The sequence below is a fragment of the Enterobacter cloacae complex sp. P24RS genome (genome assembly GCF_014982165.1).
GTDB lineage: Bacteria > Pseudomonadota > Gammaproteobacteria > Enterobacterales > Enterobacteriaceae > Enterobacter > Enterobacter quasihormaechei.
This window is the reverse complement of record NZ_JADCKU010000021.1, coordinates 1-57671: the sequence shown is the minus strand read 5'-3', so window position 1 is coordinate 57671 and position 57671 is coordinate 1. Positions and strand designations below refer to the sequence as shown.

Annotated in this window: 54 protein-coding genes (1 of these 54 running past the window's edge); 40 read left to right on the top strand and 14 right to left on the bottom strand. The window is 56.6% G+C overall.

Translation table 11 applies throughout. The features are described 5' to 3' along the window. On the bottom strand, positions 1 to 501 hold the 5' portion of the coding sequence (locus tag INF58_RS19035) for an AI-2E family transporter (RefSeq protein WP_063451743.1). 609 nt of this gene lie to the left of the window's left edge; 501 of the gene's 1110 nt are visible here — the first part of the coding sequence; the start codon lies at positions 499 to 501; the stop codon falls past the left edge of the window. Between the two features lie 158 nt (positions 502 to 659). On the opposite strand from INF58_RS19035, the gene mmuP reads away from it, so the two are divergent. The 6 genes from mmuP (at position 660) to tauD (ending at position 6613) form a co-directional block, all read left to right on the top strand. Beyond that, positions 660 to 2060 (top strand): S-methylmethionine permease, encoded by a 1401-nt coding sequence (mmuP, locus tag INF58_RS19030; protein ID WP_193528300.1) that lies wholly within the window; start codon positions 660 to 662, stop codon positions 2058 to 2060. Then, on the top strand, positions 2047 to 2979 hold the full coding sequence (gene mmuM, locus INF58_RS19025; protein WP_193528299.1) for a homocysteine S-methyltransferase: 933 nt from the start codon (positions 2047 to 2049) through the stop codon (positions 2977 to 2979). Before mmuP ends, mmuM begins: the two co-directional genes overlap by 14 nt. Before the next feature lie 224 nt (positions 2980 to 3203). Beyond that, positions 3204 to 4166, top strand: a complete 963-nt coding sequence (tauA, locus tag INF58_RS19020) for a taurine ABC transporter substrate-binding protein (protein WP_193528298.1) — start codon at positions 3204 to 3206, stop codon at positions 4164 to 4166. Between the two features lie 10 nt (positions 4167 to 4176). Next, positions 4177 to 4944, top strand: coding sequence for a taurine ABC transporter ATP-binding subunit (tauB, locus tag INF58_RS19015; protein ID WP_193528297.1), 768 nt, complete (start codon positions 4177 to 4179; stop codon positions 4942 to 4944). Continuing rightward, on the top strand, positions 4941 to 5768 hold the full coding sequence (tauC, locus tag INF58_RS19010) for a taurine ABC transporter permease TauC (RefSeq protein WP_193528296.1): 828 nt from the start codon (positions 4941 to 4943) through the stop codon (positions 5766 to 5768). The genes tauB and tauC overlap by 4 nt, the downstream gene beginning before the upstream one ends. Beyond that, a complete protein-coding gene (tauD, locus tag INF58_RS19005) occupies positions 5765 to 6613 on the top strand; it encodes a taurine dioxygenase (protein ID WP_193528295.1) in 849 nt (282 codons plus the stop codon). The genes tauC and tauD overlap by 4 nt, the downstream gene beginning before the upstream one ends. A gap of 59 nt (positions 6614 to 6672) precedes the next feature. Here the strand turns inward: tauD and INF58_RS19000 are convergent, their stop codons facing one another. Next, the gene (locus INF58_RS19000) at positions 6673 to 8373 is read right to left on the bottom strand and encodes a lysophospholipid acyltransferase family protein (RefSeq protein ID WP_063869125.1); all 1701 of its coding nucleotides are present in this window, start codon (positions 8371 to 8373) and stop codon (positions 6673 to 6675) included. A 73-nt stretch (positions 8374 to 8446) separates the two neighbouring features. Further along, on the bottom strand, positions 8447 to 9421 hold the full coding sequence (gene hemB, locus INF58_RS18995) for a porphobilinogen synthase (protein ID WP_063869123.1): 975 nt from the start codon (positions 9419 to 9421) through the stop codon (positions 8447 to 8449). A gap of 452 nt (positions 9422 to 9873) precedes the next feature. Here hemB and INF58_RS18990 point away from each other — a divergent pair, with 452 nt between their 5' ends. Both INF58_RS18990 and INF58_RS18985 read left to right on the top strand, forming a co-directional pair. Then, a complete protein-coding gene (locus INF58_RS18990; protein WP_193528294.1) occupies positions 9874 to 12648 on the top strand; it encodes an autotransporter outer membrane beta-barrel domain-containing protein in 2775 nt (924 codons plus the stop codon). An 89-nt stretch (positions 12649 to 12737) separates the two neighbouring features. Further along, positions 12738 to 13364, top strand: a complete 627-nt coding sequence (locus tag INF58_RS18985) for a helix-turn-helix domain-containing protein (RefSeq protein ID WP_193528293.1) — start codon at positions 12738 to 12740, stop codon at positions 13362 to 13364. A gap of 2 nt (positions 13365 to 13366) precedes the next feature. Here INF58_RS18985 and ampH read toward each other — a convergent pair whose 3' ends face one another. After that, the gene (ampH, locus tag INF58_RS18980; protein WP_063451732.1) at positions 13367 to 14527 is read right to left on the bottom strand and encodes a D-alanyl-D-alanine-carboxypeptidase/endopeptidase AmpH; all 1161 of its coding nucleotides are present in this window, start codon (positions 14525 to 14527) and stop codon (positions 13367 to 13369) included. A 351-nt stretch (positions 14528 to 14878) separates the two neighbouring features. On the opposite strand from ampH, the gene sbmA reads away from it, so the two are divergent. After that, entirely contained in the window at positions 14879 to 16099 is a 1221-nt protein-coding gene (gene sbmA, locus INF58_RS18975; protein ID WP_063451731.1) for a peptide antibiotic transporter SbmA, read from the top strand. 12 nt (positions 16100 to 16111) lie between these two features. Continuing rightward, positions 16112 to 17209 (top strand): DUF1615 domain-containing protein, encoded by a 1098-nt coding sequence (locus INF58_RS18970; protein WP_193528292.1) that lies wholly within the window; start codon positions 16112 to 16114, stop codon positions 17207 to 17209. On the opposite strand, the gene INF58_RS18965 is transcribed toward INF58_RS18970, so the two are convergent. Then, the gene (locus INF58_RS18965; RefSeq protein ID WP_063451729.1) at positions 17210 to 17512 is read right to left on the bottom strand and encodes a DUF2755 family protein; all 303 of its coding nucleotides are present in this window, start codon (positions 17510 to 17512) and stop codon (positions 17210 to 17212) included. A gap of 247 nt (positions 17513 to 17759) precedes the next feature. Here INF58_RS18965 and INF58_RS18960 point away from each other — a divergent pair, with 247 nt between their 5' ends. After that, positions 17760 to 17981, top strand: coding sequence for a DUF2754 domain-containing protein (locus INF58_RS18960; protein WP_063869114.1), 222 nt, complete (start codon positions 17760 to 17762; stop codon positions 17979 to 17981). A gap of 3 nt (positions 17982 to 17984) precedes the next feature. Here the strand turns inward: INF58_RS18960 and ddlA are convergent, their stop codons facing one another. Then, positions 17985 to 19082 (bottom strand): D-alanine--D-alanine ligase, encoded by a 1098-nt coding sequence (gene ddlA, locus INF58_RS18955; RefSeq protein WP_193528291.1) that lies wholly within the window; start codon positions 19080 to 19082, stop codon positions 17985 to 17987. A gap of 104 nt (positions 19083 to 19186) precedes the next feature. Here ddlA and INF58_RS18950 point away from each other — a divergent pair, with 104 nt between their 5' ends. From INF58_RS18950 to psiF, 4 genes are all read left to right on the top strand, one after another. After that, a complete protein-coding gene (locus tag INF58_RS18950) occupies positions 19187 to 19870 on the top strand; it encodes an extensin family protein (RefSeq protein WP_112791884.1) in 684 nt (227 codons plus the stop codon). Between the two features lie 169 nt (positions 19871 to 20039). Next, positions 20040 to 21254, top strand: a complete 1215-nt coding sequence (locus tag INF58_RS18945) for a multidrug efflux MFS transporter (protein WP_063869108.1) — start codon at positions 20040 to 20042, stop codon at positions 21252 to 21254. A 208-nt stretch (positions 21255 to 21462) separates the two neighbouring features. Further along, positions 21463 to 21723, top strand: coding sequence for an anti-adapter protein IraP (gene iraP / locus INF58_RS18940; RefSeq protein WP_063869106.1), 261 nt, complete (start codon positions 21463 to 21465; stop codon positions 21721 to 21723). Between the two features lie 295 nt (positions 21724 to 22018). After that, positions 22019 to 22339, top strand: coding sequence for a phosphate starvation-inducible protein PsiF (psiF, locus tag INF58_RS18935; protein WP_063869104.1), 321 nt, complete (start codon positions 22019 to 22021; stop codon positions 22337 to 22339). Between the two features lie 199 nt (positions 22340 to 22538). Here psiF and proC read toward each other — a convergent pair whose 3' ends face one another. After that, a complete protein-coding gene (gene proC / locus INF58_RS18930) occupies positions 22539 to 23348 on the bottom strand; it encodes a pyrroline-5-carboxylate reductase (protein WP_063451722.1) in 810 nt (269 codons plus the stop codon). A gap of 97 nt (positions 23349 to 23445) precedes the next feature. Here proC and INF58_RS18925 point away from each other — a divergent pair, with 97 nt between their 5' ends. The 5 genes from INF58_RS18925 (at position 23446) to ppnP (ending at position 26083) form a co-directional block, all read left to right on the top strand. Beyond that, the gene (locus INF58_RS18925) at positions 23446 to 23904 is read left to right on the top strand and encodes a YaiI/YqxD family protein (protein ID WP_063451721.1); all 459 of its coding nucleotides are present in this window, start codon (positions 23446 to 23448) and stop codon (positions 23902 to 23904) included. Between the two features lie 144 nt (positions 23905 to 24048). After that, on the top strand, positions 24049 to 24573 hold the full coding sequence (gene aroL / locus INF58_RS18920) for a shikimate kinase AroL (protein WP_063869102.1): 525 nt from the start codon (positions 24049 to 24051) through the stop codon (positions 24571 to 24573). Between the two features lie 44 nt (positions 24574 to 24617). Next, positions 24618 to 24809 carry a protein YaiA gene (gene yaiA / locus INF58_RS18915; protein ID WP_193528290.1) on the top strand — a complete coding sequence of 64 codons (192 nt, stop codon included), beginning with the start codon at positions 24618 to 24620 and terminating at the stop codon, positions 24807 to 24809. A gap of 236 nt (positions 24810 to 25045) precedes the next feature. Further along, positions 25046 to 25723, top strand: coding sequence for an AroM family protein (locus INF58_RS18910; RefSeq protein WP_193036399.1), 678 nt, complete (start codon positions 25046 to 25048; stop codon positions 25721 to 25723). A 72-nt stretch (positions 25724 to 25795) separates the two neighbouring features. Then, on the top strand, positions 25796 to 26083 hold the full coding sequence (gene ppnP, locus INF58_RS18905) for a pyrimidine/purine nucleoside phosphorylase (protein ID WP_003859131.1): 288 nt from the start codon (positions 25796 to 25798) through the stop codon (positions 26081 to 26083). Between the two features lie 41 nt (positions 26084 to 26124). On the opposite strand, the gene rdgC is transcribed toward ppnP, so the two are convergent. After that, complete coding sequence (rdgC, locus tag INF58_RS18900; protein ID WP_006809928.1) at positions 26125 to 27039, bottom strand: recombination-associated protein RdgC; 915 nt, start codon at positions 27037 to 27039, stop codon at positions 26125 to 26127. 123 nt (positions 27040 to 27162) lie between these two features. Between rdgC and mak the strand changes: the two genes are divergently transcribed. Further along, positions 27163 to 28068, top strand: a complete 906-nt coding sequence (mak, locus tag INF58_RS18895; protein WP_131636063.1) for a fructokinase — start codon at positions 27163 to 27165, stop codon at positions 28066 to 28068. A gap of 85 nt (positions 28069 to 28153) precedes the next feature. On the opposite strand, the gene sbcC is transcribed toward mak, so the two are convergent. Next, a complete protein-coding gene (sbcC, locus tag INF58_RS18890) occupies positions 28154 to 31285 on the bottom strand; it encodes an exonuclease subunit SbcC (RefSeq protein ID WP_193528289.1) in 3132 nt (1043 codons plus the stop codon). Next, entirely contained in the window at positions 31282 to 32487 is a 1206-nt protein-coding gene (sbcD, locus tag INF58_RS18885; protein WP_102749802.1) for an exonuclease subunit SbcD, read from the bottom strand. Before sbcD ends, sbcC begins: the two co-directional genes overlap by 4 nt. Positions 32488 to 32674: 187 nt before the next feature. Between sbcD and phoB the strand changes: the two genes are divergently transcribed. The 7 genes from phoB (at position 32675) to INF58_RS18850 (ending at position 43918) form a co-directional block, all read left to right on the top strand. Continuing rightward, the gene (phoB, locus tag INF58_RS18880) at positions 32675 to 33364 is read left to right on the top strand and encodes a phosphate response regulator transcription factor PhoB (protein ID WP_003859122.1); all 690 of its coding nucleotides are present in this window, start codon (positions 32675 to 32677) and stop codon (positions 33362 to 33364) included. Positions 33365 to 33385: 21 nt separating this feature from the next. Beyond that, positions 33386 to 34681 (top strand): phosphate regulon sensor histidine kinase PhoR, encoded by a 1296-nt coding sequence (phoR, locus tag INF58_RS18875; RefSeq protein WP_193528288.1) that lies wholly within the window; start codon positions 33386 to 33388, stop codon positions 34679 to 34681. Between the two features lie 409 nt (positions 34682 to 35090). Next, entirely contained in the window at positions 35091 to 36410 is a 1320-nt protein-coding gene (gene brnQ, locus INF58_RS18870) for a branched-chain amino acid transporter carrier protein BrnQ (protein WP_063451713.1), read from the top strand. An 81-nt stretch (positions 36411 to 36491) separates the two neighbouring features. Continuing rightward, complete coding sequence (proY, locus tag INF58_RS18865; RefSeq protein ID WP_063451712.1) at positions 36492 to 37865, top strand: proline-specific permease ProY; 1374 nt, start codon at positions 36492 to 36494, stop codon at positions 37863 to 37865. Positions 37866 to 38029: 164 nt separating this feature from the next. Beyond that, positions 38030 to 39847 (top strand): maltodextrin glucosidase, encoded by a 1818-nt coding sequence (gene malZ, locus INF58_RS18860; protein WP_193528287.1) that lies wholly within the window; start codon positions 38030 to 38032, stop codon positions 39845 to 39847. 91 nt (positions 39848 to 39938) lie between these two features. After that, the gene (locus INF58_RS18855; protein ID WP_193528286.1) at positions 39939 to 42542 is read left to right on the top strand and encodes a DUF2339 domain-containing protein; all 2604 of its coding nucleotides are present in this window, start codon (positions 39939 to 39941) and stop codon (positions 42540 to 42542) included. Next, on the top strand, positions 42539 to 43918 hold the full coding sequence (locus tag INF58_RS18850; RefSeq protein WP_193528285.1) for a DUF3999 domain-containing protein: 1380 nt from the start codon (positions 42539 to 42541) through the stop codon (positions 43916 to 43918). Before INF58_RS18855 ends, INF58_RS18850 begins: the two co-directional genes overlap by 4 nt. 48 nt (positions 43919 to 43966) lie before the next feature. Here INF58_RS18850 and INF58_RS18845 read toward each other — a convergent pair whose 3' ends face one another. Both INF58_RS18845 and acpH read right to left on the bottom strand, forming a co-directional pair. Then, positions 43967 to 44569, bottom strand: coding sequence for a peroxiredoxin C (locus INF58_RS18845; protein ID WP_003859113.1), 603 nt, complete (start codon positions 44567 to 44569; stop codon positions 43967 to 43969). 127 nt (positions 44570 to 44696) lie between these two features. Further along, a complete protein-coding gene (acpH, locus tag INF58_RS18840; RefSeq protein WP_193528284.1) occupies positions 44697 to 45278 on the bottom strand; it encodes an ACP phosphodiesterase in 582 nt (193 codons plus the stop codon). A 92-nt stretch (positions 45279 to 45370) separates the two neighbouring features. Between acpH and queA the strand changes: the two genes are divergently transcribed. The 7 genes from queA (at position 45371) to INF58_RS18805 (ending at position 52033) form a co-directional block, all read left to right on the top strand. Continuing rightward, positions 45371 to 46441, top strand: coding sequence for a tRNA preQ1(34) S-adenosylmethionine ribosyltransferase-isomerase QueA (queA, locus tag INF58_RS18835; protein WP_064910906.1), 1071 nt, complete (start codon positions 45371 to 45373; stop codon positions 46439 to 46441). A 53-nt stretch (positions 46442 to 46494) separates the two neighbouring features. Further along, complete coding sequence (gene tgt, locus INF58_RS18830; RefSeq protein ID WP_003859110.1) at positions 46495 to 47622, top strand: tRNA guanosine(34) transglycosylase Tgt; 1128 nt, start codon at positions 46495 to 46497, stop codon at positions 47620 to 47622. Positions 47623 to 47644: 22 nt separating this feature from the next. Beyond that, positions 47645 to 47977: a preprotein translocase subunit YajC gene (yajC, locus tag INF58_RS18825; protein ID WP_003859109.1), complete on the top strand. Its 333-nt coding sequence runs from the start codon at positions 47645 to 47647 to the stop codon at positions 47975 to 47977. A gap of 27 nt (positions 47978 to 48004) precedes the next feature. After that, positions 48005 to 49852 (top strand): protein translocase subunit SecD, encoded by a 1848-nt coding sequence (gene secD / locus INF58_RS18820; RefSeq protein WP_003859106.1) that lies wholly within the window; start codon positions 48005 to 48007, stop codon positions 49850 to 49852. A 10-nt stretch (positions 49853 to 49862) separates the two neighbouring features. Continuing rightward, entirely contained in the window at positions 49863 to 50834 is a 972-nt protein-coding gene (gene secF / locus INF58_RS18815; protein WP_003859105.1) for a protein translocase subunit SecF, read from the top strand. Positions 50835 to 50976: 142 nt separating this feature from the next. Next, positions 50977 to 51342 carry a VOC family protein gene (locus INF58_RS18810; RefSeq protein ID WP_112791893.1) on the top strand — a complete coding sequence of 122 codons (366 nt, stop codon included), beginning with the start codon at positions 50977 to 50979 and terminating at the stop codon, positions 51340 to 51342. Positions 51343 to 51352: 10 nt separating this feature from the next. Further along, positions 51353 to 52033: a YafY family protein gene (locus INF58_RS18805; protein WP_017694425.1), complete on the top strand. Its 681-nt coding sequence runs from the start codon at positions 51353 to 51355 to the stop codon at positions 52031 to 52033. Positions 52034 to 52121: 88 nt separating this feature from the next. On the opposite strand, the gene INF58_RS18800 is transcribed toward INF58_RS18805, so the two are convergent. Both INF58_RS18800 and INF58_RS18795 read right to left on the bottom strand, forming a co-directional pair. Further along, on the bottom strand, positions 52122 to 53006 hold the full coding sequence (locus INF58_RS18800) for a nucleoside-specific channel-forming protein Tsx (protein WP_063451799.1): 885 nt from the start codon (positions 53004 to 53006) through the stop codon (positions 52122 to 52124). A 268-nt stretch (positions 53007 to 53274) separates the two neighbouring features. Beyond that, entirely contained in the window at positions 53275 to 53814 is a 540-nt protein-coding gene (locus INF58_RS18795) for a DUF3251 domain-containing protein (RefSeq protein WP_077221137.1), read from the bottom strand. A 152-nt stretch (positions 53815 to 53966) separates the two neighbouring features. Here INF58_RS18795 and nrdR point away from each other — a divergent pair, with 152 nt between their 5' ends. The 5 genes from nrdR to thiL all read left to right on the top strand — a co-directional run bounded on the left by nrdR (position 53967) and on the right by thiL (position 57572). Continuing rightward, the gene (gene nrdR, locus INF58_RS18790) at positions 53967 to 54416 is read left to right on the top strand and encodes a transcriptional regulator NrdR (protein ID WP_003859099.1); all 450 of its coding nucleotides are present in this window, start codon (positions 53967 to 53969) and stop codon (positions 54414 to 54416) included. A gap of 4 nt (positions 54417 to 54420) precedes the next feature. Continuing rightward, positions 54421 to 55524 (top strand): bifunctional diaminohydroxyphosphoribosylaminopyrimidine deaminase/5-amino-6-(5-phosphoribosylamino)uracil reductase RibD, encoded by a 1104-nt coding sequence (gene ribD / locus INF58_RS18785; protein WP_193032639.1) that lies wholly within the window; start codon positions 54421 to 54423, stop codon positions 55522 to 55524. A gap of 87 nt (positions 55525 to 55611) precedes the next feature. Continuing rightward, positions 55612 to 56082 carry a 6,7-dimethyl-8-ribityllumazine synthase gene (gene ribE / locus INF58_RS18780; protein WP_003859098.1) on the top strand — a complete coding sequence of 157 codons (471 nt, stop codon included), beginning with the start codon at positions 55612 to 55614 and terminating at the stop codon, positions 56080 to 56082. A gap of 21 nt (positions 56083 to 56103) precedes the next feature. Then, positions 56104 to 56523: a transcription antitermination factor NusB gene (nusB, locus tag INF58_RS18775; RefSeq protein ID WP_006809908.1), complete on the top strand. Its 420-nt coding sequence runs from the start codon at positions 56104 to 56106 to the stop codon at positions 56521 to 56523. A gap of 77 nt (positions 56524 to 56600) precedes the next feature. Further along, positions 56601 to 57572: a thiamine-phosphate kinase gene (gene thiL, locus INF58_RS18770; RefSeq protein WP_112791896.1), complete on the top strand. Its 972-nt coding sequence runs from the start codon at positions 56601 to 56603 to the stop codon at positions 57570 to 57572. Positions 57573 to 57671 lie beyond the last annotated feature (99 nt).

Sequence of the window (57671 nt, the reverse complement as noted above, 5' to 3'; positions counted from 1 at the left end):
TATGCCGAAGCTAATAGCAAAGCCGAATGTCCCTTTACCAATCAGGAACGCGCTGCCCGCCAGATACTGTCCGCCCTGTAACGCGACATCGGAAAGTTTTTTCTGGATCTGCGCGGCGTTGGTGAGGTTGTGATCCGCCAGGAAGCCGCTGGCCCAGTCCGGCAGGCGGTTGAAGATACCGGCGATCACTTCCGGGAACTGCGTATTGTTCTGTTGCAGCTTGGTGTAAACCATGTTCAGTTCCACCGCGAGCGATGAAAGGATCACCATCAACGGAATAAACACAATCAGGCAGATAATGCCGAGAGTGAGGAGTGAAGCCAGCCCGTTGCGATCGCCCAGCGCGGTACGCAGTTTGTTTTTCACCGGGTTGAAAATGATGGTCAGGATCGCGGCCCACAGAATCGCCGAGAAATAGGGAGACAGCACGTCAAAGAAGGCCCAGGTAACAAGGGCCAGGATAAGAATAAAGAAACCTTTGGTCAGTCCGTTAAAGCGCATAGTAAGTCCTGGTGAAGAAGAAACTGTGTCGACTATAGAACTGATTTAGGGATTTACCAATAATTGCGCTGAAGTCGCGGCGGGTGGCTTTTTGTTAACAATCGCGGTATAACACCTCTTCTTTGGATGTTTAGATGTCCATACGTTTAGAAGGTAACATGCAAACACAACAAGAAAACGGGCAGCTTAAGCGCACCATGAAAACCCGCCACCTGATTATGCTCTCGCTGGGTGGCGTTATCGGCACAGGGTTATTCTTTAATACCGGATACATTATTTCGACAACCGGTGCGGCAGGCACGCTGCTGGCGTACCTGATCGGTGCGCTGGTGGTCTGGCTGGTGATGCAGTGTCTGGGCGAACTTTCCGTGGCGATGCCGGAAACCGGCGCGTTTCACGTCTATGCCGCCCGCTATCTCGGCCCGGCGACGGGGTATACCGTGGCGTGGCTCTACTGGCTCACCTGGACGGTGGCGCTGGGATCGAGCTTTACCGCAGCCGGGTTCTGCATGCAGTACTGGTTCCCGCAGGTTCCCGTCTGGACGTGGTGCGTGGTCTTTTGCGCGGTGATTTTTGGCCTTAACGTGATTTCCACGTGCTTTTTTGCCGAAGGGGAATTCTGGTTCTCGCTGGTGAAAGTTATCACTATCGTCGCCTTTATTATTCTTGGTGGCGCGGCCATCTTTGGCTTTATCCCGATGGCGGACGGCTCTGCCGCGCCGGGGCTGAGCAACATTACCGCCGAAGGCTGGTTCCCGCACGGCGGTCTGCCGATCCTGATGACCATGGTGGCGGTCAACTTTGCCTTCTCCGGGACGGAACTTATCGGCATCGCGGCAGGGGAGACGGAAAATCCGCACAAGGTCATTCCGGTTGCTATTCGCACCACCATCGCGCGGCTCATCATCTTCTTTATCGGCACCGTGTTTGTGCTGGCGGCGCTGATCCCCATGCAGCAGGCCGGCGTGGAGAAAAGCCCGTTCGTGCTGGTGTTTGAAAAGGTCGGCATTCCCTATGCGGCCGATATCTTTAACTTCGTGATCCTGACGGCGATCCTCTCGGCGGCGAACTCGGGCCTGTACGCCTCTGGCCGTATGCTGTGGTCTCTGTCTAACGAGAAAACGCTGCCGCGCTGCTTTGCCCGCGTCAACAAAAACGGCGTGCCGCTGACGGCGCTCTCCGTGTCCATGCTGGGCGGCGTGCTGGCGCTGTTCTCCAGCGTGGTCGCGCCGGATACGGTGTTTGTGGCCCTGTCAGCCATTTCCGGTTTTGCGGTGGTGGCGGTGTGGATCAGCATCTGTGCGTCGCACTTCGTGTTTCGTCGCCGTCACGTGCAGTCCGGCCAGCCGCTATCCGCATTGCAGTATCGCGCGCCATGGTATCCGCTGGTGCCCGTGCTCGGCTTTATTCTTTGCCTGGTCGCTTGCGTCGGTCTGTGGTTTGACCCCACCCAGCGTATTGCCCTTTATTGCGGGCTTCCGTTTGTCGCCCTGTGTTATGGTGCGTACTACCTGACCCGAACTCTGACTACGCAGGAGCCTGAACATGTCGCAGAATAATCCGCTTACCGCCCTCCTTGAAAAACAGCCGTTTGTGGTGCTCGATGGGGCGATGGCAACGGAGCTGGAAGCGCGCGGTTGTAACCTTGCCGATAGCCTCTGGTCGGCCAAAGTGCTGATGGAAAACCCTGAACTGATCCGCGACGTGCACCTCGACTACTACCGCGCGGGTGCACAGGTGGCGATCACCGCTAGCTATCAGGCGACACCCGCAGGCTTTGCCGCTCGCGGGCTGGACGAAGCGCAATCCCGGGCGCTGATCGGCAAAAGCGTAGAGCTGGCGCGTAAGGCGCGCGAGGCGTATCTGGCGGAGAACCCACAGGCGGGCACGCTGCTGGTGGCGGGTTCCGTGGGGCCGTACGGCGCGTATCTGGCCGATGGTTCCGAGTATCGCGGCGACTACGTGCGTAGCGCTGAAGCATTTACCGCCTTCCACCGCCCCCGCGTGGAGGCGCTGCTGGATGCGGGCGCGGATCTCCTGGCCTGTGAAACGCTGCCTTCGTTCCCGGAAATCAGGGCGCTGGCCGCGTTGCTGACGGCGTATCCGCGCGCCCGGGCATGGTTCTCATTTACCCTGCGTGACAGCGAGCACCTGAGCGACGGAACGCCGCTGCGGGATGTCGTTTCTGCGCTGGAAAGCTACCCGCAGGTTGTCGCGCTGGGGATTAACTGTATCGCGCTGGAAAACACCACGGCGGCGCTGACGCATCTGCACAGCCTGACGTCGCTGCCGCTGGTCGTCTATCCGAACTCCGGGGAGCATTACGATGCGGTGAGCAAAACGTGGCATCACCATGGTGAAGCCTGCGAAACGCTGGCGGGGTATTTACCGCAGTGGCTGGCGGCGGGCGCGAAATTAATCGGCGGATGCTGCCGGACCACGCCGAAAGATATTGCTGCGCTGACGGTTCAGTGCTGAGGTCTTTGCCGGGTGGCGGCTGCGCCTTACCCGGCCTACAAATTGCACGAACCGTAGGCCGGGTAAGCGCAGCGCCACCCGGCACAAACCAACCGCACAAAATTCACTATCCTTTCCCGCTTTTTTTCTAAAAACGAATCGTCATTAGCGATGCTTTTTTATTCCTTTATCAAAATTCTCTCGCCGGAAATACTGCCCTTATAACAACAAGGGGAGCAGAGAGTATGGCTATTTCATCGCGGATCACATTACTCGGCGCGCTGGCGCTGTGGGCATTTCAGGCGCAGGCGGTGGACGTCACCGTGGCGTATCAGACTTCCGCGGAACCGGCGAAAGTCGCGCAGGCGGATAACACCTTCGCCAAAGAGAGCGGGGCAAAAGTCGACTGGCGCAAGTTCGACAGCGGCGCGGCGATTGTGCGGGCGTTAGCCTCGGGCGACGTGCAGATTGGCAACCTGGGCTCCAGCCCGCTGGCCGTTGCCGCCAGCCAGCAGGTACCGATTGAAGTCTTCCTGCTGGCGTCGCAGCTCGGAAATTCCGAAGCGCTGGTGGTGAAGAAAACCATCACGAAACCGGAAGAGTTGATTGGCAAGCGCATCGCGGTGCCGTTTATCTCCACCACGCATTACAGCCTGCTGGCCGCGCTGAAACACTGGGGCATCAAGCCGGGGCAGGTGCAGATCATTAACCTGCAACCACCGGCGATTATCGCAGCCTGGCAGCGTGGCGACATCGACGGGGCCTACGTCTGGGCGCCCGCCGTCAACGAGCTGGAAAAAGACGGCACCGTGCTGACCGACTCCGAAAAAGTGGGGCAATGGGGTGCGCCAACCCTTGATGTCTGGGTAGTGCGTAAGGACTTTGCCAAAAAACACCCTGAAGTGGTGAAAGCCTTCGCCAGAAGCGCCATCGACGCCCAGCAGCCGTACATCAATAACCCCGATGAATGGCTGAAACAGCCCGCCAACCTGGAGAAACTCTCACGACTGAGCGGCGTGCCGGAAGCAGACGTGCCGGGGCTGGTGAAGGGCAACACCTATCTGACGCCGGCTCAGCAGGCCCAGCAGCTGAACGGGCCGGTGAGCAAAGCGATTGTCGACACCGCAACGTTCCTGAAAGAGCAGGGCAAAGTGCCTGCGGTGGCGGCGGATTACAGCCAGTTCGTGACCGATCGCTTTGTGAAGTAAGGAGGCTGCGATGCTGAACATTACAAACCTGTCTGCCGATTACGGCGGCAAACCCGTCCTGGAAGAGATCAACCTGACGCTGGACAGCGGTGAACTGCTGGTCGTGCTGGGGCCGTCCGGCTGCGGGAAAACCACGCTGCTGAACCTGATCGCCGGGTTTGTACCGTATCAGCACGGCACCATCCACCTGGAAGGGAAACGGGTCACGGGGCCGGGCGCAGAGCGCGGCGTGGTCTTTCAGAACGAAGGGCTACTGCCGTGGCGAAACGTACAGGAAAACGTTGCGTTTGGTTTGCAACTGGCTGGCGTGGCGCGTGAACAGCGCCTGAGTACGGCGCGCGACATGCTAAAAAAAGTCGGGCTGGAGGGGGCTGAAAAACGTTTTATCTGGCAGCTTTCGGGCGGGCAGCGTCAGCGCGTTGGGATCGCCCGTGCGCTGGCGGCCAATCCACAGCTGCTGCTGCTGGACGAACCTTTCGGGGCGCTTGACGCCTTCACCCGAGAGCAGATGCAAACCCTGCTGCTGCGCCTGTGGCATGAAACCGGCAAGCAGGTGCTGTTAATTACCCACGATATCGAAGAGGCCGTGTTTATGGCGACGGAGCTGGTGCTGCTCTCTCCGGGGCCGGGGCGCGTGCTGGAGCGCCTGCCGCTTGAGTTTGCCCGACGCTATGTTGCGGGAGAACCGGTGCGCAGCATTAAATCCGACCCGCTGTTTATCGAAAAACGGGAATACATCCTGAGCCGCGTGTTTGAGCAGCGTGAGGCCTTCTCATGAGCATTGTCTTCAGTGAAAAACCGCGGCGGGCGCGCCTCGCCTTACGCTGGCCGTTCTCTCGCCGCATCGCCTTAAGCGTCGGCACGCTGGCGGTGTTGCTGGCGGTATGGTGGACGGTTGCCGCTCAGCAGTGGATCAGTCCGCTGTTTCTGCCGCCGCCAGGCCAGGTTCTGGAAAAATTGATGACCATCGCCGGGCCGCAGGGCTTTATGGATGCCACCCTCTGGCAGCATTTAGGCGCCAGCCTGGCGCGTATTCTGGTGGCGCTGCTGGCGGCGGTGATGATTGGCGTACCGGTGGGGATCGCGATGGGGCTGAGCCCGACCGTGCGCGGCATTCTCGATCCGCTGATAGAGCTTTACCGGCCCGTTCCGCCGCTGGCTTACCTGCCCCTGATGGTGATCTGGTTTGGCATCGGCGAGACGTCAAAGATCTTACTGATCTACCTGGCGATTTTTGCGCCGGTCGCGATGTCGGCCCTGGCTGGCGTAAAAAGTGCGCAACAGGTACGCATACGCGCGGCGCAGTCGCTCGGTGCCAGCCGCGCGCAGGTGCTGCTGTTCGTTATTTTACCGGGCGCGCTGCCGGAGATATTGACCGGGCTGCGCATTGGCCTTGGGGTGGGCTGGTCTACGCTGGTGGCGGCAGAGCTGATTGCCGCCACGCGCGGGCTTGGATTTATGGTGCAGTCGGCGGGAGAGTTCCTGGCGACTGACGTGGTACTGGCAGGGATCGCGGTGATCGCCGCGATCGCCTTTGGATTAGAACTGGGACTGCGCGCGCTACAGCGTCGCCTGACGCCCTGGCATGGAGAAATACAATGAGTGAACGTCTGACGATTACCCCGCTGGGGCCGTACATTGGCGCGCAGGTGTCGGGCCTGGACGTAACCCGTCCGCTGAGCGATAACCAGTTTGAGCAGCTGTACCACGCGGTGCTGCGCCATCAGGTGGTGTTCCTGCGCGATCAGGCCATTACCCCGCAGCAGCAGCGCGCGCTGGCCCTGCGCTTTGGCGACCTGCATATCCACCCGGTCTACCCGCATGCGGAAGGGGTGGAAGAAATTATCGTGCTGGACACCCATAACGATAATCCGCCCGATAATGACAACTGGCACACGGACGTTACCTTTATCGACACACCGCCAGCCGGGGCCATTCTGGCAGCAAAATTACTGCCAGAGACCGGCGGCGATACGCTATGGGCGAGCGGCATTGCGGCGTTTGAGGCGCTCTCCGCGCCGTTCAAGACCCTGCTAAGTGGCCTGCGGGCAGAGCATGATTTTAAAAAATCGTTCCAGGAATATAAGTACCGTAAAACGGAAGAGGAGCATCAGCGCTGGCTGGATGCGGTCGCAAAACATCCGCCGCTGCTGCACCCGGTGGTGCGTACCCATCCGGTGACGGGTAAGCAGGCGCTGTTTGTGAACGAAGGGTTCACCACGCGCATTGTGGACGTAACGGAAAAAGAGAGCGAGGCGCTGCTCAGCTTCCTGTTTGCGCATATCACGAAACCGGAATTTCAGGTGCGCTGGCGCTGGCAGGAGAACGATCTGGCGATCTGGGATAACCGCATCACGCAGCATTACGCCAATGCTGATTACCTGCCGCAGCGAAGGATTATGCAGCGGGCGACGATCCTGGGGGATAAGCCGTTTTACCGTCCATAACCCGTCGTTTCCGCAGTTCATGCAGGCCGGGTAAGGCGTAGCCGCCACCCGGCAATGGGCTACAGATGGGCCTCAATGTATCGCTGATAGCGGTTCGCCTTCAGATAGCACAAATCCACCAGCACCAGCCCGTCAACGCAATTATTGAACGCCGGATCGCTGCCGAAATCGATAAACTGCACGCCGCCTGGCTCGCATAGCTCGGAATACTGTTTATAGAGCGGCGGAATGCCGCATCCCAGATTGCCCAGCAGGGATTTCAGCTTTGTCAGGTCGTCCACGTAATCCACTCCGCCAAACTGTGCCAGCACGTCCGGAAGCGAGGCCGGATAGGGTTGACGCGAGGCGGCTAAGGGATGGCTGGCCGGAAACCAGAGGCGATAAAACGCCACCAGCAGATCCCGTGCGGCAGGCGGTAAGCCGCCGGAGATAGACACCGGGCCAAACAAATAGCGGTAGTGCGGATAGCGCGCCAGATAGGCGCCAATGCCTGACCACAGATAGTCCAGACCGCGACGTCCCCAGTAGCGCGGCTGTATAAAGCTGCGCCCCAGCTCAATGCCGTGCTCCAGTATGTCCTGCATTTTTTCGTCGTAGTGGAACAGGCTGTAGCTGTACAACCCGTCAACGCCGCGCTTTTCAACCTGCATCGCCGTCGGCATAAAGCGATACGCGCCGACAATCTCCAGATCGTCATCATCCCAGAGGATCAGGTGCAGATAGTCATCATCGTAGCTGTCCATATCCCGGCGCTTGCCGCTGCCTTCTTCCACGGCACGAAAGGCAATCTCGCGCAGCCGTCCCAGCTCGCGCAGAAGAGGTGCCTCCTCCTGCCCGTTGCGCTGCCACAGGTAGATGGTTTTACCATCGCTGGTTTTGCCCAGACACTCGGCCTGCGCCAGTTCGCGCTTCAGCGTGGCCCGATCTTCCGGGCGGGCAATGGCGCACTGGGTTTTAAAGACGCCAGGCAATCCCTTGCCAAGTCGTATCACGTGCTGACGGCACTGCTCGGCCATTTCACGCGATGAAAGGGTAGCGCTAAACCTGTCATTCCAGGCAATCTGCTGGCCGATTTTGATCGGCAGCTGGCTGTGACGACGGCGAAACATCTGTTGCATCAGCAGCAGCATGGATACCGTGGGCGATACCAGCGTGCTGGCATAAAACAGCAGGCTGTTGTGCGCCTGAATATGTACCGGGAGTAACGGCACCCGCAGTTTGCTGGCCAGCTTGATAAAGCCCGGATGCCATTTTTTATCGCGGATGCCTTTGCGCGTTGGGCGGGAGACTTCGCCCGCCGGGAAGAAGATCAGCACGCCGGCGTTTTGCAGGTGCTGCTCCATCTGTATCAGCGAGGCTTTTGCGGTTTTTCCGCCCATATTATCCACGGGGATAAACAACGAACTGAGGGGCTCAAGGTGGGACAGCATCCGGTTGGTGACAACCTTGACGTCGCGGCGTACGCGCGAAACGGCGTACAGCAGCGCCAGCCCATCCAGGGTGCCGGTCGGGTGGTTAGCTATCACAATGAGTGGGCCGTGTTCGGGGATTTGTTCAAGATCGCGGGCGGAAACGGTGCAGAGAATATCAAGGTGTTCCAGAACCTGCTCCACCATATCCAGCCCTTTCAGGTGACGGTGGCGGGCGGCAAACTGCTGAAATTCGTCTTCGTGGAGCAGTCTTTTTAACAGACTTTTTTGCCAGGGTGCGGGCCTCGCCTGAGGCCAAAGGTCATCAAGAACGCTGTCGAGACTAAACATTGATCACTCCTCCTGCCGTCTTGCCCAGACAGTAGAAGGAGGAGATGTCGGTTGTATTGCAGTTTGGTGAAGATTAGCGGAGGATTTTTTTCTCGGCCAGATCCAGCGCGAAGTAGCTGAAGATCAGATCCGCGCCCGCGCGCTTGATCGCCCCCAGGCTTTCGAGGATCACTTTCTCTTCGTCGATGGCACCCGCCTGCGCGGCGAATTTGATCATCGCGTACTCGCCGCTCACCTGGTAAGCGCCCAGCGGCAGTTCAGTGCGTTCGCGAATGTCGCGCAGGATATCCAGATACGCGCCGGCCGGTTTCACCATCAGACAGTCTGCGCCCTGAGCCTCATCCAGCAGAGACTCACGAATCGCTTCGCGGCGGTTCAGCGGGTTCATCTGATAGGTTTTACGATCGCCCTTCAGCGCCGTGCCCGCCGCTTCACGGAACGGGCCGTAGAACGAAGAAGCGAATTTGGTGGAGTAGGACATGATGGCGGTGTCGGTAAAGCCTGCCGCATCCAGCGCCTGACGAATAGCCTGAACCTGTCCGTCCATTGCCGCCGACGGCGCAATGAAATCCGCACCCGCAGCGGCGGCAACCACCGCCTGCTTGCCGAGGTTCAGCAGGGTCGCATCGTTGTCCACGCCGTGATCGCACAGCACACCGCAGTGGCCATGAGAGGTGTATTCGCAGAAGCAGGTATCGGACATGACGATCATCTCCGGCACGCTCTCTTTGCAGATACGCGACATGCGGGCCACGAGGCCATCTTCCTTCCAGGCATCGCTGCCGGTGGCGTCGGTGTGGTGGGAGATACCGAAGGTCATCACCGAGCGGATCCCCGCGTTGGCAATGCGTTCAATCTCGCGGGCCAGATGCTTCTCAGGAATGCGCATCACGCCCGGCATCGCGTCGATGGCTTTGTAGTCATCGATCTCTTCTTCAACAAAAATCGGCAACACCAGATCGTTTAAGCTCAGTGTTGTCTCTTCAAACATGGCGCGCAGTGCGGGTGACTTGCGCAGGCGACGGGGACGTGCAATTAAATCGGTCATGGTATGCCTGATGTTTGTGGAACAAAGAGGTATAGTGTACCTGAAAGCGGGAAGCGGTGTTTTACTAAAGTTGTCTTTTAGATTTTCGAAATCGACTAATATTCTTCACATGTATTTTGTCTATATTATACGTCTTATTATGGGGTTTAACGTGGTGTGAAATATTGGCGAAGCTTCTATATTAGATGGAGGTTATAACTATTAATGATTTATTGTATTTTATGATAGGTATCGAACCGACCGAAGTGGTTTGCAATCAGTTGAATTTATAATATTTATTCATAATGATTGATATTGTGCTGGGTTTTTAAGCTTAGTTGTCTGGATACGGACTTAATTGAATCATTCATTGAACCTTTTCGAAGTGAAACTGCATAATTCTTTCCGCAATTAAACATTGCCAAATGATTTGATGGACAAACTTGCTTACGTCCCTGAGGAGGGATGACCCAATGCAAACATGGAAAAAGAAACTGGTTGTATCACAACTTGCATTAGCCTGCACACTGGCTATCGCTTCTCAGGCCAATGCGAAAGATATATCCGGCACGACCTATAATACTTTTGGATATGACAATACTGCGTCAACTCCCTGGTATTATGGTTATGCTGACTGGGATTATTCAGATGCCACACATGATGGTGACATTTATCCGGTCATCAATAAATCAACCGTAAACGGTGTTATTTCGACTTACTATCTGGATGATGGTGTCAATGGCCGTGCGAACGCGTTGAGTATTTCTAACAGCGCCATTAACGGCATGATCACGTCAGAATGTATGACCACGACGTGTGCAGATGGCGTGGATACCGACGGTACCACGCATTCCCAGTACGATCGTTTTAGCCTGACCGTTGATAACTCCACCATCAACGATGCCTACGAGCATTACGCGTATGATGTCGTCAATGGCGAGAATACTGAAACGCATTATCTGGACACCTATGGTCTGGGTAACGCGATCACTCTGGACGTTGAATCTGATATCGTTATTCAGAACAACTCCCACGTCGCGGGTATCACCCTGACGCAGGGTTATCAGGAACTGGATAACACTCCGTACGACGGCGTTGAAGGCGTTGCTAACAGCAGCAATGTCTTTACCGATACGCTGGTGGTGAAAGACTCCGTGCTGACCTCTGGTGCGTACAGCGATCTGGGCACCAACGGGTTCTACGGTCAAACGGCTAAGCCGAGCGACTACGGTGAAACCAACGCCTCGGCTGCGGATGATGCGGCGCTGATCGTTGCGGCCGGCGCGTCTGATAACGCCATGCAGACCACCGCGACCTTCGATCACTCTACCGTAACGGGTGACATTCTTTTCTCCAGCACCTTTGATAACAACTTCTACGAGAATGGCGATCCGGCAACGGATACCACTGAAGATGGCGTCTATAACCCAACCACCAACGGCTGGGACGGTACCGATACACTGGATGTTACGCTGACTAACGGCAGCAAGTGGGTCGGTGCAGCGCAGTCCAGCGTTGAAGCCATCGGCACTGCGCAGATGTATGGCCAGGGCTACAGCAACGTAGACTGGCACACGCTCTCCCCTAACAGCATCTGGCCTGGCTCGACCGTTGATACCAACGGACATGTAGTCGGTAATGAGGTGTATCAGAGCGGCCTGTTTAACGTGACGCTGGAGAACGGTTCCGAATGGGATACCCGCAAGATCTCTAACATCGACACCCTGGCGGTGAATAATCAGTCTCAGGTCAACGTTGAGAACTCAGGCCTGTTGGCTGACTCAATCACTCTGACCAACGGCTCTTCGCTGAATATCGGAGACACGGGTGGGGTTGCCACCGACAGCCTGTATCTGGACAGCTATAGCCGTGCGGCACTGACCGAAGAAACCGCTGGGCTGTATGCCAACACCATCACCGTGGACAACGGTGCAGATCTGGCGCTGGGTCTGGGTCAGGTTGATACGCACAACATGGTGCTCACCGATGGTGGTGTGCTCAACGTTGCCAGCCGCGATTATGTGCTGAACAGCGACCTGAACAACGCACGCTACATCACCAACGATCGTTACAAAGCGGAATACGACTATGGTGTTGTCGCGCTGAACTCTGACGGTCATCTGGCGGTGAACGGTGACGTTGCCGGTAACTATAAAGTGCGCATCGACGATGCCACCGGTGCAGGCTCCGTTGCTGATTACGAAAACAAAGAGATCATTCGCGTCTATGACAATAACGCGGATACCGCAGCCAGCTTTACTGCCGCAAACAAAGCCGATTTAGGTGCTTACACCTATCAGGCGCAGCAGAAGGGTGACACCGTTGTTCTCCAGCAGAAAGAGCTGACTGACTACGCCAACATGGCGCTGAGCATTCCTTCTGCTAATACCAACATCTGGAATCTGCAACAGGATACCGTGGGTACGCGTCTGACCAACAGCCGTCACGGCCTGGCAGATAACGGCGGAGCGTGGGTGAGCTATTTTGGCGGCAACTTTGACGCGGATAATGGCACCGTTAGCTACGATCAGGACGTAAGCGGCATTATGGTCGGTCTGGATACTCAGATCGACGGTAATAACGCGAAGTGGATCGTCGGTGGTGCGGCTGGTTTCGCGAAGGGCGATATCAGCGATCGTACTGGTCAGGTCGATCAGGACAGCCAGACTGCGATGATCTACGCGTCTGCGACGTTTGTGAACAACGTTTTCCTCGACAGCTCACTGAACTACACCCGCTTTAACAACGACCTCTCTGCTACCATGAGCAACGGTCAGTATGTTGACGGTGACACCACCTCTGACGCTGTTGGCTTCGGGATGAAGCTGGGCTATGACTGGAAACCAAACCTGTCAGGCTACATCACCCCTTACGCGGCGGTATCTGGCCTGTTCCAGTCCGGTGATGACTACCAGCTGAGCAACGACATGCGTATCGATGGTCAGTCTTACGACAGCATGCGTTATGAACTTGGCCTGGATGCGGGTTATACCTTCAACTACGGTGGCGAGCAGGCGTTAACGCCATACTTCAAACTGGCGTACGTGTATGACGATGCCGACAACGAGGCGGATATCAACGACGACAGCATTGATAATGGCGTGGAAGGCTCTGCGGTTCGCGTAGGTCTGGGCACCCAGTTCAGCTTCACGAAAAACTTCAGTGCTTACACTGATGCGACTTATCTGGGCGGCGGCGACGTTGACCAGAACTGGGGAGCAAACCTGGGTGTGAAATATACCTGGTAATACAGAAAGCGCGGGGGATTTTGCCCCCGCTTTTTTATGTACTTTAAAAATAATAAAGAACCGACATATACAGATGACTTGAGGTATGCATGAACGTTAATGCGAAACCACTTTCTGAATTAAGCCGGCTCATAAAGTGTCTGGAAGTCGCCGGTACCCCATTTAAGAACGAACCACAGCAATTAATAACTCCCGGCAATAATGATGATGAACCATTGACCTTTGTAATACAGTCCGGCATGACAGCCGTCCACCGTAAATCAGACGAATTACTGGTGGGTATTGCGCGAGCACCGTATATTCATGGTTTAAGTGCATGGATAAATGACAGCTATCTTGAATATTCTCTGATAGCACAAACACCTTGCGCCGGATTTTATTTACCAGCCTCTACTGCGTGCCAGCTTATTCAGGAAGCACAGCTTTGGCAAGAAGCTTTCTGCTGGCTGTCATGGCTAAATCATATACTGGGAAAACGTGATATACAGCTGGCCGGAAATAATTCCTACAGTCAAATACGGGCAATGCTGATCAATATGGCCGAGTGGGATGATACGCTACGTTCAAAAATTGGTGTTATGAATCATATTCAGCGTAGCACGCGTATTTCACGTTCGGTCGTTGCGGAAGTGCTGGCGGCGCTGCGACAGGGCAACTACATCAATATGAGCCGGGGCAAACTTATCAGCATCAACCGTTTGCCCACGGACTATTGAGATCAGTTAGAGGCCGTAAGAACCTGCGCTTTATTGGCGCTGAGCTCGGCCACCAGGTTATTTACGCCATCACTCATATTCACGAAGCGGGTGTTCGGCGACCGGGTGACTACCACAAAAGCGCCTACGTTCGATTGCGGAATCATCGCCATGTAGGTGATGAATCCGCCACCCCCACCGGTTTTCTGAATAATACCCGGGCGGCCCTCTTTTGGTGCCATGTACACCCAGCCCATACCGAGAGCATCGGCTTTACCGGGAACGTCCATACCGATGACGCGACGTAACTGGGCACGCTGGTAGATGAGCGTCTGCATCCGGTCAGCCTGATTGCTGCGCGCGTAAAAATCCGAGGAGAGGAACTGCTGCATCCAGCGCATCATGTCGCCGGGCGTTGAATAAACCCCACCGCTGCCGATGGCGGCCAGCGTGTTGTTACACGGGCTGGCCCCTTTTTCCGCCACCATCAGTCGCTTGCACTGGTCCGGAGATGGAGTGTAAGTGGTATCTTTCATCCCCAGCGGACGCGTGATCTGCTCTTCAAACAGTTGAGGGTAAGGCTTGCCTGATGCCGACGCTAAAGCGTCAGCCAGCAGATCAAACGCGAGGTTAGAATAGCCGGCCTGCGAGCCCGGAGCCGATTTCAGGGTAGCGGTGCTCAGGTAATTCCAGCGCTGTTCGCGGGTTGGCCAGACAAAAACAGGGCGATGCGCGGCACCACCAGGCTGTTCTCGCGGCAGGGCGCTGGTATGGGTCGCCAGGTTCACCAGTCTGATCGGCGTGCCCTGATATGTCGGCACGCGCGCGCCGGGTGGGGCATATTTGCTGAGCGGATCGTCGAGTTTCACCACGCCCTGATCGAGTAATTTCACCAGCATTTCACTGGTCATCAGCTTGGTTATCGACGCGACGCGGATGACGGAATCCAGCTGCGGGCGAACGTTATTTCCCGGTCGTGTTTCACCGAAGCTGCGAAACACCCGCTGGTTACCGTCGATCACGACCAGCGCCATTCCCGTCGCACCGCTGCCGTAATAAATCAGGTTCGCGTAGCGATCGGCAATGTCAGAGGCCAGAACCGGGGCCGTCAGAGGCTGGGCTGCCTGGGCGGTGGACAGGGTCACCGCACACAGCGCGGCGAAAGAGAGCAGACAACGTTTCAACGAAAAGCATCCATCAAGTGAATAAGGAGAGTTACGGGTATTTATACTACTAATCGGCGTCGGGCAATGGCCCGATTTGCATAACGATAGCGAGAAAAACGTAACCGTGGGTAAATTTGAACAATTTACTTGCGGCCAGACTCCCATTTTGTGACATCGACCGTATGATAGACGCTACGATTGCTGTTGCGAATGAAACGCACCGAAACAATTCCTGAAAACGGGAAAGCGAACTAATAATTCACCCGCAGGTCTGACTTTTTTGCCTGAGCCGGGCGGCTGGCACAGGCAAGGTTTCGCGTGGCGATATGTTGAACACAGCAACAGCCATAACAACAAGAAGGAAGCACAATGTTTAAGTCATTTTTCCCAAAGCCGGGGCCGTTTTTCCTGTCGGCATTTATTTGGGCACTGCTGGCTGTCATTTTCTGGCAGGCCGGTGGCGGCGCGTGGCTGACCCGTCTTACGGGGGCAACGGGCGAGATCCCCATTAGCGCAGCGCGCTTCTGGTCCATGAGCTATCTGCTTTTCTACGCTTATTACCTGCTCTGCGTAGGGCTTTTCGCCATGTTCTGGTTCATCTATTCTCCTCACCGCTGGCAATACTGGTCGATTCTCGGCACCTCGTTAATCATCTTTGTCACCTGGTTCCTGGTGGAAGTGGGCGTGGCGGTCAACGCCTGGTATGCGCCGTTTTACGATCTGATCCAGACGGCGCTGAGTTCGCCGCATAAGGTGACCATAAACCAGTTCTACCATGAGGTAGGGATCTTCCTCGGCATCGCCCTTATTGCCGTGGTGATCGGTGTGATGAATAACTTTTTCGTCAGCCACTACGTGTTCCGCTGGCGTACCGCGATGAACGAACACTATATGGCGCACTGGCAGCACCTGCGTCATATCGAAGGTGCCGCACAGCGTGTGCAGGAAGACACCATGCGTTTTGCCTCAACGCTTGAAGATATGGGCGTGAGCTTTATCAACGCCATCATGACGCTTATCGCCTTCCTGCCGGTGCTGGTGACGCTCTCGTCGCACGTTCCGGAGTTGCCGATTGTCGGGCATCTGCCATATGGCCTGGTGATTGCCGCGATTGTCTGGTCGCTGATGGGAACGGGGCTGCTGGCGGTCGTGGGGATCAAGCTGCCGGGGCTGGAATTTAAAAATCAGCGCGTGGAAGCGGCCTACCGTAAAGAGCTTGTGTATGGCGAGGACGATGCCAACCGCGCGTCACCGCCTACCGTGCGCGAGCTGTTTGGCGCCGTACGTCGTAACTACTTCCGCCTCTATTTCCATTACATGTATTTCAATATCGCACGCATTCTTTATCTTCAGGTGGATAACGTTTTCGGGTTGTTCCTGCTGTTCCCGTCCATCGTTGCGGGTACGATCACGCTCGGTCTGATGACCCAAATCACCAACGTCTTTGGTCAGGTTCGCGGTTCGTTCCAGTACCTGATAAGCTCCTGGACTACGCTGGTGGAGCTGATGTCCATCTATAAACGTTTACGCAGTTTCGAGCGTGAGCTGGACGATAAGGACTTGCAGGAAGTCACCCATACATTAGGTTAAAAAGGAATTGCTATGCCATTTGCCGTACCACGTGGATTACCGCTGACGTTACTCGCTGCCTTCGTGCTGGCGGGCTGTGCCGATAAAGGGGCCGCCCCGCTCAAAGAAGGCGAGAAGCCCGTTGATGTGGCAAGCGTGGTGCGGCAAAAAATGCCCGCCAGCGTGAAGGATCGCAGCGAGTGGGCTGATGCGCTGGCAACGACCTTCAAAAGCCAGAAAATCGCGCCTACCGAGGAGAATATCTGCTCGGTGCTGGCGGTGGCGCAGCAGGAATCGATGTATCAGTCAGATCCTGTCGTGCCTGGCCTGAACAAAATCGCCTGGAAGGAGATCGACCGCCGGGCCGAATCGATGCATATCCCGGTTTTCCTGGTGCATACCGCCCTTAAAATCACCTCGCCAAACGGTAAAAGCTACAGCGAACGGCTGGATAGGGTGAAAACCGAGAAACAGCTGAGCGCCATTTTCGACGACCTGATCAATATGGTGCCGATGGGGCAGAAGCTGTTCGGTTCGCTGAATCCGGTGCATACCGGCGGCCCGATGCAGGTCAGTATCGCATTTGCGGAAAAACATACCGACGGCTATCCGTGGGATATCGACGGTACGGTGCGTCAGGAAGTCTTCTCCCTGCGCGGGGGTCTGTGGTTTGGAACGTATCATCTGCTGAATTATCCGGCCAGCTACGATAAACCGCTGTATCGCTTTGCGGACTTTAACGCGGGCTGGTATGCCAGCCGAAATGCAGCCTTCCAGAATGCGGTGAGCCGCGCCAGCGGTGAGAAGCTGGCTCTGGACGGCGATCTCATTGCTTACGGCAGCAGCGAAGCGGGCACCACCGAACGTGCGGTGCGTAAACTCTCGACGAAGCTGGAGATGAGCAACAGCGATATCCGCCGTCAGCTGGAGAAGGGCGATAGCCTGGCGTTTGAGAAAACGGATTTGTATAAGCAGGTCTTTGCGCTCGCCGAGAAGAAAAGTGGGAAGGCATTACCACGAGCCATTCTGCCGGGCATACAGCTGGAAAGCCCGAAAATCACGCGTAACCTGACGACCGCCTGGTTCGCGAAACGCGTGGACGATCGTCGGGCTCGCTGTATGGGACTGTAATCAGCGGCGGTGGCGCCAGCGCAGGACGAGTGCAATGACGCCCAGCACCATGCTGCCCGCGAGGAAGGGGATGAGCCCGAACACGGTGCTCACGCCTAAACCGATTTCAACGCGCGGGCGGCCGGTATCCTGAACCTGCATCAGGTGCTCATACACGCCAGGAGCGTGCACCAGCATATTCAGCAGTTGGGTTCCAGCCCAGAAGCAAAACAGAACAAACAGGGCATAGGCAATGTTCCCCGCAGTGGAGGTTTTTGGTTGTTTTCCGCCAAAAATCGGTTTCGACAATGTAAAGTCTGCCATAAGACCTCCCGAAAATATCACTCTGTTTTATTACGCGTCGTACAGGGTGAGTGTGACAGGTCATAGCATTTGTCAATATCAGAATCGTGGGAAAGTCGGCTCAGGATTCCTCCTGGATTGTCGATTTATGCATCATGTCACAAATTGATAACATAAGTGAAACTGTGCTGCATTTCAGAATTTACGTATCCGCCACAGACGTCTTCAGTAAACTGTGAGAGGATGGTTTATTTCTGCCGGAGTTGTCATGAAGCTCACTTCCAAACTACGCCGTGACTGGCATTACTACGCCTTTGCGATCGGGCTGATCTTTATTCTTAACGGTGTTGTCGGGCTGCTCGGGTTTGAAGCGAAAGGCTGGCAAACCTATGCGGTAGGGCTGGTGACCTGGGTCATCAGTTTCTGGCTGGCGGGATTCATCATCCGTCGTCGTCCCGATGAGACGACGACGGCAGAGAACGTCGAGTAACCGTTAGTTCATCGAACTTTTCAGGGCGCTGTCAGCGGCGTGACGTTCCAGCGCCAGTTCAATCAGGCGGGTGATCAGTTCCGGATAGCTTATCCCGCTGGCCTGCCACAATTTCGGGTACATGCTGATATTGGTAAAGCCCGGCAGGGTGTTGATTTCGTTAATCACTACCTCGTTATCCGGCGTCAGGAACACGTCGACGCGCGCCATCCCGCAGCATCCCAGCGCCTGATAGGCTTCAACGGCGATCGCGCGGATCGTGTCGTTAACGTCGGGATCGAGCGCGGCGGGCACCACAACCTGGGCACCTTTGTCGTCAATATATTTGGTGTCGTAGGAATAGAAGTCACTGTTCAGAACCACTTCACCGCAGGTGCTCGCCTGGGGGAAATCGTTGCCCAGGACAGCGCACTCGATTTCGCGACCTTTAATGCCCTGCTCAACCACCACCTTATGGTCGAATTCGAAGGCCAGACGAACGGCATCGTTAAACTGCGCTTCGCTGGTCACTTTACTGACGCCCACGGAAGAGCCCTGATTCGCGGGTTTCACGAACAGCGGCAGGCCAAGCTGCGCCTGGATCTGCGCGAAGCTGTGTTTATCGCGGTTGGCACGCGTAAGCGTCACGAACGGCGCAACGTTCAGACCGGCGTCGCGCAGCAGACGTTTAGTGACGTCTTTATCCATGCAGGCGGCAGAGCCAAGCACATCGGAGCCGACAAACGGCAGGTTCGCCATACGCAACATCCCTTGCAGGGAACCGTCTTCGCCCAGCGTGCCGTGAACGATGGGGAACACTACGTCAATCTGTGCCAGCGCCTGCGCGTTCCCGGCATTAATAAGCTGTCCCTGTTCCACACCCGGCACCGTTGCGACGCTGATATCAGAAGGATTAAGGGCGATGTGCGCCGGATCGTCAGCATGTAGCAGATACTGGCTGGCATCGTTAACATGCCACTGGCCCTGTTTATCAATGCCCAGCAGCACCACGTCAAAACGGCTTTTATCAATCGCATCAACGATATTTTTAGCCGATTGCAATGACACCTCGTGCTCTGCCGATTTTCCCCCAAAGACAATACCTACGCGCTGCTTTGCCATCTCACTCTCTTCCAGTCTGACGAAAAGCCAATAACATACCACGATGCCCGGCGGGTTTCGCGGCCTTCTGCCATAATGTTTTAAGGGATGTTGAAGGGGGGCGCGTGAGAGGAAAAGGTCTGCTTATTCTTATCGTTATTGCCGGGATCGCCGCGGTGGGCTACCGCTGGTTGCCGCCGTATTACAATCCTTTCGTGCCGCTTACGCTTGACGATCCGCCCGGAAAAATAACCCAGTTTAAACTTCGGCGCTTAACGCCGCAGGCGTGCGAAAATCTGTTAGCGCAGGCGAATCAACGCCAGCTTATCCGTACCCAGGCTGTTGCTGACAGCGCCGGGGAGTGCCCGCTGAGTAACGTGGTGCGCGTGCGCGATTTTGGCCCGGTCAGCCTGAACGGCAGCTTTCTTGCCAGTTGCCCGCTGGCGTTAAGCTCGGCGCTGTTTGTCAGCCAGCAGGCCCGACCGCTCACCAAAACCTGGACGGGAAGCGAGCTTACGCGCATTGAACATCTGGGCAGCTTTGCCTGCCGCAATATCTATAGCCGCCCGGATGCGCGGCGCAGTGAACACGCCACGGCGGATGCGCTGGACATCAGCGCCTTCCGGCTGGCAAACGGACAGCGCGTTACCATTCTCAATGGCTGGAAAGCGGAAAAGACGCAGCCCTGGCTACAGGCGCTGCTGTCGGCAAGCTGCGGCTATTACGGTAACGGTCTGGGGCCGAACTATAATGCCGCCCATGCCAACCATTTCCATTTGGGGATGCGCGGATACGGATTATGTCGATGAAGCATAATCTTCCACCGAAAAGTGGATAAATTGTGACTTGTTTCACAAATATGATGACTGGGAAGATAAAACACCAAAGTCTGCAAGGCCGCATCTCTGGCGCTATGCCATCGCGCGTAACTTGCTAATCTGTCGGCGAATTCGCCTAAAAATGAAGACTATTTCTGTTATGGAATCCTGGAAAGTTAACCTCATTTCAGTCTGGTTCGGCTGTTTCTTCACCGGACTGGCTATCAGCCAGATATTGCCCTTCCTGCCGCTGTACGTGTCGCAGCTGGGGGTCACTTCCCATGAAGCGCTCTCCATGTGGTCCGGCCTGACGTTCAGCGTGACGTTTCTGGTATCTGCCATAGTGTCACCGATGTGGGGAAGTCTGGCGGACCGTAAGGGGCGCAAATTAATGTTGCTTCGCGCCTCGCTGGGGATGGCGATAGCCATTTTGCTCCAGGCCTTCGCCACCAACGTCTGGCAGCTGTTTATTCTGCGGGCGATTATGGGGCTGACTTCCGGGTACATTCCGAACGCCATGGCGCTGGTGGCCTCGCAGGTACCGCGCGAGCGGAGCGGCTGGGCGCTCAGCACGCTTTCCACGGCACAGATCAGCGGAGTGATTGGCGGCCCGCTGCTCGGCGGCTTCCTGGCTGACCATGTAGGGCTGCGTGCGGTCTTTATCATTACCGCCATCCTGCTGACAATCAGCTTTATGGTCACCCTTTTTCTGATCAAAGAGGGCGGGCGGCCTGCTGTAAGTAAATCCGAACGACTGAGCGGAAAGGCAGTTTTCGCCTCGCTGCCTTATCCTGGCCTGATGATCAGCCTCTTTGTCACCACGATGGTGATCCAGCTCTGCAACGGCTCGGTGGGGCCGATTCTGGCGCTGTTTATCAAGTCGATGGCGCCGGACAGCAGCAACATTGCTTTTCTGAGCGGGATGATTGCCGCTGTGCCGGGCGTGTCGGCGCTGATGTCCGCGCCGCGTCTGGGAAAACTGGGTGACAGGATCGGTACGGCGCGCATTCTGATGGCAACGCTCATCATCGCCGTGATCCTCTTCTTTGCCATGTCGTTCGTCACCACACCGCTTCAGCTTGGCGTGCTGCGCTTCCTCCTTGGTTTTGCCGATGGCGCCATGCTGCCTGCGGTTCAGACGCTGCTGGTGAAATATTCCAGTGACCAGGTAACAGGCCGCATTTTTGGCTACAACCAGTCGTTCATGTATTTAGGCAATGTAGCGGGCCCGCTGATTGGCGCATCGGTCTCGGCGATGGCGGGTTTTCGCTGGGTATTTGCCGCAACGGCGGTGGTGGTACTTATTAATATTATTCAACTGGCCTTTGCCTTACGCCGTCGCAGGCAAATCGCTGAGGCAAAGTCAGCCCGGTAAACACGATAATATATTATTTATTCTTATGAACGCCGCATTTTTATATAACGAAATGCGGCGCGTTTCTTTTAGAAAAACGTTTCGCTCCCGGTTCGGAATATCTTTTTTGGCAGCGATGTCACTTTTGCATAAGAGAAAATCAATCCATGCTTTGCATTATTCATTGAGGGTGTTAATTTCAGGGGGAATCACAAAAGGAAATAGCACCATGAAAAATCTTATTGCTGAGTTGTTGGTTAAGCTTGCCCAAAAGGAAGAAGAGTCGAAAGAGCTGGTAGCCCAGGTCGAGGCGCTGGAAATCGTCGTTACGGCACTGTTGCGACAGATGGCAAAACCGGAGCAGGAAGCGTTGATAGACAACGTTGAAGGCGCGCTGGAGAACGCTCGCCCTGATTCACAGGTGCCCGCAGAAGATGCGGAGCTGCTTCAGCAATACGTAAAGAAGCTTTTAAGGCATCCTCGCAGCTAACCTGCCAGAGGTGAAAATGACGTGTCACAGAATTGTCATGCAGGATGCCTGGCGTCGCGCTGTTTTTATTTTTACCCACTTGTTATGGGGTAATTAAATTGAAGCAGAGCACACTTTTCACCGCATTATTTACGTTATTAATGACTTTTGTCCTTCCGGCGTAACCGGGTAATGATAATCGCACCGCAATGGAACTGAAATAACCGGGAAGCCCGGCGAAAATCATGGTTGCAGGGTGGTTTTTTTCCCGTAACGAACCAGACTTAACGTGGAACTTCACATAAAGGATGGTGCAATGAAAACAACAATACTGGTTACCCTGCTTTCTGGCCTGTGTCTGATGGCCTCAGCACACGCGGAAGAGAAAACGTTAACGCCCCAGCAGCAGCGCATGACAACCTGTAACCAACAGGCGACATCGCAAAGTCTGAAAGGGGATGCCCGTAAAACGTATATGAGCGACTGCCTTAAGAAGGGTGCGACCAAACCGGGTGAAAAAAGCCTGACCCCGCAGCAGCAAAAAATGCGCGAGTGTAATGCTCAGGCGACGCAGCAGATGCTGAAAGGCGACGATCGCAGCAAGTTCATGAGCGCGTGCCTGAAGAAACAGGCGTAGTGCTAAGGGTGAGCCACGGCAGTGGCTCACCCAAAATTTCATACTTTCGCTGTCATTCCCTCACTATAGTTGGGGAAATGGTTTCATAATTTTCCCAAGAAAGATGAGCGATGAATGTTATGAAATCACGAGCACATTCGGGAAGCGGGCACCAGCAGCTTTTACTGGATGACTCGTTCCGTTCCGGCGGCGTTATTCGTCAGGACTTACTCAGCTTCTCTGATTTTTCCATGCATTTTTGCATCGCCTCGATCACGGCGGAGCGGAAGCCACGATCTTCCAGCACGCGCACGGCTTCAATGGTCGTGCCGCCCGGCGAGCACACCATATCTTTCAGTTCGCCCGGATGTTTACCCGTTTCCAGCACCATTTTGGCCGAGCCCATTACCGCCTGCGCCGCAAATTTGTAAGCCTGCGCGCGCGGCATGCCGCCCAGCACGGCGGCATCCGCCATGGCTTCGATAAACATAAAGACATACGCCGGCGCCGAGCCGCTCACGCCAACTACCGGGTGGATCATCGCTTCGGCAATCACTTCCGCTTCGCCGAAGCAGCGGAAAATATTCAGTACATCCGCCACGTCTTCAGACGTCACCAGGGCGTTCGGGGTCACGGAGGTCATGCCGGCATTTACCAGCGACGGGGTGTTTGGCATGGCGCGAACAATCTTACGGTCGTGGCCCAGCGCGCGGGCGAGCTGATCGAGGGTCACGCCTGCGGCAATCGACACCACCAGGGTATCTTTATTCAGGCTGGAGGTGATCTCGCTCAGGACTTTAATCATGATATTCGGCTTAACGGCGCCAAAGACAATGTCCGCCACCTGAGCCACTTCCTGCGCGCTTTCGGCGGCGTTGATACCATACTCATCACGCAGCGCCGCGACTTTATCCGGTGACGGGGTATAGACCCAAATCTGCCCCGGCAGCACCTGGCCGCTGGCAATCAGTCCACCGAGGATAGCTTTACCCATGTTCCCGCAGCCGATAAACCCGATTTTCTTATCCATCACGTCTCTCCGTTTTTATGCGTTGTTATCTCTCACTGATAGCTTAACAACGAAATGCAGGCGACAATAGTCGCCAGAATCATATTGGGGAGAGACTATGGCGATTTGGGTTGATGCGGACGCGTGTCCGAACGTGATCAAAGAGATTTTATTTCGCGCTGCCGAGCGCGTGCAGATGCCGCTGACGCTGGTGGCGAACCAGAATATCCGCGTGCCGCCCTCCAGATACATTCGTTCTCTGCGCGTTCCGGCCGGGTTCGACGTGGCGGATAACGAGATAGTACGCCTGTGCAGCGCAGGGGATTTGGTGATCACCGCAGATATCCCGCTGGCGGCCGATGTTCTGGCGAAAGGGGCGGCGGCGCTGAACCCGCGCGGAGAACGTTATTCTCCGGCAACGATCCGCGAGAAACTTACCATGCGTGATTTTATGGATACGCTGCGTTCCAGCGGCGTGCAGACCGGTGGGCCAGATAGCCTGTCGCAGCGCGATCGCCAGCAGTTTGCCGCCGAGCTGGATAAATGGCTGCTGGAAGTGAAACGCCGCCCGGCGTAGTCATCCTCCGGGTTGTTTTGTGGTACAGTGTGGCTTCCACAGGCTTGTCATTCCGTACCGCTTTGCAGTAAAGTTAGCGCAACATCTTCTGCAATCATTTCTTTACAGCCTTCAGTTATCCGGCATCAAGGGGAACACCTGGTTATGAACCCACCCATCTTTTTAGTTGGCCCTCGCGGCTGTGGGAAAACGACCGTTGGTCTGGAGCTGGCGCGTTTGTGCCAGAGTCAGTTCGTCGATACTGACCACTGGCTCCAGGAGAATGCCGGTCAGACCATCGCCGATATCGTGGAAAATGAGGGGTGGGAGAGCTTTCGCGCGCGCGAAACGGCTACGCTGGAAGCGGTGACCGCACCGTCAACCGTGATTGCAACCGGTGGGGGCATTATTCTGGCACCGTACAATCGTCAGTTTATGCGCGAAAAAGGTGTCGTGATCTACCTCTGTGCCCCGGTGTCGACGCTGGTGGGGCGGCTGGAAGCCTTTCCGGAAGAGGGGCAGCGCCCGGCGCTGACCGCGAAACCGCTGAGTGAAGAGGTCAGCGACGTGCTCGCCGAACGCGATGCGCTATACCGCGAGGCGGCACACCATGTTGTGGATGCCTCGGCGTCACCCGAAAAAGTTGCGATTCAGATTATTACCGCCCTGCGTTTGGCTTGCGCCAGCTAACAGCCGTCTATACTCATAGCTCAAACATAAAAAAAGGATGAGCTATGCCAACCAGACCTCCCTATCCACGTGAAGCCCGCATCGTTACCGTTGAAAAAGGTAATGGCGATGAGACCGTAACCTGGTATCAGCTGCGTGCCGATCACCCCAAACCGGATTCGCTGATCAGCGAACATGAAACCGAACAGGAAGCGCGGGATGCGAAACGGCGCTATGAGGATCCAGATAAGTCCTGATAAAAGTCCGAATTCGTTACAACCGTGCCTGCATCACACTTTTAACTTATCGCCAATGTTAAGTAGCAGTTAATATTTAGTTATTACAGGTGGATTCGGAAAGGCCAGTCGATCTTTACACTACGGTGTAGAGATCCCCTGCTACGCTTGGTGCTGTTTTGTTGAATAAATGAACGGTGCAGCGTAGTGAGCCTGTACCTGTGTGGCAGTTGTGGTAGTAACGAAAGGCGATCAAAATGAAGGCGACGTTGGCGATCCTCACAATCGGTGTGGTCCCTGTAAGCGAAGTATTACCGCTCCTCACGGAGCATATCTCTGAACAACAGATTAAGCATCTTAGCCTGTTAGGGAAGATGAGTCGGGAAGAGGTCATGGAGGACTACGCTGTCGAGGCGGGGGATGAGCCCCTGGCAACGTTATTAAGCGACGGTAAACTGGCGCATGTGTCGCGCCAGAAAATTGAGCGCGCGCTACAGGGCGTGATCGAAGTGCTCGATAATCAAGACTATGACGTTATTTTGCTGATGAGCACGGCACCGGTTAAAGGGCTTAGCGCGCGTAACGCCATTCTGCTTGAACCGATGCGGATCATTCCGCCGCTGGTGGCGTCAATTGTGGATGGTCACCAGGTTGGGGTCATCGTTCCCGTTGAAGAACTGCTGGATAACCAGACGGTGAAGTGGGCCGCGCTGGAGCACACTCCGCTGTACGCGCTGGCAAATCCGTTCTGGGACAGCGAAGCGAAACTGATTGCGGCGGGACAGGAGTTGATCGACAGAGGGGCGGATGTCCTGATGCTGGACTGCCTGGGGTTCCATCAGCGGCATCGTGATTTACTGCAAAAGGCGCTGGATATTCCGGTGCTGCTCTCTAACGTCCTGATGGCGCGCCTGGCGTCGGAATTACTGGTGTAATGAATTTTGCGTGACAGGTCATGAGCATGGCCCCTATAGTGGATTTTTCTCTATAAATATAAGGGCCAGTTCATGCTTCAAAGTAACGAATACTTTTCCGGTAAAGTGAAATCCATTGGTTTTACCAGCAGCAGCACTGGCCGCGCCAGTGTCGGCGTAATGGCAGAAGGGGAATACACCTTTGGCACCGCAGAAGCGGAAGAGATGACGGTAGTCAGCGGCGCGCTGAACGTCTTACTGCCGGGTGAAACGGAGTGGAAAGTCTATAGCGCCGGGCAGGTATTCAACGTGCCGGGCCACAGCGAGTTCCATTTACAGGTTGCAGAACCAACCTCTTATCTGTGCCGCTATCTGAAGTGATGTTTTTTCCCTCTCCCCGTTGGGGAGAGGGTGATGGAGAATTATCTCTGCGCTTCGCCGCCGAGGCCTTCCACCAGATTCTGGATCAGCGCCGCCAGCTCGCCGGTCATCAGAATAAAGTCTGCGTCAAAGCGCTGGGCATAATCTTCGCGGTCGATATCTTCGTTCTGATCGCGCAGTTCATCGCAGAATTTCAGACGCTTCACCGAGCCGTCATCACACATCACAAACTGAATGCGCTGCTGCCAGTCGAGCGCCAGTTTGGTCACCACTTTGCCCGCTTCAATGTGCACGGCGATTTCGTCGCTCACCAGATCCTGTTTCTTCGCGCGGATCACGCCGCCGTCTTCCAGCAACGCTTTCAGCTCTGCTTCATCAAGGATCTGGAAGCCCTGAGCGGCCGTCCCGCTGCGCACCCACTCCGTCAGGGTCAGCTCAATCGGCGTTTCCAGCGCCAGCGGAACCACCGGCAATGAGCCAAGGCTCTTACGCAGCAGCGCCAGCGTATCTTCCGCTTTTTTGGCGCTGGCGCAGTCCACCATGATCAGCCCGTTAACGGTGTCGATCCACATCATGGTCTGGCTAAAGCGGCTAAAGGCGCGCGGCAGCAGCGAGTGCAGCACTTCATCCTTCAGCGAATCTTTTTCGGTTTTTTTAAGCTTACGGCCCTGTTCAGCTTCCAGCTTGAAGATCTTCGCTTCGAGCGCCTGCTTAACCACGGGCGTTGGCAGGATCTTCTCTTCTTTACGGGCGCAAACGATGATTTGCCCCGTGCTGCTGGCGTGGGTCAGCGCATCGCTTTGAGAACCCATTGGCGGAACCCAGCCGGTTTTTGCCATATCCTGGCTACCGCAAGGGGTAAAGGAGTAAGCGGCTAACTGTTTTTCCATCTCTTCTGCACGCAGCGAAACGTCGCGGCTGAGACGGTAAACCATCAAATTTTTGAACCACAGCATGATAATTTCCACGGCCTTGTCGTTAAATCAGCGGGCATGATAACGAATTGTCGCATCGCTTGCATTGCTAATCGGGATGCGGGCTTCTACTCTGTTGATAATCAAAATAATGAGGAGTGTCTTGTGCGTATTGGGATTGATTTGGGCGGCACCAAAACAGAAGTTATTGCGCTGAGCGAGCAGGGAGAGCAACTGTTTCGCCACCGTCTGCCTACGCCGCGCGATGATTATCACCAGACCCTCGAAACGATTGCTCGCCTGGTCGATATGGCAGAGCAGGCAACGGGCGAGACGGGGACGGTGGGGATAGGGATCCCCGGCTCCATATCGCCTTATACTGGCGTGGTGAAAAATGCCAACTCCACCTGGCTCAACGGTCAGCCGTTTGATAAAGACGTAAGTCAACGTCTCAACCGGGAAGTGCGTCTGGCAAATGACGCCAACTGCCTGGCGGTGTCCGAGGCCGTCGATGGCGCCGCGGCAGGCGCGCAGACCGTTTTTGCGGTCATCATCGGCACCGGCTGCGGGGCGGGCGTGGCTATCGGCGGACGCTCACATATTGGCGGCAACGGCACCGCGGGCGAGTGGGGACACAACCCGCTGCCGTGGATGGACGAAGATGAACTCAAATACCGCGCCGAAGTACCGTGCTACTGCGGCAAGCAGGGCTGTATTGAGACCTTTATTTCCGGTACGGGGTTTGCCACCGATTATCATCGTCTGAGCGGCCAGCCGCTGAAAGGTAACGAGATTATGCGTCTGGTTGAGGAGCAGGATCCGGTGGCTGAACTGGCGCTCAGCCGCTACGAAATGCGGCTGGCAAAATCCCTGGCGCATGTGATCAATATTCTCGATCCTGACGTGATTGTGCTGGGCGGCGGCATGAGCAACGTCGACCGGCTGTACGCGACGGTGCCCACGCTGATAAAACAGTGGGTATTTGGCGGCGAGTGCGAAACGCCGATCCGCAAAGCCGTCCACGGTGATTCCAGCGGCGTGCGCGGCGCAGCGTGGTTGTGGCCGGAATAAACGCAAAACAGCAACGCAAGTTTTTGTACCCTCTCCCACGGGGAGAGGGCCAGGGTGAGGGCACCAGACCGCAGCGCCCCATCATTTAACCCACCGCAAACTCCCTGTCCAGCCTGCTGTATCCCAGCCCGTTGATCTTCTTCACTTTGATCTGCACCGGAATACGATCTTTCATTGCCTCGACGTGACTGATCACGCCGATGGTTTTCCCGGTGGCGTTTAGCGCGTCGAGCGCATCCAGCGCGGTATCCAGCGTTTCGCTGTCGAGCGTGCCGAACCCTTCATCCAGGAACAACGAGTCAATCCGCGTTTTGTGACTGACCAGATCGGAAAGCGCTAAGGCCAGCGCCAGGCTGACCAGAAAACTCTCCCCGCCGGAGAGGGTGCGCGTATCGCGTACCGCATCGGCCTGCCAGGTGTCGACCACCTCCAGCTCCAGCGCGTCGCTCGCTTTACGCTGGAGCAGGTAGCGGCCGTGCAGACGGTTGAGCTGCTGGTTGGCAAGCCACACCAGATTATCCAGCGTCAGCCCCTGGGCAAATTTACGGAATTTATCGCCGGTGCTGGAGCCTATCAGCGCATTGAGATAGCCCCAGTCGTCGGCCTGACGCGCCGCCTCCTCAATCTGCTGCATTAACGCCTGCTGGTGCAGACGGTTATCGCTGTCCTGTTTGAGCTGCTGGCGGATCTCCCCCTGATGCGTGGTGTTGTCCCGAAGCTGCTGCGCCAGCTGCTGTAACCGTGCCTGAAGGGTTGCGACATCGGTTTCCAGCCCCTCCGGGCGTTGTGCCTGGTGCGCCTGAAGCTGCTGGCTTGCCTGTACCGAGAGCGCCATGGCCTGCTGAAGCTGGTTCTCGAGCGTCTGCTTTTGCTGTTCAAGCTGGCGGATCGACGCATCATCCAGCAGGGCGGCGAGAAATGCCTCGCGATCGGCGAAGCAGCTCGCGGTCAGCGCGGCGCTGAACTGAGCCTGCGATTGCTGAAGCCGTTCACGCTCCAGGGTCTCCTGCTGCTGTAGGGTGGCGAGCTGGCTTTGCAGCGACACGCATTCGTCGTGGATCGCGCGCCAGTTTTCAGGGATCACCGCGTCGGCTCCTGTATTATCAGAAACCGGCAGCGTATCCAGAATGGGCATCAGGGCGTTAATACGCTCCTGAATCGTACCGTGCTGGGCCTGTTTTTCCTGCCACCGGGCGTATTCGTTTTCGCGCGCGCTGAGCCAGGCGTTTTCAGCACCCTCATCGGGCTCGCTAAGCGACAGCGACCGTAACGAGGCCGCCTGCGCCTGACGCGTCGCCGCCAGCTGCTGCTGGTGCTGGCGCGCCTGTCCTTCCTGTTCATTGAGCTGGTTTTGCAGCGTCAGACGCTGGCTTAGCTGATAAAGCTGGCGTTCGTACTGCTCCTGTTCGTTCATCCAGGGGGCGATATCATCCTGAATGTTCAGCGCTATGTTCAGCGAAGTGCAGACCTCCAGCCACTCTTTAGTGAGTGCTTGCTCTTCCTGAGAGAGTGACTGGGCTTCCGCTGTCTCGCGCTGGATCTGCTGGGTCAGCGCACTGACCTGCCCGAGCACCAGCAACCCTTCCTCTTTCAGCGCGGCAACCTCTTTTTCGAGGGCATCGCGGCGGCGCTGACTGTCGGTCAGTTCGAGTGCCTGATACTGCACCACGGCCGGATGTTCGCATGAGCCGCAGAGCGGGCAAGGCTTACCGGCTTCCAGCTGAGCACGATAGTTCTCAAGATCTTTGATTGTCGCTTCACGCTCACAGAGCGCCTTAAGATCGACAAAGTGCTGATTTTTCTCTTTATACTGCTGGCGGCGCAGGGTCAGGGTGTCGTTGAGCGTGACCTGCTCAGCCTGTGCTTTCTTCACGCTTTCCGCATTCTGGCGCAGCCGTTTTTGCAGCGGCTGATAGCGAGCGTGAAGCGCGGTCAGGCGCTGGCGAAGCGCCCGCATGTGTGCCTGTTGCTCCATTGCCGTCGTGATGGCCTCAGCCGTCAGCGTCAGCGTACTTTCCGGCATCCCTGCCAGCTTCTGGCGGAGCTCAGCAATGCGCGCCGACTGGGCCGCGAGCTGATTTTTATCGCGACTCAGCTGCGTAAAATGCGCCCGCCAGCCGGCAATTTCCTGTCCCCACTGACGGAAACGATCTTGTTCGGTCAGCCACTGCGTCAGCGCCGTGTGCTCTGTCTGCAACTGTTCACGGTTGCGCAGCGCACCGTTGCGGATACGCGCGCGCTGTGCCGCTCTGTCGAGTAAGCGAGTATTTACTTCAGCAATTCGCTCTGTGGTCTGCGACAGGCGGGCGGTCTGCTCCTGCTGGTGCTCCCACAGGGGGCGCAGCTGGGCGGCGGGCTGGGCCAACTGAAGCTTCGCCAGTTGGGGAGCGGCGTCCGTCAGAGCCTGTTGCGCCTGCTGCTGCGAAACGGCTGCGCGCTGCTGTTCACGTATTAGCTCGTCGTTACGCGTAAGCCACTGAAAATCTTTCTGTTGGCTCTGCTGCCGGGCCAGCAGGATCTTTTCTTCGTCAGTGAGTGCCTGCAAACTTTGCTGCAAGTGCTGCTGCTGTTCCTCGCTCAGCAGAACAACGCCTGCGGCCTGCGCTTCACACATCTCCAGCGCGCTGCGTGCCGCTTTATGTTTTTCGAAGACCATGGCGGAAATCTGGCCGTAAATTTCCGTGCCGGTCAGTTCTTCCAGCAGCTCAGCGCGATCGCTCGGTTTCGCGTTCAGGAAGGCGGCAAACTGCCCCTGAGAGAGCAGCATCGAGCGGGTAAAGCGTCCATAGTCCAGCCCGGTCAGTGCGGCGGTTTGTTCCAGCTTATCCGTGACTTTGTCGGCCAGAATTTTGCCGTCTTCGCAGCGGGCCAGCTCCACGCGCGGTGCCTGTAAGTTTCCGTCCGGCTGGTTGCGGGCACGGTTCTGGCTCCAGAAAGCGCGATAGGCGACGCCTTTAACCTCAAACTCCACCTCTGCCAGACATTCGGCGGTATCGCGCGTCATCAGGTCGTTTTGGGCCTGGGAGACCTTATTAAGGCGCGGCGTTTCGTGGTATAGCGCCAGGCAGATGGCGTCCAGCAGCGTGGTTTTGCCTGCGCCAGTGGCACCGGTGATGGCAAACAGCCCGTTGCTGGCGAACGGCTCCGCGGTGAAATCAATTTTCCACTCGCCTTTCAGTGAATTGAGATTTTTCAGACGCAGGCTCAGAATTTTCATGCGTTTTCTTCCTCGTCATTGAGGGTATGCAGGGTCTGGGCAAACAGCTCGTTAAGCCTCGTTTGCCTGGCCTCGTCCATCTCTTCATGCGCAAGCCGCCGCGCGAACACCTCTTCAACCCGGAGTTCGCTCAGCGTTTCACGTTGAGCGCTCAGCAGAATTTTCTCGCGCTGCTCGCGGCTGCGGCGTACCAGCAGCACCTCCACGGGAAGGTCTTCCGTCAGCGTCTGAATTTTACGCTGCATATCGTACAGGTAGTCGTCGGTGGCGATTTCGATATCGAGCCAGACGGGGGGGTTAAGCGCTGCGCCGCGCCACTGTTCAAGCTGGGCGGTAATGGCGGCCAGATCGCCTTTCAGCACCGCCAGCGGCTGGGTGACCGGGACCTCAAGCGTCTCAACGGCGCTGAGTTTGCCGTCGGTGAAGCTCACCAGATGCACGGATTTGGCTTTGCCCGTTTCGTCAAAACTGAGCGAAATGGGCGAGCCGCTGTAGCGGATGTGCTCGCAGCCGCCGATGATTTGCGCCCGGTGAATGTGTCCGAGGGCAATGTAGTCGGCGGGCGGGAAGTTCTGCGCCGGAAACGCGTCCAGCGTACCGATATAAATTTCGCGCACCGCGTCACTCTTACTGGCCCCGACGGTGGTGAGGTGTCCGGTGGCAACGATCGGAATGGCCTGTTCACCGCGCAGGGCACAGGCTTCCGTATGTTGCTGGTGGTAATAGCGCGTGATGGCCTGCAACAGATGCTGCTGCTTTTCGCTGCCGGACAGGCCGGCCTGGCTTTGCACGATATCGCGCGGGCGTAAAAACGGGATAGGGCACAGCACCGCGCCCGGCGTGCCGTCGCGTTTTTTCAGGATCTGCGGCGCGTGGCCGGCGCTGGCTACCACGGTGGTATTGAGGTACGCCAGAATATCGCGGGATTCATTCAGCATCGCCACGGAATCATGGTTTCCGGCGACAATCACCAGATGACAACCGGTTTGCTGGAGGTTGACCACAAAACGGTTGTACAGCTCACGCGCATAGCTCGGCGGCGATCCGGTATCAAAAATGTCGCCCGCTACAATGATTGCGTCCACCTCGTGAGCCTGAGCCGTCTCCAGCAGCCAGTTCAGGAACGCTTCATGTTCCGCGGCGCGGCTTTTGCTGTAAAAATTTTGACCCAGGTGCCAGTCTGAGGTGTGAAGTATGCGCATAAGAGATCCGTGGCAATAATAAGAAAGCAGGATTATAAACTTTCGGGGAGCGGAAAATAACCGCTGTAATAAAACAACAGTTTGCCATTTACCGTGGTAATGTTTTTCATAAATCTGTCATAAATCTGACGCATAATGACGCCGCATTACAGACTTGTAACTTAAATACGATAAGACAGGGCAAAGTATGGCGAGACGTATTCTGGTCGTAGAAGATGAAGCTCCGATCCGTGAAATGGTGTGCTTCGTGCTTGAACAAAATGGCTTCCAGCCGGTTGAAGCGGAAGATTATGACAGCGCGGTGAACCAGCTGAATGAACCCTGGCCCGACCTGATCCTGCTGGACTGGATGCTGCCTGGCGGTTCCGGATTGCAGTTTATCAAGCATATTAAGCGCGAGGCGATGACCCGCGATATCCCGGTAGTGATGTTGACGGCGCGCGGTGAGGAAGAGGATCGCGTGCGCGGTCTGGAAACCGGCGCGGACGATTACATTACCAAACCGTTCTCCCCGAAAGAGCTGGTGGCTCGAATCAAAGCGGTGATGCGCCGTATTTCACCGATGGCGGTGGAAGAGGTGATTGAGATGCAGGGGCTGAGCCTCGATCCTACCTCACACCGGGTCATGACCGGTGAAAATCCCCTCGATATGGGGCCCACCGAATTTAAACTCCTTCACTTCTTTATGACACACCCGGAACGCGTTTACAGCCGCGAACAGTTGCTGAATAACGTCTGGGGAACTAACGTCTATGTCGAAGACCGAACGGTTGACGTCCATATTCGCCGCCTGCGTAAAGCACTGGAACTGAGCGGCCACGATCGCATGGTACAGACGGTCCGCGGCACGGGTTATCGTTTCTCGACCCGTTTCTGAACAATGACAGGAGTGTGACGCGTGCTGGAACGTCTGTCATGGAAAAGGCTCGTCTTTGAACTGATCTTATGCTGTATTCCGGCCCTCATTCTGGGGGCTGTTTTTGGCTATCTGCCGTGGTTTTTACTGGTGGCCGTGACGGGACTGCTCGTCTGGCATTTCTGGAATTTACTGCGCCTCTCCTGGTGGCTATGGGTCGACAGGAGTATGACACCTCCGCCGGGAAGCGGGAGCTGGGAGCCGCTGCTCTACGGTCTGCACCAGATGCAGATGCGTAATAAAAAGCGCCGTCGTGAGCTGGGAAGCCTGATCAAACGCTTTCGCAGCGGGGCAGAGTCGCTGCCGGACGCGGTGATCCTGACGACGGAAGAAGGGACCATCTTCTGGTGTAATGGCCTCGCGCAACAGCTGCTGGGCCTGCGCTGGCCGGATGATAACGGCCAAAATATCCTTAACCTTCTGCGTTATCCCGAGTTCACGCTGTATCTGAAAAAGCGCGATTTTACCCGTCCGCATAACCTTAAGCTCAACAACGGTCGTCATCTGGAAATCCGCGTAATGCCCTACAGCGATCGGCAGTGGCTGATGGTGGCGCGTGACGTAACCCAGATGCACCAGCTTGAGGGCGCGCGCCGTAACTTCTTTGCTAACGTCAGTCACGAGCTGCGTACACCGCTGACGGTGCTTCAGGGCTACCTGGAGATGATGCAGGAACAAACGCTGGAGGGGGCGCCGCGTGAGAAAGCGCTGCATACCATGCGGGAGCAGACGTTCCGCATGGAAGGGCTGGTCAAACAGCTGCTGACGCTTTCAAAGATTGAGGCAGCCCCGTCGCTGGCGCTAAACGACATCATTGACGTGCCGATGATGCTGCGGGTGGTGGAGCGCGAGGCCCAAACGCTGAGCCACAATCAGCACTCGCTGGCTTTTGACGTTGATAACACGCTGAAAGTGCTTGGCAGTGAAGATGAGTTGCGCAGTGCTATCTCAAACCTGGTGTATAACGCCGTGAACCATACCCCGCAAGGGACGCATATTACGGTGCGCTGGCAGCATACCCCGGCGGGCGCTGAATTTAGCGTCGAGGACAACGGCCCGGGGATTGGGCCAGAACATCTCCCGCGTCTTACCGAACGGTTCTACCGGGTGGATAAAGCGCGCTCGCGGCAGACCGGGGGAAGCGGACTGGGGCTGGCAATCGTGAAGCATGCGGTGAGCCACCACGACAGCCGTCTTGATATCGAAAGTACCCTGGGCAAGGGCACGCGCTTTAGCTTCGTGCTCCCGGAACGATTAATTGCCAAAAAAAGCGCCTGACGGCAGGCGTGTCAGTTTACCTTTCCACGGGCCAGCACTTGCTGGCCCGTTTGCTTTGCAGTCAAGCGAAACGCGGCTGAATATTATACGGCTGCTGCTTTTTTGTTCGCATGATTAGCCATGAGTTTTTCTTATACATGGCATATTATTTTGGTCTGCATTTTCATGCTGGCATATTGTTCTGGTTTTACGATCCCTCCTTGCCTTTAAACGTTATAAGCGTTTAAATTGCCCCCCATATACTGTCAGACCGACTGTATATGCGTGGTAAATCGAAAAACTATTCTTCTCCACGCCAGGACGGGAGCATATCCCGCTGAAATTGAGCAAATTTTCCGCTGCATTGTCCCGTCAGGGATGGCGAAAATCTCAACGTTTTCAACACCACATCCACAGGCAGTAAGGTTTTATGACCCATCACTTGAAATCGCGTGACATTATCGCGCTGGGCTTTATGACATTTGCGCTGTTCGTTGGCGCAGGCAACATTATTTTCCCGCCAATGGTTGGCTTACAGGCGGGTGAACACGTCTGGACGGCTGCGTTTGGCTTCCTGCTGACTGCCGTGGGTCTACCGGTACTGACCGTCATCGCGCTGGCGAAAGTGGGCGGCGGTGTGGACAGCCTCAGCACCCCGATTGGCAAAGTGGCCGGCGTTCTGCTGGCAACCGTCTGCTATCTGGCCGTTGGCCCGCTGTTCGCAACCCCGCGTACGGCGACCGTCTCCTTTGAAGTGGGTATCGCTCCGCTGACCGGTGACGGCGCGATGCCGCTGTTTATTTACAGCCTGATTTACTTCGCCATCGTGATTCTGGTTTCTCTCTATCCGGGCAAACTGCTGGATACCGTAGGTAACTTCCTGGCACCGCTGAAAATTGTGGCGTTGATCGTGCTGGCGGTTGCGGCTATCGTCTGGCCTGCGGGTCCTATCAGCTCCGCGATGGACGCGTATGAGAACGCCGCGTTCTCAAACGGTTTCGTGAATGGCTATCTGACGATGGATACGCTCGGCGCGATGGTGTTTGGTATCGTTATCGTTAACGCCGCGCGTTCTCGCGGTGTGACCGAAGCGCGTCTGCTGACCCGCTACACCATCTGGGCTGGCCTGATGGCCGGTGTCGGCCTGACGCTGCTGTATCTGGCGCTGTTCCGTCTGGGTTCAGATAGCGCAACGCTGGTCGATCAGAGCGCAAACGGCGCGGCGATCCTGCATGCTTACGTGCAGCACACCTTTGGTGGGGCAGGCAGCATGCTGCTGGCAGCGCTGATCTTCCTGGCGTGCCTGGTAACGGCGGTGGGCCTGACCTGCGCCTGTGCAGAGTTCTTCGCCCAGTATCTGCCGCTCTCTTACCGCACGCTGGTGTTTATCCTCGGCATCTTCTCCATGGCGGTGTCGAACCTCGGTCTGAGCCACCTGATTCAGGTATCCATTCCGGTGCTGACGGCGATCTATCCGCCATGTATCGTGCTGGTCGTGCTGAGCTTCACGCGTCCGTGGTGGCATAACTCTACGCGAATTATTGCGCCAACCATGTTTATCAGCCTGATTTTTGGTATCCTTGACGGGATCAAAGCATCAGCATTTGCAGAAATCCTGCCAGCCTGGACACAGCGTCTGCCGCTGTCCGAGCAGGGCCTGGCCTGGCTGATGCCTTCCGTTGTTGCGCTGGTTCTGGCGATTGTTTGGGACCGTGCTGCCGGGCGTCAGGTAACCTCCAACGCCCATTAATCAACGGCAACAAATTGTTTAACCACGGGGCTTAAGGCCCCGTGGTTTTTTGTTTTTTTCGTGTTGAATGGCAAGATTTTAATGGAAAGCACTAACAAACTTAAACGTGGATTGAGCACCCGCCACATCCGCTTTATGGCGCTGGGCTCGGCTATCGGCACCGGTCTTTTTTATGGCTCGGCAGATGCCATCAAAATGGCCGGTCCAAGCGTTCTGCTGGCCTACATCATCGGCGGCGCCGCGGCTTATATCATCATGCGCGCGCTGGGTGAGATGTCGGTTCACAACCCGTCTGCCAGCTCGTTTTCACGCTACGCGCAGGAAAACCTGGGCCCGCTGGCCGGTTTTATCACCGGCTGGACCTACTGCTTCGAAATCCTGATTGTCGCGATTGCTGACGTAACGGCGTTTGGCATCTATATGGGGGTCTGGTTCCCCGCCGTGCCGCACTGGATCTGGGTGCTGAGCGTGGTGCTGATCATCTGCGCCGTTAACCTGATGAGCGTGAAGGTGTTTGGCGAGCTGGAGTTCTGGTTCTCCTTCTTCAAGGTTGCGACCATTATCATCATGATCCTCGCCGGTTTCGGCATCATTATCTGGGGTATCGGCAACGGCGGGCAGCCAACCGGCATCCATAACCTGTGGAGCAACGGCGGCTTCTTCAGCAACGGCTGGCTTGGGATGGTCATGTCGCTTCAGATGGTCATGTTCGCCTATGGCGGTATCGAGATTATCGGCATCACCGCCGGGGAAGCGAAAGACCCTGAGAAGTCCATTCCGCGCGCCATTAACTCGGTGCCGATGCGCATCCTGGTGTTCTATGTGGGCACGCTGTTTGTGATTATGTCCATCTACCCGTGGAACCAGGTGGGCACCAACGGCAGCCCGTTTGTTCTGACCTTCCAGCATATGGGCATTGCGTTTGCGGCCAGTATTCTCAACTTTGTGGTGCTGACCGCCTCGCTGTCGGCCATCAACAGTGACGTGTTCGGCGTGGGCCGCATGCTGCACGGCATGGCGGAGCAGGGCAGCGCGCCGAAGGTGTTTGCCAAAACGTCGCGTCGCGGCACTCCGTGGGTAACGGTGCTGGTGATGACCGTGGCGCTGCTGTTCTCGGTCTACCTTAACTACATCATGCCGGAGAACGTCTTCCTGGTGATCGCGTCGCTGGCGACCTTCGCCACCGTGTGGGTGTGGATCATGATCCTGCTGTCGCAGATTGCGTTCCGTCGCCGCCTGTCGCCAGAAGAGGCCAAAGCGCTCAAGTTCAAAGTGCCGGGGGGCGTGCCAACGACCATCGTCGGCCTCATCTTCCTGGTCTTCATCATTGGCCTGATTGGTTATCACCCGGATACCCGTATCTCCCTGTACGTGGGCTTCGCGTGGATCGTCCTGCTGCTGGTGGGCTGGATGTTTAAATGCCGCCGCGACCGTCAGCTGGCGGAAGCAGAGTAAGATAAAAATGCCGGGTGGCTCTGCGCTTACCCGGCCTACACGCCCTTTTGCCCCGGCAAAAAGTCTCATCCCCCGTCCTCCTCCCCCAATAAATTCCGTCATGGTGAGCTAACCTTAACAACCCTGTGGCAAGGTGACGTCAATTTCATCAAAGGGGATTCGTGATGTTAAACGCCTGGCACCTTCCGGTTGCCCCATTTGTTAAGCAAAACAAAGACAACCTTGTGATTACGCTCTGGCTGGCGGGGGAAAATCAGCCTGAACGCGTGACGCTGCGCGCCGAAGTGGATAATGAAGAAACGTCGCTGAAAATGCACAAAGTGCGCAGCCAGCCGCAGCCGGGCATCACGGCGTGGCGGGCAAATATCGATTTGCGCAGCGGGCAGCCGCGACGCCGTTACGGCTTTAAGCTGCTGTGGAATAACCGTCAGCTGTGGTTTACCCCGCAGGGATTTAGCCGTTTTCCGCCCGCGCGCCTGGAGCAGTTTGCGGTGGACTGCCCCGATAGCGGACCGCAGTGGGTTAACGATCAGGTCTTTTACCAGATTTTCCCGGACCGCTTTGCGCGTTCTGAAAAGCGCACCGCCGAGCAGGACAAGATCTACTACCATCATGCGGTCGGTCACGACATCATCCTGAAAAAATGGGATGAGCCGCTAACCGCCCAGGCGGGGGGATCAACCTTTTACGGCGGCGATCTCGACGGTATTAGCGAAAAACTGCCGTACCTGAAAACGCTCGGCGTGACGGCGCTCTACCTGAACCCGGTGTTTAAAGCGCCAAGCGTACACAAATACGATACTCAGGATTATCGCCACGTTGACGAGCAGTTTGGCGGCGACGAGGCGCTGCTGCGGCTGCGTCATAACACGCAAAAAGAAGGTATGCGTCTGATCCTCGATGGTGTGTTCAACCACAGCGGGGATTCTCACGGCTGGTTTGATCGTCACAATCAGTCGATGGGGGGCGCTTGCCATAATCCTGACTCACCGCAGCGTGACTGGTACAGTTTTGACGAGGAGGGGCGCGCTCTGGACTGGCTGGGCTACCCGAGCCTGCCGAAGCTTGATTTCCAGTCGCCCTCGCTGGTGAACGAGATCTACGGCGGGGAAGACAGCATTGTGCGCCACTGGCTCAAAGCGCCGTGGAATATGGACGGCTGGCGGCTGGACGTGGTGCATATGCTGGGGGAAGCGGGTGGGGCGCGAAATAATCTACAGCATGTCGCCGCCATTACCCGCTCGGCAAAAATGGCCCGCCCGGAGGCATTCGTTTTCGGGGAGCACTTTGGCGATGCGCGCCAGTGGTTGCAGGCAGATGCGGAAGACGCGGCGATGAACTATCGCGGCTTCACCTTCCCGCTGTGGGGGTTCCTCGCAAACACCGATATCTCTTACGATCCGCAGCATATTGACGCCGAAACCTGCATGGCGTGGATGGAGAACTATCGCGCCAGCCTTTCGCATCAGCAGCAGCTGCGGATGTTCAACCAGCTCGACAGCCACGATACCGCGCGCTTTAAGTCGCTGCTGGGTAAAGATGTGGCGCGCCTGCCGCTGGCGGTGACCTGGCTCTTCACCTGGCCGGGCGTACCCTGCATCTACTATGGCGATGAAGTCGGGCTGGACGGCAACAACGATCCGTTCTGCCGTAAAACCTTCCCGTGGGAGCCTGAAAAGCAGGATCAGGATCTGTTCAGCCTGTACCAGCGCATGGCGACGCTGCGCAAGCAGAGCCAGGCCCTGCGCTACGGGGGCTGTCAGGTGATGTACGCCCACGATAACGTGGTGGTGTTTGTCCGCGTCTATAACCAGCAGCGCGTGCTGGTTGCAATCAACCGGGGCGAGGCGTGCGAAGTCGTGCTGGACAATTCCCCGCTGCTGGCCGGTAAAACGTGGAAGAGCAAGGAGGGCAAAGCGACGTTCCTGGAGAGCGTGCTCACGCTTCCCGCTATCTCTGCGGCGGTCTGGTTCGGCGGTTAACCGCAGGCAGAAGGGTTTTCACCTTTTAAGATGGCGCAAATGCAACTATTTGTGTCAATCTTAACGGATCGTTTACGGTGAAGGTGGAAACATGGACGAGCTTTACATCCTTGGCTGTTTGTTCCTGGTTTTTGCGCTGGTAGTGGCACCCGTGCTGACGGTTATCGGCTTTAACCGAAGCACGGCGGCGAAGCAGGAGATCGCCCGGCTTCGCCAGCGCATTGAGGCGCTTGAGCAGCGTGGTGTGGCTGAAAAAGTGCCGGAGCCGGTGCAGTCCGTCACGCCGGTGGAGGAACCAGCGGCAGAGGCCGTTACCGCACTTGTCGATCCCTGGCGTCCCGAACCGCCCGTCACCGAAGCAAAACCTGCACCTGTACGGGCGGCAAAACGGCCTTCCGCCTTTGGCGGCATTCTCTCCTCGCTGACGCGCTGGTTTATGCAGGGCAATCCGCTGGCGAAGCTGGGGATAGTGCTGCTCTTCCTGGGTCTCTCTTTCCTGCTGCGCTATACCGTTGAACATTCACTGTTCCCGCTTGAGCTGCGCCTTGCCGCCACGGCGCTGTTTGCCATGGTTCTGCTGGTCATTGGCTGGCGGCTGCGGCACAGGCAGCGGATCTATGCCCTTATTCTCCAGGGCGGGGCGACCGGCGTGCTCTACCTGACCGTCTTTGGCGCATTCCGGCTGTGGCAGATGCTGCCGATGACACTGGCGTTTGCGCTGCTGGTGGTGATTTGCGCGGCGAGCGTTGGGCTGGCCGTTCTGCAAAGGGCCCTGAGCCTTGCCATGCTGGCGAGCCTCGGCGGGTATCTCGCCCCGCTGCTCCTGTCGACGGGCGGGGGAAGCTTTGTGGCGCTGTTCTCCTTCTATCTTCTGCTGTCCATCGGCATTCTCGTCATCAGCATCTGGCAGCACTGGCGCGAGCTCAATCTGCTCGGGCTGCTCTTTACGTTCGGCGTTGGCGGCTTGTGGGGGCTGAGCGACTACCAGCCTGAAGACTACGTCATCTGCCAACTGTTTCTGATCGCCAATACGCTGATTTTCGGCGTGTTTAGCGTGGCGCTGTCGCTGCGGGCGCAGGAAAAAGGCAAGCAGATTATTGACGGCGTACTGCTGTTTGCCCCGCCGCTGGTGGGGTTTGGGATGCAGTACGGCATGACCTCGCACTGGACGTACGGCCCGGCGCTCAGCGCGCTGGGCTACGGTGCGTTTTACCTCTCGCTGGCGTTTCTCGCGCTGCGGCGCTATCCCTCCATCGGACGACCGCTGGTTATGGCGGCGCTGGCGATTGGCGGCGGGTTTGCCACGCTTGCCATCCCGCTGGCGCTGTCGGCACGCTGGACGGCGATGGTCTGGGCGCTGGAAGGGCTGGGCATCCTGTGGCTGGGCGTACAACAGCAGCAGCGGCGCATGAGTTATAGCGGGACGGCGCTGCTGGTCCTGGCGCTCGGCAGCGCCACGTGGGCGCAGATGAACGGCGTCACGTCGCTGAGCCTGCTGCTGATCTTCGCGGTGCTCAGCCTCTGCTGGCTGGCTGCGGCCTGGCTGTGGCGGAAAATCGCTCAGCCGGGCAGCTGGGCGCTGCTGGCCGGCGGGCTGCTGTTCTGGCTGGTGGCGCTGATGGGCGCGTCGCAGCTGATCCTCAAGCCGGAGCTAGCGGTTCTGGCGGGCGTGCTGGCGCTGACGGCGGCGTCGGCCTGGGGCTGGCGGCAAATTGCCGCGCGTCTGGCATGGCGGGAGCTGGATGCCAGTAAATGGCTGCTGTGGCCGATGATGCTGCTGATGGTGCTGTATCAGGTCTCGCACCAGCAGATCCTGGCGGCCGGCTGGGCAAATCTGGCCTGGTGTATTGCGCTTCCTGCCGCCCTGATGCTGCTGCGGCGCGACGAAGAAAAACGTCTTCCGCGCCTGTCGATGGGGCTGCACCTGTCGCTGTTGTGGATGATTTTGCTGGCGCTGGGCGCTGAGCTTTACTGGTTTGCCCGCTCCCTGCCGTGGGGGATGGCGGCCTGGGGAAGCGGCATCGCCATGGCTGTTGGCGGTGGGGTGATTATGATGCTCTCCGCGGCCGTTCGGCATCGCGCGTGGCCGTTCCGGGTCTGGCCTGCGCTCTATGCCTGTCTTAGCATGATACCGGTGGTTGTGGTGCTCCTGGTATTGCTGGTGGTCACCAATTTCCAGGACGGCGTGGTCTATCGTCAGACCTGGCTGCCGCTGGTGAACCCGCTTGAGGAAGGGGCAGCGTTCGCCCTGCTGGGGCTGGTGGTCTTCTATCGGGCCGTGGCGCGCTACTCTCCGGCATCGCTTGCGCAGTCGCGACCGTGGCCCGCCGTTGCGCTGATGGCGCTTGGCTTCTGGTGGCTTAACGGCGCGCTGCTGCGCGCGCTGGCGTGGTACGGCGAGGTGGCCTGGAACATGGAATCATTGTGGCATTCGCGGCTTATTCAGACCACCTTTGCCCTGTTCTGGATGTTCTGCGCACTGGTGGTGATGATCCGCGCCACCCGTCGGGCCTCCCGCCAGCAGTGGCTTGGCGGTGCGACGCTGCTGGGCGTGGTCATGCTCAAGCTGATGCTGGTGGACAGCGCGGGCGGAGGCGGCCTGGCGCGCGCCATCGCGTTTATTGGCGTGGCGATCCTGGTCCTGATTGTGGGCTATTTCTCGCCGCTACCGCCTAAAGCAGGAGAAGAAAAATGAAATGGATGAAAGCGGTTGTTTGTGCGGCACTGCTGGCCCAGTCCGGTCCGGCGATAAGCGAGAGCGCACCGGCGGAATCTCCCCGGGATTATGCCTTTGGCCTGTCCCTTGATACTTCAACAGCGTCGCCGTGGTATCGGGTCACGCTGCCGTTGTCCGTTTACCAGCAGAGCACATCGCCCGATCTGCGCGACGTTCGCGTGTTTAATCAGGCGGGTGAGGCGGTTCCGTTCAGCCTGGTTACCACAACGCGTCCGCAGCCGGCACCGACCACAACGCCTCTGCGCCTTTTTGCGCTTAACGCCTCGCCGGGCGGGGAAGAAAACAACGGCGAGAAAATTATGCTGCGGGCCAGAAACGGCGTGGAAATTGTGCTGGAAGGGCAGACAGCAGCGGCTGCTGGACAACACTATCTGCTGACTCTGCCGGAAAACGCGGCTGAGGTTCCGCTCTCTCAGCTCCAGCTGATTTGGGACGCGCCGCAGGGCTCGTGGCAGGGGACCGCATCGGTCTATTACGGTGAGGATCTGAAAAACTGGTCTACCCTGCGCGAAGAGATGCCGCTGCTGGACGTGATGAGCGGGCAGGATCGCCTTAAGCTCGACCGCATCGATACCGATCTGGTGTTATCCCCTGAGGCGAATCGTTATCTGCTTCTGGTGCTGAACACGGGGCGTTCTGCCCTGACGTTAACCGGCGTCAACGCCATTAACGCCCCTGCACAGGCGGGATCTGAACACATTAGCCTGGCGGGAGAGGGAGAGCGTGTATCCGAAAGCGAAGCCGTGTGGCGCTGGACGCATCCGCAACCCCTCAGCGCGATTGGCTTCATGCTGAATGGCGACGGCGTTCTCCCGGTAGAAATAACCTGGCGGAGTTCGGACAAAGATCGGTGGCATACGCTGAAAAAAGAGGTGATCTACCAGCTTGGCGGTAAAACGTCTGAACCCGTTTCGCTTCCGGGCGAGCTGGTCGAGGCGGTGAAAATTAACGCCCTGAACGCGCGCCTGCCGCAGAACCTGCCGGGCGTGACCGGGCAACGCGTGCGCTACGATCTGGTGTTCAACGCGCAGGGAAAAGGGCCGTACCTGCTCGCGTGGGGGAATGGGGCCGCTAAACCGGCAAGCGTGGAAATGGATATGCTGATCCCGTCCGGGCTGCGTAAGACCTACGATCTGGCAGCCTTGCCGATGGCCGATACGCTGGAGGCTGTCCCGCTGGGTGGCGAGGCGCGTTTAACCGCGACGTCTGCGGCAGAGCAGGAAAACCGGATGAAAACGCTGATGGTCTGGGGCGTACTGATCGCCGGGGTATTGCTGCTTGCGGGGATGGCATGGCGTGTCTGGCGCGAGGTAAAAAAAGACGGCGCCGCATAAGGCATAAAAAAACCCGCGTATTCGCGGGTTTTTCGTAAACCGTGCCGATTACAGGCTGGATACGTTCTCAGACAGGTATTTAGCTACGCCGTCTGGGGAAGCAGCCATACCTTCTTTACCTTTTTCCCACTGAGCCGGGCACACTTCACCGTGCTCTTCGTGGAACTGGAGCGCGTCAACCATGCGCAGCATTTCGTCGATGTTACGACCCAGCGGCAGATCGTTCACAACCTGGTGACGAACGATGCCGTTTGCGTCGATCAGGAAAGAACCACGCAGTGCAACGCCAGCGTCCGGATGTTCGATACCGTAAGCCTGCTGGATTTCGCGTTTTATGTCCGCAACCATCGCGTATTTCACCGCACCGATGCCGCCGTTTTCGACAGGGGTGTTACGCCATGCGTTGTGTACAAATTCAGAGTCGAAGGAGACGCCAACCACTTCCACGCCACGCTTCTGGAATTCTTCGTAACGTTTGTCGAACGCGATCAGCTCAGACGGGCAAACGAAAGTGAAGTCCATTGGCCAGAAGAACAGAACGGTTGCTTTACCGTTGGTGTGCTGTTTGAAGTTGAAGTTTTCAACGATTTCACCGTTACCCAGAACTGCGGCAGCTGTAAAATCCGGGGCCGGACGAGTTACCAGAACCATATGATTCTCCTGTAGATACTAAGGTTATTTGGAACGCAACGCGGGCCAGTATAGAGACTGCGCGGGAATAAGACAAAGAGGTGGTAACAATCGTTCCACCAGTTTTTACCTATCAATCAAACCGGCATCACAGTTCTTTATTTTTTGCCTGCATCATCATACGCGGGTAGAACTGCCAGAAGCGGGTTTCCAGCGCATCGTAATGTTCATTCAGGTCATGCCATGAGTCGCGCAGCGCGTCCAGACGCGGGCGGCGGCTCGCCATGCCGTTCAGGACGTTCTGAATAAAATCCATCTCGCGGTATCGCTCCAGCCAGCGTTCAGACCACAGATAGTTATTCAGATTCACAAAGCGCGGCGGGGAGTCCGGCAAAATGATCGAGACCTGTGCGTGGGCGTAGCGCACAAACTCTGGCAGCGTCATGTCAGTCGACAGCTGTGACCAGTGGCGCGACAGGAAATGATCCCACATTACGTCGAGCGTGATTGGCGCCACGCGTCGCGTTTCGGGGCGGAACCAGGCTTTGGCTTCCGTTACTTCCGGCAGGTTATCTGTCAGCACGTCGATGCGGCGGTGCATAAAAATCCCGTCGACAACCTCGGGGGAGTAGTCTTCCGCGGGGTTGCCGCGCACGAAATCGGCCAGCAAATTGCCGGAGAGGGAGCTGTCCGCGAGGTGAGCCAGATGCAGGTGAGCGAGAAAATTCATGCGTTTTATTTGTCCGGTGGCGGCTAGTTGTTGCAGCAAAAGGGCGCGAGCACTAGACTATGCCGCCTGTTTTTAAGTCACGAGTATACGTCATGCGCGTCGCCGATTTCTCCTTTGAACTACCTGAATCCCTGATTGCTCACTACCCCATGCCTGAGCGTAGCAGCTGTCGCTTGCTGTCACTGGACGGGCCAACGGGCGCGCTGACGCACGGTACTTTCACCGATCTGCTCGACAAGCTCAACCCTGGCGATCTGCTGGTCTTTAACAATACCCGCGTGATCCCGGCGCGCCTGTTTGGCCGTAAGGCCAGCGGCGGCAAGATTGAAGTGCTGGTCGAACGTATGCTCGACGATAAACGTATTCTGGCACATATTCGCGCCTCCAAGGCGCCGAAGCCGGGCGCTGAGCTGCTGCTGGGCGATGACGAGAGCATCAAAGCGACCATGACCGCGCGTCACGACGCGCTGTTCGAGGTGGCGTTCGACGACGAGCGCACGGTGCTTGATATCCTCAACACCATCGGCCACATGCCGCTGCCGCCGTACATTGAGCGCCCGGACGAAGAGGCCGACCGCGAGCTGTATCAGACCGTCTACAGCCAGAAGCCTGGCGCGGTGGCGGCCCCGACTGCGGGCCTGCACTTTGATGAACCGCTGCTGGAAAAGCTGCGCGCCAAAGGCATTGAGATGGCCTTCGTGACGCTGCACGTCGGCGCGGGTACGTTCCAGCCGGTGCGCGTGGACAGCATCGAAGACCACATCATGCACTCTGAGTACGCCGAAGTGCCGCAGGAGGTTGTGGATGCGGTGCTGGCGGCGAAAGCGCGCGGCAGCCGCGTCGTGGCCGTCGGAACGACATCCGTGCGTTCCCTTGAGAGCGCCGCGCAGGCCGCGAAAAGCGAGTTGATTGAGCCGTTCTTTGGCGATACGCAGATCTTTATCTACCCGGGCTATCAGTACAACGTCATTGATGCGCTGGTGACCAACTTCCATCTACCTGAATCTACATTGATTATGCTGGTGTCCGCGTTTGCGGGGTATCAGCATACGATGAATGCCTACAAGTCTGCGGTAGAACAAAAATATCGCTTTTTTAGCTACGGTGACGCGATGTTTATCACGTACAATCCGCAGGCTTTGAATGAGCGTGTCGGGGAATAAGTCCGCGGCACCGTATGACAACGTTGGACTGTTTTTCTGACGTCGGAGAAAAAATGAAATTTGAACTTGATACCACCGACGGTCGCGCGCGTCGCGGTCGCCTGGTGTTTGATCGCGGCGTGGTGGAAACCCCCGCGTTTATGCCTGTTGGCACCTACGGCACCGTAAAAGGGATGACGCCGGAAGAAGTTGAGGCCACGGGCGCACAGATTATCCTCGGCAACACCTTCCACCTGTGGCTGCGTCCGGGCCAGGAGATCATGAAGCTCCACGGCGATCTGCACGATTTCATGCAGTGGAAAGGCCCGATCCTGACCGACTCCGGCGGTTTCCAGGTCTTCAGCCTGGGCGATATCCGCAAGATCACCGAGCAGGGCGTACATTTCCGTAACCCGATCAACGGCGATCCGATCTTCCTCGATCCGGAAAAATCGATGGAGATTCAGTATGATCTCGGCTCCGATATCGTGATGATCTTCGACGAATGTACGCCATACCCGGCGGACTGGGACTATGCGAAACGCTCCATGGAGATGTCCCTGCGCTGGGCGAAGCGCAGCCGTGACCGTTTTGATTCCCTGCAAAACAAAAATGCGCTGTTCGGCATTATTCAGGGCAGCGTTTACGAAGATTTACGCGATATCTCCGTTAAAGGTCTGGTAGAGATAGGCTTTGATGGCTACGCTGTCGGCGGTTTGGCTGTGGGTGAGCCGAAGGAAGATATGCACCGCATTCTGGAGCATGTCTGCCCGCAAATCCCGGCGGATAAACCACGATACCTGATGGGGGTGGGTAAGCCAGAAGATCTGGTGGAAGGCGTACGTCGCGGCATTGATATGTTCGACTGCGTGATGCCTACCCGAAACGCACGTAACGGTCATCTGTTCGTTACCGATGGCGTGGTGAAAATCCGTAACGCGAAGCATAAGAGTGACACCAGCCCGCTCGATTCCGAGTGCGATTGCTATACCTGTCGCAATTATTCTCGCGCGTATCTGCATCATCTCGATCGTTGCAACGAGATTTTGGGCGCGCGTCTCAATACCATTCATAATCTTCGTTATTATCAGCGCTTAATGGCTGGTTTACGTAAGGCTATCGAAGAGGGTAAATTAGAGAGCTTCGTGACCGATTTCTACCAACGTCAGGGGCGGGATGTTCCACCGTTGAACGTTGATTAATTTTAATAATGAGGGAATTTGAATGAGCTTTTTTATTTCTGATGCGGTAGCAGCAACGGGCGCACCAGCGCAGGGCAGCCCGATGTCTCTGATTCTGATGCTGGTTGTGTTCGGTCTGATCTTCTACTTCATGATCCTGCGTCCACAGCAGAAGCGTACTAAAGAGCACAAAAACCTGATGAACTCCATCGCGAAAGGCGATGAAGTCCTGACCAATGGTGGCCTGGTAGGTCGCGTAACCAAAGTAGCGGAAAACGGCTACATTGCTATCGCCCTCAACGACACCACTGAAGTGGTTATCAAACGTGACTTCGTAGCTGCCGTTCTGCCGAAAGGCACCATGAAGGCGCTGTAATCCCAACTTTTCCCAAAGGGAACTGCCGTGTTAAACCGTTATCCTTTGTGGAAGTACATCATGCTGGTCGTCGTGATTATCGTCGGCCTGCTGTACGCGCTTCCCAACCTGTATGGTGAGGATCCGGCCGTTCAAATCACTGGCGCGCGCGGTGTCGCCGCCAGTGAGCAAACGCTGATCCAGGTCCAGAAAACGTTACAAGAAGAAAAAATTACCGCTAAGTCTGTGGCACTGGAAGAGGGCGCAATTCTTGCTCGCTTCGACACCACCGACACGCAGCTCCGCGCACGTGAAGCGCTGATGGGCGTGCTGGGTGATAAATACGTCGTGGCGCTTAACCTTGCTCCTGCAACTCCGCGCTGGCTGGCTGCGCTGAACGCAGAGCCAATGAAACTGGGTCTTGACCTGCGTGGTGGCGTTCACTTCCTGATGGAAGTGGATATGGATACCGCGCTCGGCAAGCTACAGGAACAGAATATCGACAGCCTGCGCAGCGATCTGCGCGATAAGGGCATTCCGTACACCACCGTACGCAAAGAAGATAACTACGGTATGAGCATCACGTTCCGCGACAGCGCGGCACGCGATCAGGCTGTGACTTATCTGTCTCAGCGTCACCGCGATCTGGTGATCACCTCTCAGGGCAGCAACCAGCTGCGTGCGGTCATGACCGACGCGCGTCTGAGTGAAGCCCGTGAATACGCCGTTCAGCAGAACATCAACATTCTGCGTAACCGTGTAAACCAGCTGGGCGTGGCTGAGCCACTGGTGCAGCGTCAGGGTGCTGACCGTATCGTGGTTGAGCTGCCGGGTATCCAGGATACCGCACGTGCGAAAGAGATTCTGGGTGCGACAGCAACCCTGGAGTTCCGTCTGGTGAATTCCAACGTCGATCAGGCAGCTGCGGCCTCAGGCCGTGTCCCGGGCGATTCCGAAGTGAAACAGACCCGCGAAGGCCAGCCGGTTGTGCTCTACAAACGCGTGATCCTGACCGGTGACCATATCACCGACTCCACTTCAAGCCAGGATGAGTACAACCAGCCGCAGGTGAATATCTCGCTTGATAGCGCTGGTGGCAACATCATGTCTAACTTCACTAAGGACAACATCGGCAAGCCGATGGCGACCCTGTTCGTGGAGTACAAAGACAGCGGCAAGAAAGACGCCAACGGTCGTGCGGTGCTGGTGAAAGAGGAAGAGGTGATCAACATCGCCAACATCCAGTCTCGTCTGGGTAACAGCTTCCGTATCACTGGTATCAGTAACCCGAACGAAGCGCGTCAGCTCTCTCTGCTGCTGCGTGCCGGTGCGCTGATTGCGCCAATTCAGATTGTTGAAGAACGTACCATCGGTCCAACCCTGGGTATGCAGAACATCAAACAGGGTCTGGAAGCGTGTCTGGCCGGCCTGGCGGTGTCCATCATCTTCATGATCTTCTTCTACAAGAAGTTCGGCCTGATTGCGACGTCTGCGCTGATTGCCAACCTGGTGCTGATCATCGGCATCATGTCCCTGCTGCCGGGGGCGACGCTAACCATGCCGGGTATCGCGGGTATCGTCCTGACCCTTGCGGTGGCGGTCGACGCCAACGTACTGATAAACGAACGTATCAAAGAAGAGCTGAGCAACGGTCGTTCTGTACAGCAGGCGATTGAAGAAGGCTACAAAGGGGCGTTCAGCTCCATCTTCGATGCGAACGTAACAACACTGATTAAGGTTCTTATCCTGTATGCAGTGGGTACTGGCGCGATCAAAGGCTTTGCGATTACTACCGGTATCGGTGTCGCAACGTCGATGTTTACCGCTATTGTCGGCACCCGTGCCATCGTGAACCTGCTGTACGGCGGCAAGCGCGTCAAAAAGCTGTCTATCTGAGGAGTGCGTTGTGGCACAGGAATATACTGTTGAACAATTGAACCACGGCCGTAAAGTCTGGGACTTTATGCGCTGGGACTACTGGGCCTTCGGCATTTCAGGTTTTCTGCTGATTTTGTCCATCGTCATTATGGGCGTGAAAGGCTTTAACTGGGGTCTGGACTTCACCGGTGGTACGGTGATCGAAATTACCCTGGAAAAACCGGTCGATATGGACCAGATGCGTGAGTCTCTGCAAAAGGCGGGCTTTGAAGAGCCGCTGCTCCAGAACTTTGGCAGCAGCCGCGACATCATGGTGCGTATGCCTCCGGTACACGATGCCAACGGCAGCCAGGAGCTGGGCAGCAAGGTCGTTCAGGTTATTAACGAAACGACCAGCCAGGATGCGACGGTTAAGCGTATTGAGTTCGTCGGCCCGAGCGTCGGTGCAGACCTGGCGCAGACCGGTGCGATGGCGCTGCTGGTGGCGCTGATCTCAATCCTGATTTACGTCGGTTTCCGCTTTGAGTGGCGACTGGCGGCAGGCGTGGTTATCGCCCTGGCGCACGACGTGGTGATCACCATGGGCATACTGTCTCTGTTCCACATTGAGATTGACCTGACAATTGTGGCATCCCTGATGTCCGTTATCGGTTACTCACTGAACGACAGTATCGTGGTATCTGACCGTATTCGTGAAAACTTCCGTAAGATCCGTCGCGGTACGCCGTACGAAATCTTTAACGTGTCGTTGACCCAGACGCTGCACCGTACGTTGATCACCTCCGGTACCACCCTGATGGTGATCCTGATGCTGTTCCTGTTCGGTGGCCCGGTGCTGGAAGGCTTCTCGCTGACCATGCTGATCGGTGTGTCTATCGGTACGGCCTCGTCTATCTACGTGGCGTCCGCGCTGGCGCTGAAGCTGGGCATGAAGCGCGAGCATCTGATCCAGCAGAAAGTCGAGAAGGAAGGGGCGGATCAGCCGTCTATTCTGCCGTAAGCGTTCGTCTTACGCGGCATCGAAATCCCGGCCTGTTGGCCGGGATTTTTTTTGTCTGCATCTCACAAATACTCCTGACAGTATGCTGTCAGGAGCCCTGTCGTAGACTCCTTCTCAACCCTAACAACAGGCAGGAGGACGTATGAAAAGTGTTATTAACTGGTTTGAAATTCCGGTCGCCAATATGGATCGCGCCATCAAATTTTATGAGTCGGTGATGCAGGTCGCGCTGCGGCGCGAGAAGATGGACGTGGCTGATCTGGCGATTTTCCCGCACGAGGATCCGGCCACGGGCGGCGCGCTGGCGAAATTTGACGGCGTTACACCGTCTTCGCAGGGCGCTATTATTTACCTGCATACTGCCAATCTGGCGGCCACGCTCGATCGTATTGCTTCTGCGGGCGGTGAGTGCGTGTTTGGCCCGCTGGAACTGCCGCAAGGCATTGGCACTATAGCCCTGTTTACCGACAGCGAAGGTAATCGCGTCGGCCTCCATCAACCGGTATGAGAGTAAACCGATGACCCGACGCGCTGACCGTTTGTTCCAGATTGTGCAGATCCTTCGGGGCAGGCGTCTGACAACGGCAGCGCATCTGGCGGAAAGGCTTGGCGTGTCAGAGCGCACGGTGTACCGCGATATCCGCGACCTGTCGCTTTCCGGCGTGCCGGTGGAAGGCGAGGCGGGAAGCGGATATCGGCTGATGTCGGGTTTTGATTTACCCCCGCTGATGCTGACCAACAAAGAGTCCGAGGCGCTGATGGTGGCGATTCGCCTGCTCAAAACCTGGGGCGGGGAATCGCTCTCGCGCGAGCTGGAGTCGGCCCAGGAAAAAGTGCTGGCGATCCTGCCAGAAGAGAGCCGCCGCAAAGCTGAGCAGACGCGGATTTACGCGCCGGATATTGCCCTTCAGCCACATTCCCGTAGTGGTTTCGACGTGATCCATCAGGCGATTTCCGCACAGCGCGTGCTGGCACTGCATTATCGTGATGAGGCTGGGCAGCTCTCAAAGCGCGAGGTTCAGCCGCTGGGCTTGTTCTTCTGGGGAGAGCGCTGGCTGCTGGCGGCGTGGTGTGAACGGCGCGATGACTATCGCTGTTTCCGGCTCGACCGATGCCTCAATATTGTGCAGACGGAGAGGCGGTTTAGCGAAAGTGCGGACAGGTCATTGGCAGATTTTTTACGCAAGGTGAGGCAGTAAAAAGCCGGGTGGCGGCTACGCCTTACCCGGCCTACATTCGGATCGTAGGCCCGGTAAGCGTAGCGCCACCGGGCGGAATCCGCACTGATTAGAAGTTGTAACCCACCACCAGGTAACCACCCCAACCGGTAGAACGTACGCTGAAGTCGCCGTTGCCGAAGTTCAGGCTGGCGTCGTCGTTCCACTGACCGCCGTTGTGCCAGTAACGCGCAACAACAGAGTAGTGCCAGTGATCGTAGTTCAGCGCCAGGATGTGGCTGGAGGCGATGGAGTCATTGGTGCGCGCCTTCTTGCCGTTCAGATCGCGGAAGTCGTTGTCGCCCAGGTCTGAACCCCAGTCAAAGTTGGTGAAGCCGATGTAGCTCAGGTTACCGCCCCACAGCTGGGTGATTGGCACAAAGTATTTCACTTTGAAACGGTAGCCGTCCCATTCGTTTTCGTTCGCGGCACCGTAGTTCTGCCACTGGTATTTTGCATACACGTTCATGGACAGGCTCATTGGCAGGCCAGTCTCAATGTCGGTGCCCAGACCCATATACCAGGTGCTCTGACGACCGGACTTGTTGCGGCCCATGTCGTAGATATAGTTGTTTGCGAAATACCACTCTTTGAACGGACCAAACGCCAGGCTGGTGCCGGTCAGCTTGTCGATGGAGAAGCGCGGCTCGATCTCCATGAACAGAGGGGAACCATGGTTCCAGATACCTTTCGCGTCGGTGTTACCACCGAAGAAGACCGGGGCATCCATGTAGCCGTAGAAATCAAACCAGTCTTTTTTAGCGAATGCTTCGTACTCAAGGTAGGTATCGTTACGGATCTGCGGTCCGAAACGGGTGTGGTAACTGCCCACAACGTTAACGCTCTGATGCCACCAGTCAGAAACATATTCTGGCTTGGTATTCTCCGCAGCGTTAGCCGTGAAAGAGGAGGAGAGTGCCAGAACTGCACCGGCTGCGAGTAATGTTTTTTTCATAATCATGCCACTGATTGAAATTCCCTTCCGGGAGTGAAAAATGCGCGAATTGCGTTTCTAAATATTTCGTGTTTCTGCGGAGCCTATTATAGGAATCCTTGCTCACAAAAATATGTGGTGTTTCACATATCTCTCACATACGTAATCGATTGCGTTCACGTTTGCGTACTTTAGACGGGCGGGATTGTAGCGGCAATCATTTATGTTGCCAATCCATACGAAATGTAAATGTTAGCGGAGTGACATTTCACTCCGCTAAAAGGGAAGGTTATTGCGCGGCGGGTTGAATGTCGTGAATGCGGATAAAGCCTAACTGTTCCGGCGTCAGGCCGCTCAGCTGAACCGGGATGTCCACGTCGCTTGGCGCCAGCGTGCTGGCGGGGGCGGTGAAAAGCTGGTTCTTCACGTTCACTTCCTGATAGTTCTCGGTAGTGCCCTGGATCTGTCCCCACTCCACGGTGCCGGTAAAGGCCGGAAGCGGATCGTTGGACTCACCCTGGATACGCAATGTTGCGCGCGTACCATCCGCATTGGCTGCAACATTCACCAGAGACATTTTTAGCATGCCAATCTGGCTGTTGAGTCGGGCAGGCGTATTAGCCCCTGGCAACAGATAAACGCCATTGCTGGATTTGGCATTCAGCGCGTTCTGCTGGGTGATCTTTACGGTTTCCTGGTTAAGTTTGTTCATCGCCACGTTGAGCGTATTCACGCTTTGTTTCATCTCGCGGACTTCACTTTGCTGTGCGCAGGCGCTGAGCGTGAACAGACTCCCCACCAGCACGATTTTCAGGTAACGTCTTGTCATTGCGTTTAATTCCTTGAAATCACAGATTGCTGCAATGGTAGACAGGATAGTGCCGCCAGGCATAGATCCTTTGTCTCAAAAAGCTCTTCCTTTGTTGTCGGGCCAGTTCAGGGTAAAATAGAAATCAGTTAACCAGATAACAGGGACATCGTATGCATTGCCCATTTTGCTCCGCCGTGGATACTAAAGTCATCGACTCACGTCTTGTAGGCGAAGGGTCTTCCGTGCGCCGTCGCCGGCAGTGTCTGGTGTGCAACGAGCGTTTTACCACCTTCGAGGTGGCAGAGCTGGTCATGCCGCGCGTGGTAAAAAGTAACGATGTGCGCGAACCGTTCAATGAAGAAAAACTGCGCAGCGGGATGCTCAAGGCGCTGGAAAAACGGCCCGTCAGCTCCGATGACGTCGAAATGGCGTTAAACCACATTAAATCTTATCTGCGGGGGTTAGGCGAGCGCGAAGTGCCGAGCAAAATGATTGGTAATCTGGTGATGGAACAGCTGAAAAAGCTCGACAAAGTCGCCTACATTCGCTTCGCCTCCGTTTACCGCAGCTTTGAAGACATCAAAGAGTTTGGCGAAGAGATCGCCCGCTTACAGGATTAAGCCCATGCACGACGAGATGTACATGGCGCGAGCCATGAAGCTGGCGCAGCGCGGTCGGTTTACCACTCACCCTAACCCCAACGTCGGGTGCGTCATTGTTAAAGATGGCGAGATTGTGGGGGAAGGTTTTCACTACCGCGCAGGCGAGCCGCATGCTGAAGTGCATGCCCTGCGTATGGCGGGGGAGAACGCGCGTGGCGCGACGGCCTACGTGACGCTGGAGCCATGCAGCCACCACGGGCGCACGCCGCCGTGCTGTGAAGCGCTGATTGCGGCAGGGGTTTCGCGCGTGGTCGCCGCTATGCAGGATCCTAACCCGCAGGTGGCGGGCCGCGGCCTTTATCGTCTGCAACAGGAAGGGATCGACGTCAGCCACGGCCTGATGATGCAAGACGCTGAAGCCATCAATAAAGGCTTCCTGAAACGCATGCGCACCGGCTTCCCGTTTATTCAGCTTAAGCTGGGCGCCTCACTGGATGGCCGCACGGCGATGGCGAACGGCGAGAGCCAGTGGATCACGTCCCCGCAGGCAAGGCGCGATGTGCAACGTCTGCGCGCGCAAAGCCATGCTATTCTCACCAGCAGTGAGACGGTGCTGGCTGACGATCCGGCGATGACCGTGCGCTGGGATGAGCTGAATGCGGATACCCAGGCGCTCTACCCGCAGGAGAACCTGCGCCAGCCGCTGCGCATTATTATTGATAGCCAGAACCGCGTGACGCCGGAGCACCGCATCGTGCAGCAGCCGGGTGAAACCTGGATTGCGCGCACGAAGGAAGATACGCGCGAGTGGCCGGAAGGCGTGCGCAGCATTATGGTGCCGGAGCATAACGGACATCTTGATCTCGTGGTGCTGATGATGTTGCTCGGCAAACAGCAGGTCAACAGTATCTGGGTCGAAGCCGGTCCGACGCTCGCCGGCGCGCTGCTCCAGGCGGGGCTGGTGGATGAGCTTCTCGTCTATGTTGCGCCTAAACTGTTAGGTAACGACGCCCGCGGCCTGTTTGTGCTGCCCGGCCTTGAAAAACTGGCCGATGCGCCGCAACTTTCATTCAGCGAGATTCGTCCGGTGGGTCCGGATGTCTGCCTCCATTTAACGACAGCGTAATTGCTCCCGAAATAGGGAAGCAGTGCGCAAAGTATTATGATAAAATCCGCCCCCCTGCGGGGCCAAATGAACCCGTAAAGGAAGAGTATGAACATTATTGAAGCTGCTGTAGCTACCCCGGACGCTCGCGTCGCCATCACCATTGCGCGTTTCAACAACTTCATCAACGACAGCCTGCTGGAAGGTGCGGTTGACGCCCTGAAACGTATCGGCCAGGTTAAAGATGACAATATTACCGTCGTTTGGGTACCAGGTGCTTATGAACTGCCACTGGCAGCAGGCGCGCTGGCGAAAACCGGTAAATACGACGCGGTGATTGCGCTGGGTACCGTTATTCGTGGCGGCACTGCGCACTTCGAATACGTTGCGGGCGGTGCAAGCAACGGTCTGGCGCACGTTGCGCAGGATGCTGAAATTCCTGTCGCGTTCGGCGTATTGACCACCGAAAGTATTGAACAAGCCATCGAACGTGCTGGCACCAAAGCCGGTAACAAAGGTGCAGAAGCTGCACTGACCGCGCTTGAAATGATCAATGTATTGAAAGCCATCAAGGCCTGATTTTTTTGTAAGGGGAATTCCGTGAAACCTGCTGCTCGTCGCCGCGCCCGTGAATGTGCCGTTCAGGCGCTTTACTCCTGGCAGTTGTCCCAGAACGACATCGCTGATGTTGAATACCAGTTCCTGTCAGAACAGGACGTGAAAGACGTTGACGTTCTGTACTTCCGTGAACTGCTGTCGGGAGTGGCGACTAATAGCGCGTATCTCGATGGCCTGATGAAGCCATACCTGTCCCGTCTGCTCGAAGAGCTGGGCCAGGTGGAAAAAGCAGTGTTGCGTATCGCGCTGTTTGAGCTGTCTAAACGTGACGATGTGCCGTACAAAGTAGCCATCAACGAAGCGATCGAACTGGCGAAAACCTTCGGTGCTGAAGACAGCCACAAGTTCGTTAACGGCGTACTTGATAAAGCCGCACCTGCGATCCGTCCCCACAAAAAGTGATCCGCAAACCGGAGTTCTGCATTGCCTGACGGGCAGTGCGGCTCCGGTTTTTTCTTTTATTTGCTGAGGCATAACGTATGGCATGCGGCGAATTCTCCCTGATTGCCCGTTATTTCGACCGTGTCAGAACCTCTCGTCTTGATGTTGAAACCGGCATTGGCGATGACTGTGCACTTCTCAATGTTCCCGAAAAACAGACGCTGGCAATCAGCACCGACACCTTAGTATGTGGGCGTCACTTCCTGCCCGATATCGATCCTGCTGACCTGGCGTATAAGGCGCTGGCAGTCAACGTCAGCGATCTGGCGGCAATGGGCGCCGACCCGGCCTGGCTGACGCTGGCCCTGACGCTGCCGGAGGTGGATGAAGCCTGGCTTGAAGCGTTCAGCGATGCGCTGTTTGAACAGCTGAACTATTACGATATGCAGCTGATTGGCGGTGACACCACTGCGGGTCCGCTATCGATGACCCTGGCCATTCACGGTTATGTGCCTGCCGGGCGCGCGCTCAAGCGCTCGGGCGCAAAACCGGGAGACTGGATCTACGTGACCGGTACGCCGGGAGATAGCGCGGCAGGTCTGGCGATCCTTCAGAACCGTTTAGCGGTTGAAGATGCGGACGATGCGGCGTACCTGGTGAAGCGTCACCTGCGGCCAACGCCGCGTATTCTGCACGGTCAGGCGCTGCGCGAGCGGGCCAGTTCGGCTATCGACCTGTCTGATGGGCTGATCTCCGATCTTGGTCATATCCTGAAAGCCAGCGGCGTGGGCGCACGTATCGATCTGGATCTGTTCCCGCTGTCAGAGCAGCTGCGTCGTCATGCCGAGCCTGAACAGGCGCTGCGCTGGGCGTTATCCGGTGGAGAAGATTATGAGCTGTGCTTTACCGTTCCCGAACTGAATCGCGGGACGCTGGACGTGGCGTTAGCGCATCTGGGAGCGAAATTTACCTGCATTGGGCAGGTGATGCCGGAGAGCGAAGGGCTACTGTTTGTCCGTGATGGCGCCCCGGTTACGCTTGACTGGAAAGGGTACGATCATTTTGGGTGAGTGTTTTGCCGGGTGGCGCTACGGTATGAACCGGAAACATGGGTAACACTTTAGACCGGATACATGGGTAACAGTTATAACTGGCATAGAAGAGGAGAC

Coding starts and splice junctions, on each gene's coding strand:
- aroL (WP_063869102.1), top strand. CDS start 24,049: ATGAACCCACCCATCTTTTTAGTTGGCCCTCGCGGCTGTGGGAAAACG.
- tgt (WP_003859110.1), top strand. CDS start 46,495: ATGAAATTTGAACTTGATACCACCGACGGTCGCGCGCGTCGCGGTCGC.
- INF58_RS18795 (WP_077221137.1), bottom strand. CDS start 53,814: ATGACAAGACGTTACCTGAAAATCGTGCTGGTGGGGAGTCTGTTCACG.
- INF58_RS18945 (WP_063869108.1), top strand. CDS start 20,040: ATGGAATCCTGGAAAGTTAACCTCATTTCAGTCTGGTTCGGCTGTTTC.
- sbcD (WP_102749802.1), bottom strand. CDS start 32,487: ATGCGCATACTTCACACCTCAGACTGGCACCTGGGTCAAAATTTTTAC.
- hemB (WP_063869123.1), bottom strand. CDS start 9,421: ATGACCGATTTAATTGCACGTCCCCGTCGCCTGCGCAAGTCACCCGCA.
- thiL (WP_112791896.1), top strand. CDS start 56,601: ATGGCATGCGGCGAATTCTCCCTGATTGCCCGTTATTTCGACCGTGTC.
- queA (WP_064910906.1), top strand. CDS start 45,371: ATGCGCGTCGCCGATTTCTCCTTTGAACTACCTGAATCCCTGATTGCT.
- ribE (WP_003859098.1), top strand. CDS start 55,612: ATGAACATTATTGAAGCTGCTGTAGCTACCCCGGACGCTCGCGTCGCC.
- mmuP (WP_193528300.1), top strand. CDS start 660: ATGCAAACACAACAAGAAAACGGGCAGCTTAAGCGCACCATGAAAACC.
- tauC (WP_193528296.1), top strand. CDS start 4,941: ATGAGCATTGTCTTCAGTGAAAAACCGCGGCGGGCGCGCCTCGCCTTA.
- proY (WP_063451712.1), top strand. CDS start 36,492: ATGGAAAGCACTAACAAACTTAAACGTGGATTGAGCACCCGCCACATC.
- yajC (WP_003859109.1), top strand. CDS start 47,645: ATGAGCTTTTTTATTTCTGATGCGGTAGCAGCAACGGGCGCACCAGCG.
- acpH (WP_193528284.1), bottom strand. CDS start 45,278: ATGAATTTTCTCGCTCACCTGCATCTGGCTCACCTCGCGGACAGCTCC.
- nrdR (WP_003859099.1), top strand. CDS start 53,967: ATGCATTGCCCATTTTGCTCCGCCGTGGATACTAAAGTCATCGACTCA.
- INF58_RS18925 (WP_063451721.1), top strand. CDS start 23,446: ATGGCGATTTGGGTTGATGCGGACGCGTGTCCGAACGTGATCAAAGAG.
- sbmA (WP_063451731.1), top strand. CDS start 14,879: ATGTTTAAGTCATTTTTCCCAAAGCCGGGGCCGTTTTTCCTGTCGGCA.
- INF58_RS18970 (WP_193528292.1), top strand. CDS start 16,112: ATGCCATTTGCCGTACCACGTGGATTACCGCTGACGTTACTCGCTGCC.
- iraP (WP_063869106.1), top strand. CDS start 21,463: ATGAAAAATCTTATTGCTGAGTTGTTGGTTAAGCTTGCCCAAAAGGAA.
- INF58_RS18965 (WP_063451729.1), bottom strand. CDS start 17,512: ATGGCAGACTTTACATTGTCGAAACCGATTTTTGGCGGAAAACAACCA.
- phoB (WP_003859122.1), top strand. CDS start 32,675: ATGGCGAGACGTATTCTGGTCGTAGAAGATGAAGCTCCGATCCGTGAA.
- sbcC (WP_193528289.1), bottom strand. CDS start 31,285: ATGAAAATTCTGAGCCTGCGTCTGAAAAATCTCAATTCACTGAAAGGC.
- INF58_RS18810 (WP_112791893.1), top strand. CDS start 50,977: ATGAAAAGTGTTATTAACTGGTTTGAAATTCCGGTCGCCAATATGGAT.
- INF58_RS18990 (WP_193528294.1), top strand. CDS start 9,874: ATGCAAACATGGAAAAAGAAACTGGTTGTATCACAACTTGCATTAGCC.
- proC (WP_063451722.1), bottom strand. CDS start 23,348: ATGGATAAGAAAATCGGGTTTATCGGCTGCGGGAACATGGGTAAAGCT.
- ribD (WP_193032639.1), top strand. CDS start 54,421: ATGCACGACGAGATGTACATGGCGCGAGCCATGAAGCTGGCGCAGCGC.
- tauA (WP_193528298.1), top strand. CDS start 3,204: ATGGCTATTTCATCGCGGATCACATTACTCGGCGCGCTGGCGCTGTGG.
- tauD (WP_193528295.1), top strand. CDS start 5,765: ATGAGTGAACGTCTGACGATTACCCCGCTGGGGCCGTACATTGGCGCG.
- mmuM (WP_193528299.1), top strand. CDS start 2,047: ATGTCGCAGAATAATCCGCTTACCGCCCTCCTTGAAAAACAGCCGTTT.
- ddlA (WP_193528291.1), bottom strand. CDS start 19,082: ATGGCAAAGCAGCGCGTAGGTATTGTCTTTGGGGGAAAATCGGCAGAG.
- INF58_RS18845 (WP_003859113.1), bottom strand. CDS start 44,569: ATGGTTCTGGTAACTCGTCCGGCCCCGGATTTTACAGCTGCCGCAGTT.
- tauB (WP_193528297.1), top strand. CDS start 4,177: ATGCTGAACATTACAAACCTGTCTGCCGATTACGGCGGCAAACCCGTC.
- INF58_RS18985 (WP_193528293.1), top strand. CDS start 12,738: ATGAACGTTAATGCGAAACCACTTTCTGAATTAAGCCGGCTCATAAAG.
- psiF (WP_063869104.1), top strand. CDS start 22,019: ATGAAAACAACAATACTGGTTACCCTGCTTTCTGGCCTGTGTCTGATG.
- INF58_RS18960 (WP_063869114.1), top strand. CDS start 17,760: ATGAAGCTCACTTCCAAACTACGCCGTGACTGGCATTACTACGCCTTT.
- INF58_RS19000 (WP_063869125.1), bottom strand. CDS start 8,373: ATGTTTAGTCTCGACAGCGTTCTTGATGACCTTTGGCCTCAGGCGAGG.
- ppnP (WP_003859131.1), top strand. CDS start 25,796: ATGCTTCAAAGTAACGAATACTTTTCCGGTAAAGTGAAATCCATTGGT.
- INF58_RS18910 (WP_193036399.1), top strand. CDS start 25,046: ATGAAGGCGACGTTGGCGATCCTCACAATCGGTGTGGTCCCTGTAAGC.
- INF58_RS18850 (WP_193528285.1), top strand. CDS start 42,539: ATGAAATGGATGAAAGCGGTTGTTTGTGCGGCACTGCTGGCCCAGTCC.
- INF58_RS18805 (WP_017694425.1), top strand. CDS start 51,353: ATGACCCGACGCGCTGACCGTTTGTTCCAGATTGTGCAGATCCTTCGG.
- brnQ (WP_063451713.1), top strand. CDS start 35,091: ATGACCCATCACTTGAAATCGCGTGACATTATCGCGCTGGGCTTTATG.
- malZ (WP_193528287.1), top strand. CDS start 38,030: ATGTTAAACGCCTGGCACCTTCCGGTTGCCCCATTTGTTAAGCAAAAC.
- INF58_RS18855 (WP_193528286.1), top strand. CDS start 39,939: ATGGACGAGCTTTACATCCTTGGCTGTTTGTTCCTGGTTTTTGCGCTG.
- rdgC (WP_006809928.1), bottom strand. CDS start 27,039: ATGCTGTGGTTCAAAAATTTGATGGTTTACCGTCTCAGCCGCGACGTT.
- INF58_RS18800 (WP_063451799.1), bottom strand. CDS start 53,006: ATGAAAAAAACATTACTCGCAGCCGGTGCAGTTCTGGCACTCTCCTCC.
- yaiA (WP_193528290.1), top strand. CDS start 24,618: ATGCCAACCAGACCTCCCTATCCACGTGAAGCCCGCATCGTTACCGTT.